This window comes from Anabaena sp. CCY 0017 (assembly GCF_963920885.1).
Lineage (GTDB): Bacteria > Cyanobacteriota > Cyanobacteriia > Cyanobacteriales > Nostocaceae > Nodularia.
This window is the reverse complement of the sequence record NZ_CAWUDG010000012.1, coordinates 1-57671: the sequence shown is the minus strand read 5'-3', so window position 1 is coordinate 57671 and position 57671 is coordinate 1. Positions and strand designations below refer to the sequence as shown.

The following is a 57671-nucleotide window of genomic DNA, read 5'->3' as shown; positions in this document are numbered from 1 at the left end:
AGCTAGTTTCTGCCTTTACAGCCCATCCCAAGGTAGACCCAAAAACTGGTGAAATGAGATTTTTTGGTTACTCATTCGCCCCACCATACCTGCAATACAGCATAGTCTCAGCCGCAGGTGAACTAGTGCAGACAGTGCCAATTGACCTGCCAATGGGCGTGATGATGCATGATTTTGCAATCACTGAAAATTATACAATTTTTATGGATTTGCCCCTGACATTCAGCCCAGCCAGAGCAGAACGGGGAGAACCACCTATGATGTTTGAGAGCGATCGCCCCAGCCGTTTCGGAATTATACCACGTCATGGCGACAACAGCAATATCCGCTGGTTTGAAAGTTCTCCTTGCTACGTCTTCCATACCCTCAACGCCTACGAAGATGCAGATGAAGTAGTCCTCATCGCCTGTCGCATGAGTTCCACCACAGTCTTGAAAGCTGATGTTTCCCAAACCGACCCAGAAGTAGATATTCCCCGTTTACATCGCTGGCGATTTAACCTCAGCACAGGGAAAGTGCGCGAAGAAATGCTAGACGATGTAGCAGCAGAATTTCCCCGCATTAACGAAAACCTTGTGGGGCAACCAACCCAATACGGTTATCTGGGAAAGATAGGCAAAAGTTCCGTACCACTATTCGACGGTTTAATTAAGTACGACCTGCGTCATAGCAAATCCGAAACCCATGAATTTGGCAGAGGACGTTATGGCGGCGAAGCTGTGTTTGCCCCCAGCATTGGTGGTACAGAAGAAGATGATGGCTGGCTAGTGACTTTTGTTTACGATGAGAATACAGAAACCTCAGAACTTGTGGTGGTAAATGCTCAAGATATCACCGCCGAACCTGTAGCACGGGTACTAATTCCCCAAAGAGTACCCTATGGTTTTCACGGGACTTGGGTCTCTGAAGAACAGATACAGCGATTTCCAATTATATAATATATAAGGTACATCTTAGCCCCCTCATCGCTTGCGGTGAACCAGCGCTGTAGGCGGGTTTCCCACCGTAGGCGACTGGTGTAAAGCCCTGCGGGCATGGCTGCGCTTACCGCGTAGCGTGCCGGAGGCATCACCCGAAGGGGGAGGGGGTTGGAGGTGGGGTTCTTGTACCAACAGAATCACCCAAATGTTGGGTTTTGTGCCTCGACTCCAGTTACTTAAAATCCCAAATTTCTCAAATTATTGTTGTTACGAATTCTACCTGTATTCGGTGCTGGTGTCTGAGGCGCATCTGAGGAATTAGACTGCATTTGTTCACTAGGCGATCGCCAAATTAAATTACCATTTTTATCAGCTACCACTGGAGACATCTGTGTAAAATTATTTGGTGGAATCGGAGGCTGAATAGAGTCAGGTGACATATTAGTTTGGACACCAGTTTGTAGGCCAGAAGTAACTGGTGATATCAACGTTGTGGGCTGTACTGGGCTAGGTAATCCCTGGATGTTATTCACGTTATTAAACGAGTTTGGCGGTAGGTTATTTGGTACAGCTACACTGGGTTGAATACTAGCCGCAGCATTTAACCCGGTGCTAGGTAAACCATTATTAGGCTGGATTGGCTGCATAACTCCACCAAAGGAATTTTGTCCTAAAGGATTGATCTGATTTGTAGTCTGATCATTTACACTAGAAAAAGTTTGGTTGTTTGATTGGTTAAATGCTGTTTGTGAGAAATTCGGAACTGAGTTAATATTTTGAATATTGTCCGTTTGATTAACACCGATACCCGAAAGAGAAGATGTTGCTGCTATTTCTGTTGGTTGAGATGAAGCAGCTAAAGGGTTGATCCCTGAAAACTGATTACCAACATTAGACCCTCCTGACTTCAATAAGTTTTCAGCTTCTGCAACAAAGGGATTTTTGATCACAGGGGTGGAAGTGCTATTAAATGTGCCTATTCCCAGACTTGATGCGGCACTGTTAGAAGACTGTTGTTGATTAACTTCCTTAAGTAAGTTATCGTTATTATTCGCCAGAGATGTTGTAGGCGGAAGAGTAGCTATTATCGGCAGCTTTCCCTGCTCCAAATCTTTAAATAAAATCGGTAAATTATCAATATCTGCTGCAATGGCTTTGTCTTCTGCTGAAAGCTCAGAATCATTAGACTCAGAGGAAGTAACTTCTGGGTTCTGGTTGTAAGTCAACATATCCGGGTTAGACCAGTATTCCCTAATTACTAGCCCGATGATACATAAAAAAATTGCTGTTCCCCAAAAACTAGGTTTGGCTAAATTCAACAATCTAGCTTTGAGATAACGTAAATAAGCGGGGGGATAATGACGATTTGGCATAATAATCTATTATAGAGGACTAAAATTTACGCAAATTTACAGAAACATCTGTCAAGCATTTAAGCTTACCGTTGCAGAAAACCTTGTAATTAATTTTACTTTAGCCTTGGAATCATTAAATTGCCACTCGCCAATTGACCAAGCCCCGTTGGGGCGGGGTGTGGGGTGTGGGGTGTGGGGTGTGGGGTGTGGGGTGTAGGTTCGAGACAGCCCCAACAAAGAAAGGGGTTCCAAGGCCTGACCAATGCTGTCTTCCCTACACCCTATTCTTGACACACCCCCTGCTACCCTGCATCTTCGATCAACGTTCAGCTACCTGCATCAATAAGAATAAACCTATTCCTAAAAACAGGAAATTGGGTAGCCAAGCTCCCATAAAGGGGGATAAAACACCGGCTTGTCCCATTGCGCCACTAATAAAGAAAATTAAATAATACGTAAAAATTACTATGACACTCACACCAAAACTAGTACCTTTTCCGCTACGCTGAGGTCTACTTCCCATCGCTGCACCTACCAAGCCAAAGACTACGCAGACAAATGGTAAGGAAAACTTTTGTTGGATACGTACTTGCAGTTTACGAATTTTTTGGCGATCGCCACCGATACGTTCTATTTCTAATTGTTCTAAAGACTCGGCAATATTCATTTCCCCATAATCTCGGCTTTTCTCGGCTAAGTTTAATGGTGTGCGCGGCAGTTGTAGTTGTTGATGTTCAAACCGTAAAATGTTGCGATAGGATCTGTCAGGAGCTACTAAATAAACTGTACCGTCGTAAAAATCCCAAACGTTGTCAGAAGTATTCCACTGGGCAGAGTTTGAGACTACAATTTGATTTAAACCTTCTGTAGTCCGGTCGATAATTGTTAAACCTTTCATCTGCTTACCATCAAACTGGTCAGCATAAAATAAACGTGCCAGTATTCTATTCTTGCTACCGTCTGGCTGTTCAACGTCTCGATATTCGGGATAAAAGATATTTGACTGCTGAAAAGTAGGTTTCTCAGATTTGAGGGCTTTCTCCAGAGTCATACTTGCTTGGTAATTTGCGGCTGGTGCTATTTGCTCATTAAAAACAAATGTTATCCCCGTTACCAGCAGACTCAACATCACAGCAGTTAGCACCATGCGATAGACACTTACGCCACAGCCACGCATAGCAATTAGTTCGCTCTCGCCCGAAAGACGACTATAAGTCATCAAAGTAGCCAGCAGCGTAGACATGGGAAAGGCTAAGACAATAAAATTGGGAAACTTTAACAAAAAAACCTGAATCGCAATGCTAATTGGCAATCCAGACTCAACAATTCGCCTCACTAGCTCAAACACAGCATCAATGGTGACACCCAATGATGAAAACGCTCCCACACCAAATAAAAATGGTGCTATCAATTCTTTGGTAAGATAGCGATCCATGAGCGTAAAAGGTAACAGCGAATTGAGGCTGTATAAAAAATTGAGCTTCTTTGATATCATAAAGAACTATCAAAATTAATTAAGTTTTAACTGATAAAAATACACATTCGCAGTTTATGCTTGAAAGTTATCCCCCAAATAGTATTGCCGTACCAAGGGATTATTATAGAGTTCTTCAGGACTACCAAAAGCAAGAATTTGTCCCTCACGCATAATATAGGCACGGTCTGTAATGGCTAATGTTTCGCGGACATTGTGATCTGTAATTAAGATCCCCATGCCGCGATCGCTTAGTTGTGCGACAATCTGCTGAATCTCGGAAACTGCAATGGGATCAACACCAGCAAATGGTTCATCCAAAAATAAAAATTTTGGGCCTTCTTTTCCCGCAGCTAAAGCCCTAGCTAATTCTGTCCGCCGTCTTTCCCCACCAGAAAGTTGAATACCTTTACTATTCGCTACTTTTTCCAAGCGAAATTCGTGCAGTAAAGCTTGCATTCGTCTTGACCATTCCCATCGTGGCACATGAGTTTGTTCCAGCACCAAGAGAATATTGTCTTGTACTGAGAGTTGGCGAAAAACACTTGGTTCTTGAGCTAAATAGCCAATGCCTAATTGCGCTCTTTTGTGCATAGGCATTCCAGTTATTTCTTTACTATCAAGCCAGACTTTCCCTTGATTGGGTTTTTCTAAGCCTGTAGCAATATAAAAGGTCGTCGTTTTTCCCGCACCATTGGGGCCTAATAACCCGACGACTTCACCCTGAGAAATGGAAAGGTTGACGCGATTAACGATATTTCGCTTACCGTAAGATTTGTGAATATTTTCTAAAACAATTTTCACTATTCGCGCCTGTGTTGGTAATTCATGCTAATTAGATTATCTACCAACTTCAGAATCATTCACCATGTAGGTGGATTCTACCTGACGGTTGGATTGAGGTAAAGCCACAAACCGTCCTTCATCAATCAGATAAGTGACTTTCTCCGCCCGCATACTATTGACTCCTTCTTGCAAAATATAGACGTTACCACTCAAATCAATGCGGCGTTCCTTGCTAAAAAATTGTGCTTGAGCTGCTGTGGCTTTAATTTGGCGCGCCGGATACAACATCTGCACATTACCGCGAGCTGTTGCTACTTGCGTGTTGGCGTTATATTCTTGGACATCAGCGCTGATTGTCAGGGGAGTATTTTCCTTAGATGCTTGTGCAGTAGCGGTTTGTACATGAGTAGGAAATGTAAAACTCCCCAGAAGTGCAGCCGGTAGCATTAAGGCTAGTCCCAGGCGACGCATTTGTGATACTGGTAATTGATAGTAGGACATCATATTTTAATTACGATTTAGGATATTAGCTTGTATAGTAACGATCTCAATTTTTTTCTCCAGATATAAAATCTACATTCTGGAGTAACTTAAGATAATCGCTGGGAATATTGACGCTTTGTCAAGCCTCAAGGTTTCGCCCACATCCACATTATTATTTATATGTGCCACGGGAATACCAAAAAATAAATTAAAGCAAAGCTATTTTCAGGTAAATAGAACACGCGGTAGGGGCGCAAGGCCTTGCGCCCCTAAGACAGATTTGGTTTAAATACATGAAAACTGCTATATATGCACCTTGTATAAAAATTCTAGGGATAATTCATGAATTGTCTCTACAATCTTTCCTGGTCGGTGATTTCAATATTATAGCCGTAGTCATATCGGTTAGGACATCGTTAATTGCTTGAAGTCCTTGAAGCAAATGAGTTTATATTCCTGACTCGGTGTCCGGGTAGTTTTACTCGTTAATTAGCACAATTCTCGGCGAAGGCAAAGCCTGACTATCACCCAAGTCACCAGCACTAAACTTTTCCGCGCCCATTTGTTGTAATTCTGACAACAATGCTGCACTCTGACTCAATAACTCGTCTACATCAATGCTGCTGTAAACAGATGGGTAACGTCGCAGACGATTACTGCCTTCTCCCAGTAAAATTACTGCACCTCGCCAGTTACCATTACCTAAATGATACAGTGCCACAGCGATTTGGAGAACGCCTTGATAAAAGGTTTTTTCTGGTTCGCTGGCTTCTATCCACAAAGCTTCTAAAGTGTCATGACAGGCGTAGAACTGTCCAGAATTAAACTGTTCTACCCCTTGCCAAAACTCCTGGGGGATAACTTCGCTCATCCCATGCTGTCTCGTACTTCTTTGATGGTTTCTAGACTAATGTCTTGTTTGTCTCCCGCAAACTCGTTATCTGGGGTAAGGAACAGCATACAATGGCATTCTTTGCGTTCTCTCATGGGTACACAGGGACAATTCCAATATGTAGCATGAACTTCAGCTTCTTTGTCTTCGTAGTGGCGACAGGGACACAAAGGCGCACCTAAATCATCTTTATGTTTTGCTAGTCCTTCAATTACCACTGCGGTGACAGAAGGTTCCGAACAGAAGTATGTTCCAGTCCGTTTAGCGTACTGTTCGGAAAAATGCCGCATTGCCTCCAGGCTTTTATCTGTGGATGTTGTGTTATTTTCTGATGAGATCATATTGGATCGGCGCTCATTATTTAAATATTTCTTTGCATTGTACCTCAGCCTCACGGGGCTTGAGTGGGGAAAGTGCTGAGTGCTGAGGGAAGAAAGTTTTTGTCAAGGACGTAATGATTTTTGCAGTTGCAGTTGCAGTTCTTGTTCGTTCTGCACCACAATACCAGGATAATCCCAATTAACTACCGCGTCTTCGGCTGGTGAGGTCAGATTTTGCCATAGTACCCAACGACTGCCTTTTGCTAGGGAAGTCAGGCTTGAGGGGTTTTGAGTGAGCCAAATTAAAGCATTGCTTTGGTAATCGCTTGTGCTAATCTCTTCTTGATATCTCGCTGCTGCTAAGGCTTCTAAAACTACGCGATCGCCTTTAACTAAACCTGTGGATGCTGTCCATAGTTGTACTTGCATTTCCTGGCGCTGGGCATAAAAATACAACGATGCTGCGGCAATTACGGCTTGTTCAAAGTTATCGGCTTCCCAATTCGCCCCACTGTCAAGGGCAATAATTATCTCTTGTCCACCTGTAACTATTTCTAACTCCCGCACCCGAAATTCCCCGTAACGAGCGCTTGTCCGCCAATGGATCAGCCGAGTGGGATCGCCCATGCGGTATGGACGCAGCGATCGCACTAACCCAGATGTAGCCATCTGCAAAGGTCTACCACGGGGATCTCCTCGTTTGCTTTCTTCCTGCCCAATTTCATCTACTAAGGCGCAGCTAGTCAAGGGTAAAACAGTCGGGTAAACAATGGCTGTGGCCGGACACTGACGCAGACGACGACACCAAAACAATCCTAACGGCGCACCAGTACCCAATTCTACTGTATGCCAGCGATAGACTCCCCGTTGGGTTGTTGGTTGATAGTATACCCAACGGTAACTACCTTGGCTGTGAATTATCTCGATCGGCGTTTTTACTGGTTTGCCCAAAACATAAGGTAATATATCCTCCACTTGCAACAAGCTGACAGAGTGCTGCGTCTGATTGCAAATTTCCACTTCCACAGTCAATTCATCGCCAGCTGATACAGGTTGCAAGGGGCGACGTTTCACAACTAAACCCACAAGCGATCGCGGTGGTAAAAAAGCTGCTATACCCAACAGGGCAAAACTAATGCCACTAATGGCATACAGCCAGCCAGCCATAGTATTAACCGCAGCTCCAAAAAAACAAATAGCAATTCCTCCTAACACCCAGCCGCTATGTGCAGGGGCAATAGCACGGGTTTCTAACCAATTAGTGATCGGCTTAATTATCTTCATGTTTCTTTTTTAACTCAAAATTACCTCAGTTTGGACTCCAGGTGAGGCTGCTTTGCGGTGATGCAAATCACGGCTAGTATGATGAGTGCCGCTTTACAATATGTATTGTTAACTTTTAAATATCAGTAATCAAACTTAGTGACTGTCAGAAAAGATGAACCCTCGTCCTGCGCTTGTGCGGTCAGCGATCGCTTACAGGTATTTTCAGGTAAATAGACCACGCGGTAGGGGCGCAAGGCCTTGCACCCCGAATACAGATGTGGTTCAAATACATGAAACCTGATGCAAAAGGAAATTTTTCATGCAGAACATAGCTAATATCTATGCCTTTAGACTGATTCCCAGGGCTAGAACCTTGATTTTTACATTTATTTCCCAAAAAGACTGGTTGAATGATTTACAAATATTATGATTTGTATTAGACTAATGTTATGTTTTGTGTAGTGCTTTTAAGTTACTGAATCAGCAAACTATTTGTTGCTTTAAGCTCAATCAGCTTAAATTAAAACTAGAAAGCCAATTCCAGCAGACTTAAAATTTTTTAACACACAACCCTTTCTTAAAAAATCTTAAAGTTTTGTTACAATAAACTCAGATATATGGAAATCCTGAATTTTCAGGAGCTACTTAGGTAGTTATTTTGAATACTGAGCAGTAACTAGACTGAATGAGAGAGGAATTATACTGTTATTCTCCATAGAATGTAGTAAATTATCTTCTTTTTTAGCCATTTTATATTTTCAGATTCATGCTAAAAAACAGGTATCTGAACATTAATCATGGCCATAATTTCAAATATCAGTAATTGAGCAACATAGGAGTTTTGCCAATTTCACCAATGGTAAAGTTGCTAGAGTCAAACATAGTGGAATTCATGAAAATTCCGGGAAAATTCCGGGAAATCCACTGTCATTCTGAGCCAAATAGAATGTAGCGAGTTTAGCAATATAAGGTTTGATAATCATGCTAAGAAACAGCGAGTTAAGAGTTAATCATGGGTCTAAGCTGAAATTAAAGCTTGGAGATAAACGATACGAACATTTCTCCAGGACAGGAGTTTCACGAAATCTCACAATCGGAAAGCCACTAAAATTAAACATAGTGGAATACATCTGAAATTCAGATTAATCTTTCCCAACTAAAGCCAGCAAGCCCGAAAGAGGGAGTACAAGTGCTTGGCAAGATATTTCTACTAGGAATAGTTGAATAGTTTAGAGATAATCTCGAATCAGAGGTTAATCCACATCCAGATTTTACTCAAATTAATGGCGTTGTTTTATAACATTGCCAGTCAGGACTAAAATGCGGCTTTTTTATTGAAAGCTTATTTTGTTGTGCCTTAAACCTCAAAGGATTAAGAGCATGGTTTCCGACTGGAGTGCATCAGGCTAAATAGTCATTAATCCCAAACTCTCACAATCTTTTTACTTGGAATTAAGGTCAATAGACATGAATAAAGTGCAAGCATCCTTTGAAGCTACAGAAACTGCATTTCACGTAGAAGGTTACGAAAAAATTGATTTTAGTCTTGTCTATGTCAACGGTGCATTTGATGTCAAAAACCCAGAAATTGCCGATAGTTACGCCAAATTTGGGCGCTGTTTAACTGTAATTGATGCCAATGTCTATGAACTTTATGGCAAGCAAATCAGGTCATATTTTAAGCACTATGACATTGATCTCACAGTATTTCCCATCATCATTTCTGAGACAGATAAAAGCCTATCCAGCTTTGAAAAAATTGTTGATGCTTTTTCTGACTTTGGCTTAGTTCGCAAAGAACCCGTTCTAGTCGTCGGTGGTGGTTTAATTACTGATGTGGCTGGGTTTGCTTGCGCTGCTTACCGTCGCAAGAGTAACTATATTCGCGTTCCCACCACTTTAATTGGTTTAATTGATGCAGGTGTAGCAATTAAGGTAGCAGTTAATCATCGTAAGTTAAAAAATCGCTTGGGAGCATATCATGCACCTTTGAAAGTGATTCTGGATTTCTCATTTTTAAAGACATTACCGACATCTCAAGTTCGGAATGGGATGGCAGAGTTAGTCAAAATTGCTGTAGTGTCTAACTCACAAGTGTTTGAACTGCTATACGAATATGGCGAACAACTGCTTTCTACTCACTTTGGACAGCTGAATGCGACACCAGAAATCAAAGAAATTGCTCATACAGTCAACTACGAAGCCATTAAAACCATGTTGGAGTTAGAGACTCCTAACTTGCATGAATTAGACTTGGATCGTGTGATTGCTTATGGACACAGTTGGAGTCCTACCCTAGAATTAGCCCCTCGTGTACCCCTCTATCATGGTCACGCGGTGAATATAGATATGGCTTTGTCTGCAACCATTGCGGCAAAACGGGGTTATATTCCAACTGGAGAACGCGATCGCATTCTAGACTTAATGAGTAAAATCGGTTTATCTCTGGATCATCCCCTACTAGATGGTGATTTACTTTGGGATGCTACCCAGTCTATTAGCCTAACACGAGATGGCAAACAACGCGCCGCTATGCCTCGTCCCATTGGTGAGTGCTTCTTTGTCAATGATTTGAACCGTGAAGAACTTGATACGGCTTTAGCTGAACACAAAGGTCTTTGTGCTGAATACCCTCGTGGTGGCGCAGGCGTTGACGCATATATTGAAAGTCAAACAGCCAAGCTATTAGGAGTGTAAAGATATGACCAGTGTTGCAGGAAAAGAAACAGCTAGACCAATCACGCCACATAGTATTTTAGTAGCCCAGCTACAGAAAACTCTCAAATTAGCCGAAGAGGGTCACATTTCTTCAGAAATATTAGATTCTCTGCACCAAGCAGTGGAATTAGCGGCGGGTTTAGATCCCTATTTGGACGATTACACCACCCCCGAATCAAGCGCCTTAACAGCATTAGCGCAGAAAACCAGCCAAGAAGACTGGGGAAAACGCTTTAGTAATCAAGAAACAGTGCGTCAACTAGAGCAAGAAATGCTCTCAGGACATCTGGAAGGACAGACATTAAAAATGTTTGTTCGCATGACCAAAGCCAAGCGCATTCTGGAAGTGGGAATGTTCACAGGATATTCAGCCTTGGCAATGGCAGAAGCACTACCCAGTGATGGGGTACTTATCGGTTGTGAAGTAGACCCTTATGTGGCTCAATTTGCTCAGGATTGCTTTAGTGAATCTGCTCACGGCAAAAAAATCATTGTCGAAGTTGCACCAGCCTTAGAGACAATCCACAAGTTAGCAGCCAGAAAGGAATCATTTGATTTGATTTTCATCGATGCTGATAAAAAGGAGTATGTAGAGTACTTCCAAAGTATTTTGAAGCATGATTTACTGACTCCCGATGGGTTAATCTGCGTTGATAATACTTTGTTACAAGGACAAGTTTACCTCCCAGTAGCACAACGCACCGCCAACGGCGAAGCGATCGCCCAATTCAATCGTGTTGTTGCGGCTGATCCTCGTGTGGAGCAAGTTTTGTTACCTATCCGAGATGGTGTCACCTTAATTAAACGCGTCGCGTAAACTTTCTTTCTCGGCGCTCTCTGTGCCTCTGTGGTTTTAAAAGTCATTTATTTAACCACAGAGACGCAGAGGACACAGAGTCAAGAGGATACCCCTTATTTTTAACGACTTATGGCACAATCAATTTCTTTATCCTTGGCGAAATCACCCAGGTCTTCAACGGGTTTTAGGGTAAAATTAGTGGCTTTATTCAAAACTCTCGGTACTCTGACATTATTACTCATAGCCTTACCGTTCAATGCTTTGATAGTATTGATATCTTTGCTGTGGGGTTTTGTGCGATCGCCTTTTAGACAAAAAGCTGTCGTCGCAGATTATCCTCAAACTATCTTGGTAAGTGGAGCCAAGATGACCAAAGCGTTACAACTGGCTCGTTGTTTTCACGCAGCCGGACACCGAGTGATTTTGATTGAAGGTCACAAATACTGGTTATCTGGACATAGATTTTCTCGATCTGTCAGCGCTTTTTATACGGTTCCCGCACCACAATTAGACCCAGAAGGCTATATTCAGGCTTTGGTAGATATTGTTAAAAAAGAGCAGGTTAACGTTTATGTACCTGTATGCAGTCCTGTAGCTAGTTACTACGATTCTTTAGCAAAACCTGCATTATCAGAATACTGCGAAGTTTTCCACTTTGATGCAGATGTTACCAAGATGCTGGATGATAAATTTGCCTTTACCGATCAGGCGCGATCGCTTGGTTTATCTGTCCCCAAATCCTTTAAAATCACAGATGCCCAACAAGTGATCAATTTTGATTTTAGTCAAGAAAGCCGCAAATATATTTTAAAGAATATTGCCTACGATTCCGTTCGCCGCTTAAATTTAACCAAACTCCCCTGCGACACCCCAGAAGAGACAGCCGCCTTTGTCAACAGTTTACCCATCAGCGTCGAAAACCCTTGGATTATGCAAGAGTTTATTCCTGGAAAGGAGTTATGCACACATAGCACAGTACGAGACGGGGAATTAAGATTGCATTGCTGTTCAGACTCTTCAGCATTTCAAATCAACTATGAAAACGTAGAAAATACGCAAATTCGGGAATGGGTGCAACACTTCGTCAAAAGTTTAGCACTAACTGGTCAAATTTCCTTCGATTTTATCCAAGCTGAATCCGGTACAGTCTACGCCATTGAATGCAATCCCCGTACCCATTCAGCCATCACCATGTTCTACAATCATCCGGGTGTAGCAGAAGCCTATCTAGGTAAAACCCCCCTATCTGCACTCACCGAACCCCTAGAAAATAGCAAACCCACTTACTGGATATATCACGAAATCTGGAGACTAACAGGTATCCGTTCCTGGAAACAATTGCAAACATCAGTAAATACCCTATTGCGAGGCACAGATGCCATTTTCCAGCTTGATGACCCCGTACCATTTTTAACCCTACATCACTGGCAGATTCCCCTACTACTGCTAAAAAACCTGCAACAACTCAAAGGCTGGGTAAAAATAGACTTCAACATCGGCAAACTCGTAGAACTAGACGGCGACTAAAAAAACTCTCTTTACCTTTGCGCCTCTGCGTGACACTAATCCATATTAATAAACTATGCCATTACTCCGTATCCTGCATTTAGTCGGGTCTGCACACAATGATTTTTACTGTGATTTGTCACGCCTTTACGCCCAAGATTGCTTGACTGCAACAGCAGAGCGATCGCGCTACAATTTTCATTTAGCATACATTACACCTGATGGCCAGTGGCGATTTCCTCCCTCCCTGAGTCGAGAAGATATCGCGGACACTAAACCGATTTCTCTGGTTGAGGCAATACAATTTATCACAGCCCAAAACATTGACCTCGTTTTACCACAAATGTTTTGTATTCCGGGAATGACGTACTATCGCGCCCTATTCGACCTGCTGAAAATTCCCTACGTAGGTAATACTGCGGATATAATGGCAACAGCGAGCCACAAAGGCAGAACTAAAGCAATTGTCGCCGCCGCAGGGGTAAAAGTGCCTCGTGGAGAATTGCTTCGGCTAGGAGATGTACCGACAATTGCACCGCCAGTAGTCATCAAACCTGTAAGTTCTGATAACTCTTTAGGAGTGGCTTTAGTCAAAGAAGCTAGTGACTATGAAGCTGCTTTAAAAAAAGCATTTGAATATGCAGATGAAGTGATTGTAGAAACATTCATCGAACTCGGTCGTGAGGTCAGATGTGGTATGATTGTTCAAGATGGGGACTTAGTGGGTTTACCCCTAGAAGAATACAAGTTAAACCCAGAAAACAAACCCATCCGTAGTTATGCTGATAAACTCCAACAAACGGATGATGGCAACTTAAGTTTTAGTGCTAAAGATAATCAGAAGTCTTGGATTGTAGACCCTAAAGACCCCATTACTCCCAGGGTTCAGGAAGCGGCTAAAAAGTGTCACCAAGCTTTGGGTTGTCGCCACTATAGTTTATTTGATTTCCGCATCGACCCAGAGGGACAACCTTGGTTTTTAGAAGCCGGTTTGTATTGTTCTTTCGCTCCTAAAAGTGTAATTTCCTCTATGGCGAAAGCAGTGGAAATTCCTCTCAATGAGTTATTCATGACGGTTATTCATGAAACATTGAGAAGTAGTGAAATGAAGAAATAAATTTAATCAATTTCTGTGACTAACCATTGCCACTCGGTTACTACATTATTGGGGATATTCAGAACCAATGGCTTTCCGCTTTGAATTGGCACATAAAGTTTAAGCGCATCAGTGGTTGGTAATTGCGGTAGAATATCAGTCAATTCATATTCACCTACATTGGGAGCAGGCGCAGCTAAAGCGTAAGTATCAGATGCACTCAACAATTTTCCTGATGGTGCTTCAATTTCTAATGGTTGGGGATGGGCAATTTCAGCGATACCAGGAAAACCCACTACCCGTAATCTTAATTCTTTTACCGGACTGTTGTAATTTTGTTTGAATAGCACCACTTGCCAAGCGTACCCTTTTTCATCTTTTATAGATACTTGGGAGTGGTAGCGCAAAACACCAGGGGAATCATGATGTTGTCGCAGCAAGGCTTGTGCTGATTCTGTACCCCATGCGCCAAATGTCAAGGCTAAAAGGATTACTAGTACAGCACAGAGGAAATATTGCCAAACTTTTTGCATCGTTTGAATTTAAATATGCTTTTTCCAAAACCCTTGTAGGGACAATTCATGTAGCATAGCCTTCCCGTAGCTGCGCTGGCCGCGCTAGCATCTCCGTAGGAAAAGGCTATTGTCCCTATATTCTTTGTCGGAAATGTCTCGCTCAAATGTTTAAATCGCGCAAAGCCAGACGAATTTGTTCTACACGCCTACGGTTGACACCCAGATCAGATTCTCCTATGCGAGATGCTGAACGGGTATGAATCACTGGCTCATCAGCAGGTAAATAAAACTCTACATCATCCACAAATTTGAAGATGCGGCTTTTAGACAGAGCATGAATATAATTATCTGTTTGTTCTACGACCTCTGTGCGGGGAACAACGCTGAGAACTTTGAGTAAAGTTTCTCTGGCTACATCACGGTCTACATGATATGTAATCGGGTCAATGGCGTGTTTAGCATCAGCGTCTTGGCTGACAACACAGTTATCTGAAGCTGGACAAGAACTCAGATGACCATTTTCAACTCCTAAACCAGAAGAGTCAGCCCAACTAGGAGCAGGAAGGATTAAACCACTAATCAGAGTCAGGAAGACCACAAAAGTGATCATCCGCAGAAATCTCTGTGTGAAAGCTGTTAGCAGATGGGACATGATAAATTTATTGTTTAAGACTTGAATAGCACTTTATCATTTTCTTTCATTTTGGGTAGGGGAGAGAGGATAACTGCACCGTCAAGTCGCTTCGCTCCAATTCAAAAAAGGTCACAGATTTATTATTTTTGATTTTGTGACTTAAATCTACCTGCAATAAATTCTCGCTGCTTTAAATGTTTTGTCTTGCGTTTGGTAACTCGCGATCGCCACATTTTGAAACTAGATTGTTTCATTTGCTGGCGCATTAAAGCAATTACCTGTTTTTCTTGTAGTCCAAACTGAGCCTCAATAGCTTCCATAGGTGTTCTATCTTCCCAAGCCATTTCAATGATGCGGTCAATAGTTTGGGTATCAAGATTTGGTAACTTCATGCTTTTGCTAATTATTTATCAATTTCATTTACATCTATTTTAATGTAGCTTTCTTTCTTTAATTGGTTGTGCCGGATTCCCAGCATAAATAGTCATCGGTGCCAATGATTTAGCAGCAACTCCACCTAGAGTTAGCACAGCACCTTTACCAACAGTAACGCCAGGCCCAATTACTGATTTAGCGGCAATCCAACTACTTTCTTGAATATAAATTGGGGAAATTTTTAACTCAAAGTTAGGGTGACTCCAATCATGATTACCTGTGCAGAGATACACACCTTGAGAGATACAAGCATGACTTTCTATAGTGACATCAGCGAGGTTATCTATCCAAGTATCTTCACCAATCCAAACATAATCACCTAAATTTAACCGCCAAGGAAACTTTACCCGCACTCCTGGCTTAATGCGAACACCTTCACCAATACTAGCTCCAAAAAACCGTAATATCCCCACCTTCACAGATGAGATGGGAAACCAAGGACTCTCAACTAAGGGAGATCCCAGAAAGTACCACAAAAGCTGTTTCCAGTAAGGTGCGCCAGGGGTATAACTACCCAATGTATATTTATCTAGCCGCATAAAATGGCTCACGAAAACGAGGGTGAAAGCTAGCTCCAGTCCGACCTGATACAATCCACAATAGGGAACGTCCACTATCTCTGACGATGCGGACTATGGATTCTCTAGGTTTTGAGGACGGAATAGAGATGGGGGTAAAAGTTATTCCTTGGCTACCCAGAACTAAGGTGGCGATCGCTCTGGCTCTGGGCATATGAAAGCCAGAGGTAATTAAGTAGATGTGCTGAATTTGGTGGTTTTTCAAATCGTCAACGAGACTGGTAAAGTTGGTAACAGTGTCCACAGCACGGTAATCAAGGTGAAAGCGGTCTTTGGCAATATCTGCACTTGCAAAGATGTCCAAGGCTTGTTGTGGGGGACTGCCGCTAGAAACCCATATATCCAACCGGGGATGTTTTTGGGCAAATTCAGCCGTAAATTCTTCTCGTTCTGGATCGCCGCCCAGGGTAAGGATAGCTTGGGGATGGGGGGACTGGTAAGAGGCGATCGCTAGTCGGATGGGAATGGTGCTGAATAATGCCAGGATTAAACCTGCTAGAATTAGAACCCCATATTTTTTGTTCAGTTTTAACATAGCAATCAACTGAAATTAGTTTTAACTCTACAGTATTCTATAATTTCCAGAATGAACTAGCTATTTGGCAGGAACCACAGCAATAATATTGTGATTAGCCATTACTTGAGCTTTTCTGCTTCTATTAAATGTATACTCAGAATAACTTCTGCTAATACACGCTGAAATGTATAGTACCAACCTTGCCAACCATCAAGAATTCCTCCTTTGAGGATCAGGCAATAAACGAAGATAATTAATGGTGCTAAGATTTTTTGTTTACGGATGCGATCGCCTAAACTGAGTTCACTATTGGGTGTGTCTATGAGCTTTTTAGTTTCAATCACCATGTAGCGTTGTTGCGCCCATAGCCAACGACTTAAAGGTTTGCGGTCGTCATGATGAATGTATGGTGAAAGTATTGTGGATTTACCCTCTACTAAAACCCGATGAGCGTGTCCATCATCTTGATAAATTGCCTTTTCCTTTCTATACAGTACCTTGCGGGGTGGAAGTAGAGTACCACGTAAAGGTTTACCAAAGACGCAATATTTGAATCTAAAGCTGTAGCCGTTTATATCTGACTCTACTGGCAGTGTCTTAATTTCATGAATGAGTTCATCAGTTAAGATATAATCTGCATCTAGTGATAGTACCCATTGCGATGTGATTTTTGTCAACCCATAGTTACACTGACTAGCAAAAGAATCAAATTTGCGTTGAAAAACTTCTATTTGAGGGTAGGAAGATAAAATTTCTAAGGTTTCATCTGTACTATAACTATCAACGATAACAATTTTCTTTGCCCATGTCAGTTTTTGCAGGGTGCGTTCAATGTTAGGTGCTTCGTTGTAGGTAAGAATGAGAGGGGTAAGTTGTTCTGCAATGGATAACAAAGTCATTTTAATAATATAAAAGTTGATCAAACATGATTTCAAAACCGCTATTTATAGCGGTATGCAGTATGCAAGGGCAGGCAAGATGCCCACCCTACAAGTTAGATAACTTAGTTATTGCATTAAAATTTGCCGGATTAAAATACTCATTACCTCGCCTGGGTTGGAGGTTGGTAATAGTGGACTCCAATCTCCGGTGCTAGCGTAGCCAACGACTTGCAAGTAATGAATGGTGCTGGTAACAGCTTTGGGAGAACCAATCAATAAATGTTTCACGGGTTCTCTTTTGGTTGATGAATTGCTTTGGCTAACCAAGCGTTGCTGTGTAGCTGATGAGGTTGTATTCTGTTCTTCTACAAATTGTTGTACTTGTGTCATTATAGTGATGATCTCCCACTGTGGAGGTTGAGTGAAAGGCGATCGTGAACTCTTGCTGGGAGAGCGATCGCCTTTCTTGTACATTTTTATTAAAGTATAAATTTATACATTTGTTAAGCAAGTAGACAAACATTTTTTAATGAATGGGATGGCGAAAAACAAGATTTAGCAAAAATTAGGAAGTATTTTTCTTTTTTTAGAGAAAAATACGAATGATAAAAATATTTCCAGCAACGTAAACTAATGAAAAATTGAAGTTTTTAACCCGCGCAGGTAGTCACTGAGGGGAGCATCCCACTTTTTTGAACGTCGTTGCGAACGCAATGACATTCATTGAAATTTTCCCGCCGACTTACTTACTGAAACATAGCGATGATCAGGAGTAGCCAAGAAATTGTAGGTTGGGTTGACGTAAGGAAACCAACATTTTTAGCAACCTTATGTTACTCTACTAGAGACAGCTTGATATTTGAAAAAATATATCTAACAAGAGATAATTTTATTAAATACTAATAATTTTTCAAAGAATTTAAATTGTTCCTTAGTAATTTGTATTTCTTTAATTGCTTGCTGATTTTTTTGAATATGATCGGCATTAAACATACTGATTACAATTGCATAGGGTGAATAAACGGTTTGAAAATACGATAATAAAATTCCATACATATCTTCGTGGCGGTTAATTTTTCTGCCAAATATAGATTCCACTTCAGAACCTAAGTTTTTCGCAGTAATTTGTTCAAATATTGATAAAATGCTAGGTTCAAGTCTAAAGGGAGAATACATAACAACTTTTATATTCTTTTCAGTCATATTTTTTAAGCTCATGTGGTTATGCTGACCAATGCACCCGCAAGCAATTTGAAGTAAATCAGGTTTAATATTTTTAGAACTAAAGAAATTATCTAAAAATTCCAGGGATTCATAACTAGAAAAACCATAATTTTTAATTTTTCCAGATGTTTTTTGTGAGTCTAAAAAATCAATAACTTCCAAAATTTCATTTGATTCGTTTTTAAAGTTATAATCGTGGAACAATATATTATCGATATAATCAGTACGCAGAAATTTTAAACTAGTATCTAAGCTGGTAATCACGTTTTTAACGGTAAAATCTATCTTTGGTGACACCTGACTAGCAGCAGACTTGACTATTGTTTGAGTTTGGGGAACACGGCTAACAAAATTTCTAGCCAATGTCTTAGCCAATTTTATAAATTTATTATTACGTGGAGTCAGTCCAAACTTTGTGGTGATTTCTACTGTTTCTCTAGATATTTTTTCCTGTCTTAAGAATGTTCCTAAGAGTGCTTCTGCTTCGCCCCAACCATAAGAACGGGCTATATCAAAATAGTTAATACCTGCTTCGTGTGCTGCTTTCAGAGCATAAAGACTATCTTGTTTTCCTATCTTACCTAATATAGAAGCACAACCAAAACCAAGTTTAGTTTCTAACATATCAAAAATACCTCAGTTGTAACAATAAACGGTCATTTTCAATGGGGGGTAAAGCTTTATGGAAGCAGGAAGCATCCTCAAGGAAACATTTACCTGCTTTACCTTCAATTGTAATAATGTCCTCTGGAGAGTAATTTTGAGTAATTAACTCTTCTGGAACACGCGCACTACGTAAAAGCATTGAAATTTTTTTATTTACATGACTCCCTTTTACAAGTCTATGTGCGCCGCTTTTAACATCCACATCAGTGAGATAGAAAGAAACATAGAAGAAATTGAATCCATGTATGTCGTAATGGTAGTCAATAGTTTGAAACTGGCTACGTCTTTCTTCTGGAGATAAATTATCGGCAAAACTCCACCACAGTTTTACATCACAGTTAGTGGGAAAGTAACCCAAGTATTGCGATGCAACCTCTAATAAGTAACTATCATATCTCAGTTTATATACTTCCTCAATTTTTAGAGGCTGTTCTACATCAGCCGTGGCAATTTTATGATATGGTTTTATCTTTTCTTGATATTCATTGTATTTAAAAGACAAATCCTTTGCGGGTACAATCAGGTTTTTAGTCTTAGCTGCTCCTACTATAGATGTCACTGATTCTTGATTTAGCTCTAGTTGGTCATAATATGAATTTTGATGAATGTAACTAGATATTCTCTGGATATCACAATGAGAGTCATTTAATATTTGGGTATCAAATTTTAAAGTTTTTTCAATTTGAATTTTTAAAAATTGCTTAATTTTCTTGTATCGAGAATAATATACTCTGCACACATAAAATCTACCAAAAATATACCCAAAATTACCACTAAATATCTTTCTGATGATAACGCGATAATCTAATTTAGGGTTATCAGATGTATATGCTAAATTAGGCTGATTCATAATATTAGATATCCTATATATATTTACTAATGTATGAAGATATCAAATTAAATTCAGTGCATGATTAATAATCATGCTTTGATCAATTTTTGATTCTAACTCTTCTACTTACGAATTAAACTTATTTCTCTAGCGAAATTAGGTCTTGATAAACCGAAAGCATTTTTGAGGCGATACTATCCCATGTATAGTTCTCCAGAATAAATTGACGGGCGCGATCGCCTGTTGCTTTTGCTTTAATGGGATCTTGCAAAAATTCTATTAAGGAATCAGCTATTTGATTAGCATCAATATCAACTATGCTAGCGGCATTAGCCATCCCAGCTTCAGGAAAATTACAGCCAGTAGTAATGACGCAGGGTAAGCCAGCAGCCATCCCCTCTAACACTGACATACTAAAACCCTCAGAATAGGAAGGCGCAACATAAATATTAGCTGCTGCTAAGGCTGCATATTTCATATCACCTCGAAGCATCCCTGTAAAGGTGACAGCATCTCTACAGCCACCTTCCATAAAGTAGCTTTCAGCAGTAGATAAAAATCCTGTGTTATCGGGCCCAGCGACAATCAGGTGAGTTTCAGTAAATTTTTCATGTACTTTAGCAAAAGCAGGGGCTAATAAATCTAATCCTTTTTTGGGATCAATACGTCCTAAAAATATAATTAATATTTTATTGCGAGTTTCAGGAAACTGTTGATAAAAAATATCCGGGCTAGGAAGAGATGCAAAATCTGTACTATGAATGCCATTAGGTACAATAACTAATGGGGGTTTCAAATGGAGGCTTTTGATTCCTTCTGCTTCTGTAGAAGCTAACATTTGAATAGAACTGGCTTTTTGCAAAGCTGGTTGTTCTAAGAGAGTAAAATAAAGCTTTTTTTTCCAAGCTTTATAAGCTAAAGCCCAAGGCTCCATCATGCCGTGAGGAGTTGCAATATATGGAATATTACGAAATTGGCAAGCCCAATGAGCAGCTAAAACTGGATAAGAAAATATAGCATTTGTATGTACAATATCATAGTTATCTACATTTTTAAACAACCATTTTGTCATCGCCCCAGTGAACTTGTAATCTAAGAAATCTAAATAGGGAAAATACTGTACTCGATGATATTTTTGTATAATCCATTCATTTAAAGGAACATCTAGATTTGTCGAACCATTTGCATGAGTAGCAATAATATCAACACTAATGCCTAATTTAGCAATGGATTCTGCTAACTCCAGAATAACTTGTGTTGGTCCACCATAAACATTTCCCAACGCAGGAATAACCATTAAAACTTTCATATTTATATTTAATGCTGTGTTGAAGCGTATTCAACTGATTGAATTAATTGTTGGGCGAAGTAATCAGGAGAAAAATTTTGTATATGTTCTAAAGCAGCTTGTCCCATTTTCTTTAAGTTAATTTTACCTGAACTCATTTTCAGCATCAAATCAGTTAGCTGTTGAATATTTTTGGGGTCAAAACCGAAGCCGTTGACTCCTTCAATGATTAAATCTTCATAGCAGCCACAGCGATGAGAAACCAATACTGGCAAACCTGCTGCCATAGCCTCATTTATTACTAATCCCCATTGTTCTTGAATACTGGCATGAATAAAACAGCTAGCATGGGCGAAGTAAGGTAACAGTTGATCCTGTTGGAGAAAGCCAGGTAGATGAACGTAATCTTGAATTCCGTGATTGGCAATTTCTTCTTCTAGTTGTGAACGTAATTCACCATCACCACTTAGAACTAAATCCCAGGCATGACTGCCTACTATTTGACGATATTTAGCATAGGCTGAAAGTAGAAATGATAAGTTTTTTTTCTTAACAAATCTATTAATAGCTAAAAAAAATGGTTTATCTAATGGACAAGATAAGCATTTAACATGATTAGGGTGAAAAACATCATTACCAACTACATCGTAACCTAAAAAAATAGCATCTGAGGGCATTCCAAGTTTGACTAAATAACGTTTATGTGGTTTTCCTCCTACTAAAGCAGCTTGATATTTTGTGACTAGCCATTTTTTTATTTTTTCTTTCCACCAAGAACGAGGTTCATCATACTCTGTACTTTCGGATAGCAGAATAGCAGGTTTACCATGCCATAAACACCATAACAATGTCACAAACATAGAAGGACGAGCATAACCAGCAATTGCTACGGCATCTGGGGAAGTTTGATTTAAAACAGAGATTAATTTGCGAAATAAATGGATGCAGTTGACTTTTTCTAAGGGAATATCATCAATCACAGAATGAATTTGTCCAGGAAATTTGTCAAGTTGAGTTTCCCAGGGGTATTCTACTTCCGAACGAGCTAATTCAATGCCAAAAACATTACATCCTCTAGATTTGCCAGTGTGATATGCAGATGCAAGTCTAGCAATATGATAAGGACCATAATTAGCAAATAAGATGGCTATTTTTAGGTGATTGTGAGAATCATTCATGGCGCAAATAGTAAGCCTGGTTAGCAGTTTTAGGTATTCGGCGACGCTCAAGGCGTTCTAAATAACGGACAATAAAATAGCCAAAAATCATAGGCCACAGGACAAGCAGTGTAATGTCCCGCCCTAAGTTTGGTGTCATTCCTAAACCTACTAAGAATAATGCTAGACGTAGAACTGATGCTCTTTGGTTCCATAGTCGCGCTAAGAAAGCAGCCCAAAGAGACATTAAAATACCGGGTGCTACTGGTCCCAACCAAGGGCCAAAATTCATGATTCCACGCCCAATAAATCCCGCTGCGATTGTTGCCTGAATTCCACTACTGGGGTTTCGCAGAAGATTATATTCGTGTCCTAAAAGAGGTTTATTTGGCCAAAGAAATCGAGGGATGACATTCAGGGCTTCAGCTAAGTAGTCTATCCCATACTGTAAAGTTAACTGCCCTTCTTCGTAAAATTTGTTGATGTAAAATAATTCCTCTGCCATATTTAAACCAAGATGCTTAACATCAGAGTCTAAAGTAGCAGCGCCTTCCAAATAAGCATCAATACCCGTATTACGAAAATTAATTACGATTAACATTAAGTAGTTAATTACAACAAATAATCCTGCTGAAATAACTGCTTTCATCCACCACTTATGACGAGAGGTCAACAGATATGTCATATATGCAGGCATAGCTACAGCGATAAAGATATTCCGTGTGCCAGAAAGATAGAAAGAAGGCCAGCTAATTATAATCAGTATCAAATTGATTACCTTAGCCTGAAGTCTACGTTGAAAGAACAGCAGCACCCCAAACATTGCACATATTAAGGTGTAAATATACCCAGCAGCAGAAACTATAAAATCAGTTTGTCCTCCTACTGCACCCCGACCCCAAAGTTTAGGAGACCAGCGCCCACCTTGAGGAAATAAGGCTTGGAAAAAATTCCAATCTAAGCGACTAACACCGTAAATGAGTAACAGTATCCACATCACTAGTAAAATTTGTAATAGTCGATGAGGATTCAAGGTAAACCAATTGAAGGCAGTGACTTTAGATGAATATTTTCCTATGGTGCGGGTAAAGTTAGGAAGTAGACAACGGAATACAATCAAAAAAATGCAGATTTGATAGTACCCTTGCTCTAAAATGAAGTTGTTGAATATGACTAAGCGTTCAGGGGTATACAATACTTCTGTGAAGTACCACATCCCTGTGGTTAGATAAATCATCAAAGCAGGTATAGCCCAACTGCGATACATTTTACCTGCTGCTTCTACAAAGAAAAACAACAATAGTGAAGCCGCAATGTAATAACTAAAAGGGATTTCAAGATTTGGGGGCATTTTTAGAATTTAAGTAGATGTTCTGCAAGCGTTTCGAGTGTAAACTTGTTGGTAATTTGAGAGTTTTCTGCTAAGACCGTAAGAGTTTGTGGACAATCAAGACAAAACTTTAGTATATTAGCGATCGCTTCACCCTTGACTTCAGGTAATACCCAACCATTTACACCATCTACAACCACTTCACCGCAGAAACGGGAAGCAATTATTGGTAGTTTCCATGCTTGTGCTTCTAATTGAGTTAGTCCAAACCCATCGGAGAGAGTCGGAAACAGAAAAATATCTGCTAGTTGATAATATTTGGCGGTTTCACTGCGATTAACACCACCTACCCAACGCACTTGAGTATGGTTTTGCAAGTATGAAGGAATTTGAATTCTTGGATGTCCTACAATCAAAAATTGAATGGGATATCTTTCTAGGTATTTTAGAGATTCTAAAACAGATGTAATTCCTTTTCTTAAAATAACTTGACCTAAAAATAACACACGTAAAGGTCGTTCTTGATTAAATGATTTGGGATAAGTGCGGATAAAATTATTTGCTGCATCTGGGGGAGTATAAACCAGAGGTACTATTTGGAGTTTCTCTGATTTAACTCCCGATTTTTCTAGTAGTTGACGTGACCAATAAGAATTTACCACAATGGCATCAGCTAGTTGACATTCTTCTTGCCAGGTTTGCCAATATTCATCCGGTGCAGGTTGCCAACTTGGAGAATATTCGGGATATTTTTGATACTCTTGAATAACAATTTTTTCTTCCCACAAACCCGGATCAATTTGACCTAAGACAGTATACCAGCCTTGTGATTTAGCAAATTTAAATAATTCTAATCCAGCGTAGCTATAGCAAAAGACAATTGGAGGGTTAGTAAATTTTTTAGTTAGCTGTCTGAGTTTTCTGATTGCTTGTTTTTGAAACCAATGATTACGAGCAATAATTGTTTCCCAGCCACAACGCTTTTGCAATTTTTGAGTTAGTTCAAAACGAAGTAGGGAGGTATTAAAGGCGTGGACTTTTGACTCAGGTAGTTGCTCATGAAAACGCTCTCTGATTCCTGATTTGCTAATCATTTGTAATGGAGATAAAGGTGTTACCCAAGCATCAGTGATGAGGTGAGCTAATTTCTGCCGTTGATGTAATGCTCTGGGAATTGCATAATGTTCTCTAGCTCCAATTTGGCAGCAAATCCAATTAGACATATAGGACTACTATTTAATTATTGAACAAACACGTAGTGGTGTGACAAGCTGAAAATGTTGCATTAGCCAAAGTTTATTCATCCGCGTTTATCCGCGTTTATCCGCGTTTTTACCTCCAAACTAATGCACTATTTTAGCCTTGTCACGCCAGTAGGGTGTGTTAGCGCAGCGTAACGCACCAAAGCCTTAATTTTTTTCATAAATCAAACCGGATTCCTATAATAATATTGATATCAAAGTAGCCAAGGGAAATAATTTAGCTGATAAGTGAGGTTAGGTGATCTTTCTCCAATTACTCTGGCTGGATTACCTGCAACAATAGTATAAGCTTCTACATCTTTTGTCACCACTGCACCAACACCCACTACAGCACCTTCTCCTATATTGACTCCTGGTAAAATTATTACACGATAGGCAATCCAGGCGCGATCGCCAATAATTACATCTCCACCTCGGTCAGCGAAGTCCGAGGATTGTGGATTATGACCTAAAGTTAGGATACTAGCTTCAGGACCGATAGAAACATCAGAACCCGTTTGAATTTTGTAATGGCGACCATCTAATAAACAGCCAAAATTAATCACATTGCGATCGCCTAAATAAATTTTTCTCCCATTTAAAAATTTACATCCCATCTGGATAGCAGTACCAGTACCTACTTGTCCTAGGTAAGCTTTGAGATAGGCTGTGCGGATTTTACGGGATGGCAGACTACTAATAATCTGATTGTAAGTATAGCTGAGAATGCTACCCGCAATAATTTTGGGGTTCATGATGTTTCACAATTTAAGCATAAAAATTCAATCTTCTTCTCCCCAAAATCGCTGATAAATAATTTCGGCATTTTTATTCCAAGAATTATCCTGTTCGTACTGTTGCCATTGAGGTAAGTCAATCCCATTTAACCATTGCTGGATGCCATCACGGATAGCTTGCCAATCATCCGGTTCCACAAATATTCCCAACTTATATTTCTGAACAACAGTACGCAAATTTCCGTCTCCTGCCGAGGCAATACAAGGCCGCTTATAAGCAACTGCGGCATTAAGAACACCACTGGCGGATTGAAAACTAGCACTATAGGTTAAGACAACGGCATCACTAGCATTAAAAAGATTGCCTACTTTGTCTTCAGGAATAAAATCAATTAACCAGCGACATCGGTCTGCAATGCCAAGACTGTGGGCTAAATCTTGATAATAAGTTACAGGTTGCTGAGTAGATGAAGAAACCTTGCCTGCTATCACTAGATAAACGTTGGGAAAGTCGGCGATCGCCTTTAATGCCAGATCCAAATTTTTGCCATCTCGAATATGACCAAAGGACAGTAGCACTTTTACTTGTTGGGGAATATCTAATTGCTTCCTAACTTGTTCTCGGCTTTGCTGAGGTAGGGAAAACTGATAAGAACCGTGAGGAATGACGGTAGTTTGCAGTTGAGGCATTGGTTTTTCTGTATCTAGGTCAATAGCTTCATGAACAAAAGCTTCTTTTAGAAACGAGTACCCACAGGCAATTGACCAACGATGCCACCACAATGGACCAATAACATAATTTCTTACTGGGTCATGAACAACTGATCCAAAGGTTACACCCTCTTTTGCTAGTTTACGCAAGGGAGCAACCCAAAGAGGGGCTAAATATTCTGCATAAGAACCGAATAAAACATACTGAAAACCTTCGTCTTGAATAATTTTAGCCAGTTTAGCGTAATTTTGCAGCATATTAGCAGCTAAGACTGCTTTTCGCACTAAGGCTAAGGGGAAATTAATTGCAGCTGTAGAGACTAAACTTTGCTTTATTGTATATATATCTGTCTTCTCTTTTTTGTAAGCTGGAGAAGTCAATAAGGTAACTTCAATGCCCTTACGTCCGAGAGATTTTGCCTGTTCATGGGCATAGTCTGCTATTCCCCCTGACCATGCGGGTGAGAAATAAAGTAAGCGACGATTGGAGTTAAACTTCATAATTATGAATGAAAAAACCAGACAATATCTAATCCTTGAGTTTTATTACAGGTCATAGATAGTAACTTTTATATTCTTATTCACTAAATGCTGCATAAAAAAATCTGCCTGCGCTAAACACCACGAAGTCTTGCTCGGCAATGATGACATTTTTTTGTACCTAAAATAAAGCCATTCCAATATCCTAAAATTCCCCAAAATTTCACATAGTATTCAAACTGTAAAACTTTTAACCAGGCATAACCAAAGTTATTATTTTTTAATCTATCTATCGCTGGTTGTAGCCGAATAAACCTTAAGCAAATACTAAAAGCTGGAAATAAGAAAAATATTAAACCTATCCATTTGAAAGGAAACCATAAAAATGCTAGCAAACTGATGATTAGAAACACAAACTCTAATAATAGTCTTCCGCCAACCAGCAAACCGTATTTTAGCCAAATTCCTGCTTCGCCAGCACCGAAAAAATTTCGGTACGCTTCTTTTCCAAACGCTCTTAATCTACTAGGACGTTCCCAACTACATCGTGAAATTGGCGCACACCCAACTTGATTAGTGGTGGAATGGAGTAATAAAGCAAAGACCATATCATCGGCAGCTAATGTTAAATCTTCTGGATAACCACCGATTTTTTTCCAAAGACTTTTACGGTATGCAATTGATCGTGAAGAGGCATGAGATTTGGGATTTGCTATTAACTTTGGCTGGTTGAGCAACTCATATTCTACTTTTGCCCAATTACAATTTATATCTTCCTTTTTAACAGCCCAACTGCCCATAACGGATTCTAGTTGTTTATTTTCTAATAAAGGTTTAGCGAGTTCTTCTAGCCATTCTTCTTCCCATTTACAACCAATGTCTGTGGATACAATAATATCATGTTTTGCTTGGGCGATCGCTAAATTACGACCACGGGCTACATTGCAACCAGCATCTTGAATAACTATTAGAGAATAAGGTTTGTTCGGTTGATAACTTTGCAGAAACTCCCAAGTGCCATCTCTAGAACCACCATCAACAATCACAATTTCGTTAGGTACATGAGTTTGAGCTTCCATGTCAGCGAAGAAAGACTTACATCCTTCACAATCATTTAAAACCGTAGTAACAAGTGAAATCATAAAATTAACTGCTAATAAATATTTCTTTGTGATCTACATTAGTAATCAAACATGATTGATGTCATCATAGATTGCTTATCGAGCAGACCATTTTGAACGAATTAAATTGTCAATTTAATTGTTGACAGACTTTTATCCATAATTTCATGTTTTGGGCAATGTTTTGGAAATAAGACTTCAAAGCTTCGTCCCAAAGGAAACCCTCCTGTTTTACAGCCCATTCTTCAAGCTTATCGGATAACTCAAGGGTAGCCTCGCTGTAGGTGGAAACAGGAGATAAGGGAGTTTCTAACAAGGACAACATATCATCAATCACTACCATCCCTGCTAATTCATGCCATAGGTCTTTATACAAATTGTGGGGAGATCGACGATGTTCAACGACTGGCGAACCTACTTTAATCCTATGTCCAACCGCTTGAACACACTTTTGAACAAAGAAACCACTAAAAATGTCCCCAAAACGGTCTAACTTCATCCCACCCACAGGATGCCCCATTTTGACATAGTAGTAAGCAGGAATTGCGTCTCTAATTAGTGCTGTATTTTGGGTATTAATTGGCATTAATGTGTTGGGGGCAAGGAGATAATCATTGGTAAATTTTTCTTTGACAATACAACGAGTAACCAGTCGGGTGGCTGCATCTACATCTGGATCACCTGACCAAAGACCGGCATTAATGGCAACTGTTCCAGTGGAAATTTCCGGGTCTATTCGTGAACATTCAAGTTGACGACGCTGATACGGAAATCCTCTAGCGTAAACTGTGTTTCCACCGCCTAATGTAGGAAATTCTACCTCCATCATGGAGCATAAATTAAACCAATTGTTGTACCCTACTGCGGTCATTAAAGAGGCTTCTTTGCCAACTGTAGAATGTCCTGTCAAGAAAGGCCAATTGTCTTTGGGATAGTTATCATCATCTATCGCAATAATGACATCACATTTATCTCGATAGGCCATGAGAAATCCTACGTTTCTGCGATTATCAGATTTCCAGGGAATTTCTGTTCCTAACTGAGGAAAAGGCTTGAGAAACGTATTTTGTTCTTCAACACCGATATAATACCAATGAAGTCCCATTTGAGTGTACTTTTCAACTTTTTTTCGACACTCAGGAGGCGTAGAGAGGTCACCAACCACATAAAAATTGACTTTTTCTAAATCCCCATAGCATTTAAAATGCTCATAATATTCATTAATAAAATCTCCTTCATAAATTGTGGTTAAAACAATACCGAATTTCATCTATATTTTCCTCTTTAATTCGTTTATTTCTCTAGTTAACTGTATAAACAGCTTGAAAATATTCATCGCCATCAAACTGTTCTCCCTCTAACCTTTTTTCTTCATAGCCTAAATTACTCAAGAAGTTTCTCAACTCATTTACACTACTACCAAATTCGGGAAGAGCAAAACCATGAACTTCAATAACCAGGACAGGATGCCATTTTTTTAAAATATTTTCAGCCCCACGTAAAACCTCTAATTCTGCACCTTCAACATCAATTTTAATAAGTTTAATTGCTAAATCAACTGCTTGCCAATAGTCATCTAGACGAGTATTCTCTACTTCAATTTCTAATGAATTATCCGAAGTTTGATTAAGAGAAGCTGTAACTGTCATATCTTTTGATGGAAGATAAAAAGAAATAGATTTTTGTCTAGAATTGGAAACAGCTTTAGAGACAATGGTAACTCGCTGGTTTAAGGAATTAAGAGTTATATTTCTTTGTAAAAGCTTCAAATTACTAATAACAGGCTCAAAGGCAAATACCTGACCTTGATGTTCTAATAATTTTGCTGCATAAAGTGTATGTAATCCAAAATTAGCTCCCACATCAATAAAGATGTCATTTGGTTGTAGATATTGTTGTAAGCTCTTGAGTGCAGCTAGTTCTGAATTTACATCCCAACGCCTAAGAGACTCATCCATTCTTAAGCATTGATCACTCACTTGTAAAGGAAATCCCTGAAAACCATAGCAAAATTTAAAAAATAGATTTCGGAGGAAATGATTAAATTTCATAAGATATATATCAGATTTTATTTTGTTAGTTTAACATTAAAAAAATCAAATAACAACTTGATTTTTATCCAATTTTTTAGACCTAGCAAATTACGTAAAATCATAGATAGCTTAGGGGAATTGCTGACAGAAAAGTATTGGTCTAACCATTTATATGCTAAATAAAGAGCCTGATTCTGAACACTCACTGAATGTTTGGTGGTGGACAAGAAAGCAATATCAAGATAAACTCGCATCAGATTTTCACATTGTCCTGATGTGTAAAATTGCTGATGAGATTGCAAATATTGTTGATTTAGTTTAATTGCCTTGTGTACTCCTTTAAACCACTTTTCAGGGTTTAGATTTTGACTGCGACATTCAGGCGTATGAATTCGGTATAATGCACCTCTATTTTCTCCATAAGCAACCTGACACTTACTCACTAACTTATACCAAAAGGTAATATCTTCCCCTAATAACTGGTCTAACTCCTCTGGCCAGTTATATTCAGGAGAAATAGCTGTACGTTTTATTAAAACAGCATGAATAGCCCAAGGGGCAAAGGCGATCGCACTATCTCTTAACTCCTGAATAGTTTGTCCAATTCCTGTTGGTTTTTTAAGAATTCTCGCAGGTTTATTTTCATCCTGAAATTCTTGCCACCAACCACCAATAATCTCAGCTTCCGGATTTTTATTAGCAACTTCCAACTGTTTTTCTAAGTGATCTGGTTCTAATAAATCATCCGCATCTAAAAATTGAATCCATGTCCCTTGAGAAAATCTGATCCCATAATTACGAGCAGCCCCTGGTCCCTTCCTCGGACTCGCCAATAATTGAATTCGTTTATCTTTTAATTGAAATTCTTTAGCGATTGCTGCACTATTATCTGTTGAACCATTATCGATTATCAACATTTCCCAATCAAGATAGGTTTGAGAAAGAACAGAGTTAATCGTTTCAGAAATATATGCTGCTTTGTTATAAAGAGGAGTAATGATCGAAATAGTCGGCATAGATTATTCTGTGTAAATCCAGACACTTACAGGCTAGTTTTGGTGAGGATTATCTCTGTAACTTTTCCAAACACCAATTATTTTTGTGCGGTACAGAGAAGATTTTCAATTCTTTCTAGGAATTGATTCTGTATTATATGAGGTTTAAACTCAGTTAGCGCCGTAATTTTCGCTTGTTGAGCATAGCATTTCTGCTGTTCTGGTGAATTCTTCAGCTTCTCTAAGGCAGATACCATAACCAGAGGATTTTTATCAGTTACACAAAGAGCGCGATCGCCTTTCCTTCCCCAATGAATAGCCGAACAATAATCTGGACCCCAAATCACTAAGGGTTTACCAAATTGGGCGTATTCAGTCAATTTAGAAGGAAAACTGGTTTCCATACGTCGCCGCAAAGCTGGGTCAAAACTCATAGTCACTAAAAACACATCAGCCGCAGCTAACCACTGATTTAACTCCTCTCTGGGGGCAAAGTCTAACCATAAACCGCGATCGCGCATTTCTGAGCGAAAATCTGCTGGCCAATTTGGGTTAGATCCTCGAACTTGTACATGAACCTTGGGATTTTCCTTTGTTACCTGAAGTAACTGAGCTAGAATTGCTCCATATTCATATAGGTTGCCAGAATAAATAACCCGTAAAGGAGATAAGAATTCATTATTTGCAATCTGATTTCTTACAGTTAATTCCTCCTTCAGCATCGCAGGGATAGGAAATAGAACCGTACTATTGGGATGTGAACCCAAAGCATTCTTCATACCCTGTGAGACACAAAGCGCTAAGTTAGACTGCTGGTAAAGTTGCTGAAAACGCTTTTTTAATACCTGACGTAAAGGTTGATGAACACTAGGAATATCCGGCCACCAATCATGAAAAATTGAAACTAAGGGTAATTGGTAACGTTGAGCAAATTTTTGTGCAGCCCAGCAGCCATCACCATGAGCGACAGTCAAAACTATGGTCTTGTCGTCGGTTTGACAATTAAAAGGTTTTTGAAAGTAATTGAGCATTACACTATCCCAGTTACTTCCATAATCTATGACCTCTAAATCATGACTCCAACGATGAAAGCGAGTATATTTTAGCCTTTTGATGAATTTAGTTGGCCATTTATAAGTTTTACTATCATCTGGATTAGGCACTATTGAAACAGCCCATCCATCTACTTGATTTAAATGACGATATAGGACAACCTGCCCAGCACTTGTGGGTTGAGGTGAAACAGAAGAAATTACAATAATTTTTGGCTGCTTCACATCGTTATACTGAGTAGAAATCATCACGAGTGAATTTCATATCTAATTATTTCTGGTATGGGATTGTTGGCAAATACTGGTAACACGCTCAACAAATAGATGATGTATTTGCTCTGCGTTCAGTACAGTCTCAGCCACTCGACGAGATCCTTCACAAGCTGAACGCCAAGTGATCAAATCGTAGATAGCAGGGTAAACCCAGATTGATAGCGTTTGCAATATTCTAGGAGGTTAATAGTGCCGATGAGATTGTGTTGCACCAATTGTAAACTACTGGTTTTACCATCCACTCCCGCCAAAACACTGGGGTTAGCAGCAGCATCAATTACCCAATTAGCGGGAGGTAACGCATCTACATCACTGCTGTGACGAATATCACCATGAATTACCTCAATTCCTCGTTGCTGTAAGGTTGATTTATTCAACCAACTACCTGAGCGCGATAGATTATCAATGCCAACAATTTGATATTCTGGAAAGTAATCTTGTAATGCTTTGGCTAAGGTAGAACCGACAAAACCACAAATTCCTGTAATTAAAATTTGCATAACAATGTGGTGAAAAGTAATACCTTATTAGGTTATATTTAAACTTTTTTTAGATAAAAAAATAAGATTTAAGGTATCTCTTAATTTACCCAATTTTCAAGTCTCAGTCCCGCAACTCGTCCAAACTCTTTGAGATTATTGGTGACTAAAATTAATCCCATTGAACGTGCATGGCCAGCAATCATTTTGTCATAGGGTCCGATAGGAGTACCAAGCTTTGTGAGTTCCGCTTTAATTTGGCCAAAATGAGCGGCTGCTTTAGCGCCAAAAGGTTCAATCTCCATGCGGGCTACCAAGTTTTCAATGGTCTGCAAGTTTTGCTCTGGAACAGCAGATCGTTCTGCGCCAGAAATAAGTTCGCCAAGGGTGACACTAGAGATAGACATCTGTCTATCATGTTTCTTAAACAAGGCTCGCACTTGGGGCGGTTTATTTTTCATCGTGTAGATCACGATGTTTGTATCAAGCATATACTTCAGCATCCTTTCAACAAACTTCAAAAAGACTCCCGAATTTGCTCTTCTGGCTGTTCACGAGAGGTCATGAAGTCTGATGACACATTATAGTTATCAAACCAAGTGTCCCAAGATTCCCCGCTTGGGGTAATTATGCGGGTGTTACCCACCGCAATAATGGTTACTTTTTTTACGGTTTCTGGCAACTCGACGATTTTGGGTAAACGAACAGCTTGAGTTTTATTCGTTCTAAAAACGTTGGTCTGTACACTGCTCATAACACACCTCTATTAATGGATATACAAACAGTATATCCTAAATGAGGATTGCAGCGATTTTCATCATTTAATACCTTGAGCAGGCGCACGTTATCGCAATACCTGTTCATATAGTTCGATGTACCGCTTTGCTGGCAATTCTAAGGAATATTCTGCGAGGGCGATGTCTACGACGGGCTACGCCTACTCTCGACAATTTTCACTCATTTTCTGCTGTGGTTAAAAGTGATTAATTAAGTAATGGGTGAAATCTATAGTCACAAGTCAAAGATTAATATAACGCATTGCTAGTAATTCTAAAGTGATGTGCTTATAACACGAGCAAGATTTAGTTCACTCAAAGCCATATTTAAGCCTCTCAGGGAAGCTTCATGAAGACGACGCTGGTTAGGAGCTAACCGCCAGCGAAAATAATATTGAAGAAGTTTTCTCCGCCAAGTAATTCTTGTGGGGAATTTACCTCGAAGCGAATTTAGCATTGTTGTAGAGTAAGTCATTCCCTCTACTAATCTCTCAATATAATCTAGTTGGAGACGGGAAGCTGGAATCAGATGGGTCATTTTGAGTGACGTAAATTGACCCGTACCTAAGCCCATATCACAAGCAGTGAAAGCCAAGTCAGAATCTCCACAAGAAGTTAATTGCTTGCCCTTACGATCTAATTTAATGCGCGTATTTTGGTTGTATACTGATTCAGCGTACTTTTCAGCTACAAACTTACGAATGCAAAGACCAGCACCACAAGGTGTTGTTTCATGCTGATGTAGCAAGTTCGACCACTTATCTTGGTCAAATTCTCGAATTGCTAGCATTCCCCAATATGGCTTTGTCCATTCAGGTGGTTCTATTTCAAACTCTCCTCTAATTTGTCCACCCCAAGCGCCAATAAAGGGGTAATCTTTACCAATTTTAAGAACTACTTCTAAATAATCATCATCTAAAACATTATCATCATCTACAAAAACTAATATTTCTGCTTTAGCTTCTCGTATTCCCCTTAATCTAGCAGGAGTTAAGCCAAGTTCATCTTCACGAATATGGTGTGAGTGCGGATGCCAACTCAGATCAATTTCTGAGGCAAGCAATTTATCACTAGCATTATCAATTAAAAGCAGTTCCCACGTATTTACACATAGGGTTTGATTTTTCAATGCTTCTAATACTTTTGTAAGATAGTCCTGCCGGGGGTTATGAGTGCATATTATTATACTTAAATTAATGTACATATTTCAACTGATTCTTATTGATTCTTTAAACATTTGAGGCATCAAATCTATTTGAGGTATATGCTTTGCTACCAATTCTGTGATATAGGCAAAATCTCCAGAAAATAGGTGAGATAGTTCATGAGCTACTGTATATGATTGTAAGCCAAATATATCCCGAACATAAAAAAGAGATGTTGAAGTTGCGGAAACACAAGCAATCAAATTGATATCTTCAATAAACATTTCTATAGGCCAGTATATTGGCAAATTAAATTCTATTGGATGGAGTTCTTGAAACTGAGTTGCAAGTTCTTTGAAGAAAGGTTTATTAATTCTAGGATGTTCTTTCCAAAGTGGAGTTAAATTATTTTCTTGAAGAGTATTAAAAATTTTATAGTACATATTAAGTTCTTGTTCCCAAGACATTAATCCCCATCTGGCGAAACATTGACCTGTTACTAAAACGTAATTCTGTGATTTTGAAATAATTTGTTTGTAAAAATCAAGCTTTATACTTGCTCGGATCTTTTGAATAGTCAAAAGAATGAATTCATTGTGAATTTTGATGATTTTACAATCAAGATACTGGGGTACAGGTAAAATATTATTTAATAACAAGTATGATCTGGTTAGACGGTCAATATGTTGGCGACATAAACCATAATTTTTGAGTCGATGAGAAATATTAGTATTTTGAATTCGTTTTTGAATTTTGTATTTAGCTACTCCTGGTTTAAATATTAATTGAAGGTGATTCAATCGCCAATCTTCTTGCGGAACATAAGTATGTAAACCATCTTCATATATTGAGATTTCTGCATTAGGAAAACTTTCTAATATCAATTTTTCGGCTGGATCAGTTAATTTACCTATCCAAATTTCTGGAAAAATATTTATACCAATCTTTTCTTTAATTGCTTGTAATAGTTCTAAAATTTCAAAATTTGAATAAGTAATAATATTGCTATATAGCAAATCATCTACCCAAATAATTTTTTGCCATGTCCAAGCTAAGGATGCTATTTCCATCATCACCTTCTTCATACCATTAGATAACCCTGGTGCATATAGAAGAAGATAGTCATCAAAAACAGAAGAAGTATGATTAGAAACTTGTGATAAAGCAGATATAACTACTATTAGCTGCCAAGTTCCATTCGCAACAATAAGACGATTCATTAAATGTATATTACCTCTAATTTTCGTTTAAGTCTAATTTTTAGCGAACAAAGTAGGTTTCTAATCTTTCCAAAGCAATCCAAAAACCTTCCCCTTCGTTTTTATGTCCCTGCCAAATTTCAGGAATAAAGGACGCATTGGGTGCAGTCTTCTGTAAGTCTTCTGCTAAAGCGGGAAAGTCAATTTCACCTTCACCAATCTGTAAGCCTTCACCATCAATACCAGCAGCATCAACAATATGTAAGTGAGCTGCATAAGTACCAACTTGTTGAATAAATTCTTTGAAGGAGAGATGATAATAGTTACAGGCAAGTTTTGAGTGAGAAATATCTAGACACACGCGATAGTTATACTTTTGGCAAAACTCTACTGTATCTTGAGGAGTCACAAATAAGTTTAAATAGAGTTGTCCACCAAAGTACCAAGGGAAGGGCGGTAAAGTTTGAGGAATAATTTCCACTCCCTTTACATCAACTTCTGATAAGCTCTCTGCCACTATTTGGTATAATCTATCTCGTTCTGTGGCAGAAAGGAAAGCATCTTGAGTAAAACCACCAACGCTAGCAACAATTAGAGGTTTGGTAGCTCGACTAAAAAATGGCTTGAGTGATCTTGTAACATCAACCACTCTTTGTAACTCTTGAATCGATCTGCGACGATAAGCTTCGTCTTCAGCCGCTAAGTTCAATATGAAATCTCCAGAAAATAAGTCTGGACTATGAACAACTAGATCAAGGTCGTAAATACGATCAAAGTAGTTATGCACATCCACTTCCATATCTTTGTAACTGAGATGGAATTCTAAAAAATCAGGGTTAGATTTAGTCAGAATTGATTTAAAGTCATGGTAGCGAACAGGAACTCCCCAGGGACGCTTGAAGTTATAAGGTCGTGCTTTTACCTGTTCTACTTCCAAATCGCTAGGATAGAAAAAATCTCCTGCTTTTAAGGTTCTTTTTGCCTGTTTCCCAATTAGTTCTGTTTTACGGTTAGGTTGTAAACCTTTGCCTGGACTCTTGACATCAATAATTGCTTCAGTAATGGTTTGTCCTGCCTCAAGATCGCAATTAATCACTAGACTCTTTGCCAAGTTTTCTCGGTTCATTAACTCCCCTTGGCTGAGGTATCGTTTTCCTGCTGTACCCAGAGACTGCTCAACTTGGCGAATTCCCTCCACCATCAGGCGAAACTCATCTGGTAACAGGCTAACTTTGTGATCGTTGCCTTCCATTGTTTTGTCTAGGGTGAAGTGTTTTTCAATCACCTTAGCACCCTTAGCTATGGCAGCGATCGCAATATTAATTCCTCTCTCATGACCAGAGTAACCAACGGGACAGTCGCCAATTTCCTTTAATCGCTCTATGTAATTGAGGTTAACATCCTTAAATGGGGCTGGATAGGTTGAATTGCAGTGAAGTAGCACATACATAGCTCCCAATCGCTTGAGTAAGGCCACTGCTTCGGATATTTCTTGCTCTGTGGCCATCCCTGTAGAACATAGCAATGGCTTACCTGTTTTCGCTAAGGCTGTTAAAAGATCATGGTTTGTTAAATCAGCAGATGCAACCTTATATGCCTGCATCCCGTACTCCTCTAGCAAAGCCAGACTTTCTAAATCCCAAGGAGTACATAGAGCTAAAATTCCCTGGGAATGACAATAGTCGAAAGCTGCAAACATTTCTTGGGGAGTTAGTTGAAAGCGGGTTAGTAAATCTAGTGTGTACTGTGAACCTAAATCCTCACTGGCATCATTAGCATTCCCGGCGTTGCTATAGAGAGATTTGAGATCCCGTAGTTGAAATTTGGCACAGTCGGCTCCTGCTGCTATGGCTGCATCAATTAACTGTTTTGCTAGTTCCAGACTACCGTTATGATTGTTACCAATTTCAGCAATTACAAAAGTCGGAGATTGGGCATCAATAATAAAATTACCAATGCGGATTTCTGCGTTTTTACGGCAAGCAACTGCTACTAAATGACGGTTCTTATCTAAAAGCGGGATAAATTCAATTTCCTTGGAAAAATCAGCCTTAATTTTTGCCGGGTCTTCTGTGTAGTCAATATATTTATAATTTTTATTAGAAATTTTAGAGACTGGTTGATTTAAATTAATAGTGTCTTGCTGCACTAACCAACGGCGAAAGTCTCCATCTGTGAGGACTCCTTCTAAAACGCCGGATTCTGTAACTGAAAAGATAATGCGATTTTTGTTGTCGCTGATTTTTTTCAGGGCATTTATGATATCGTCTTCAGCGAAGACAATATATTTGGATAAGTTTTTATCTATGATCATTTTATTTTTAATTAATTTTTAGACTAACTGTTTACTCAGCAGAAATTCCACATACTCAAAATCATTTAAAGAATCTATGTCATAACTTTGCTCTTCATTCATAACAAACATAGAAATTTTGCCCCCCAATCGGTTATTTAATTCTTTTAATACCCAAGGTTTAAAGATGTAAATTGAACCATTTTCCATATATTGGGGATTCATATCTTGACGACGCTGGCGCTGGCGGTAGTCGTAGTTAATAGACTCAGTAACACCGTTGACCTGATGCCAAAGAAAGCGATGGGTTGGGGAAACAGAGAGTAAGGAATCTGCATTTTCTGACCGCAACTGCTCAATAGCATGATCAATATCTGAGCCAGTACGCAAGGGAGATGTACATTGTAAGAATACAATAAGTTCCGGTTTGATACCTGTTTTTTCAATTTCAGTTAAAGCATGGATAAGCGCAGATTCGGATGATGCAGTATCTGTTGCCAGTTCTATGGGACGTTGAATAATTTCTGCCCGATAGCTGCGTGATACAGAAGATATTTCTGGGTCATCGGTGGTGACGTAGATGCGATCAACCAGTTGGGCTTCTTGTGCATCTAATATAGAATGGGCGACCAGGGGTTTATCTGCAAGGGGACGAATGTTTTTACCTGGTATGCCTTTGGAGCCTCCTCTTGCTGGAATAACTACTACAATTTCCATAATCATCAAAAACTAATTTTTAGGTGAAGCCACTACACGAATCCAGACTCCATCATCATTTTCATAGTAATGATCAAACCATGATTCTGCCCACAGTTGTGGGGGGGAGTAGGGCGCACTATTAAAAAAAGACTTGAAAACCCGATAACCTTTTTTCATTAACTTAGAAATAATAGATAAAGGATTATACCCTTGACTTTGAATTAAGTATTTTTCTGGTTGTGATGAAAAATGATTCTTTACATTATGCCCACAGGTTTTCATAGACAAAACATTAAATCCGCAGTGATCCAAAAAAATCTCAAGCGAACGGGGAGAGTAATAATATAGATGACCGTGTTCTGCGCTCACTGGGTTAGTAACTTTATTTATTACTTTCTCAATTCCCAAACTATACTCATTGGGAACTTCCATGAATAAGAGTCCATTTTTTTTGAGCGATTTTTTGACAAGATTCAAGTGTTCTATGGGGTGACTGATATGTTCCAGCACATGAGAAGAACAAATCAAGTCAAAATGGTTTTTTTTCCAACCTTCGGAATCAATCATGTGATTGAAAATTGCATTCCCTTCTCCCTCTAATCTCTTACTTGCTAGAAGTGACATTTTACGGTCTGGCTCGTATCCAGTGACACTGAAACCATTTTCACCCAATAATGCTAAAAGAGAACCAGAAGAACAACCTATTTCCAATGCTTTTTTCTCTTCAGTATCAGGAAGAAATGGATAAATAAATTTAAATTGCGACAAAGGTCTATGTTCTAATAAACTTCTATGATTGATAATGTAGTTATCCAATGTCTTACTAAAATCTTCATTCAACTCAGCTTCAAACTCCTCTATACTGGATTTGTCATAAAATCCAATTTGATAAAAATTTGATAATTCTCCTGATGTAGGAACTGGATAAGTAAAACCAAATTGACAAATTTCACATTCATAAATATTACTATTAGGAAAGGTTGGATTAATTCCTATAACTTTAATGTTGGGATTGTTACAAATAGGGCAGAACATAGTTACCTATATTTTTAACTAAAACTATTTATCGGCTAAATTATCAAAACGTTAATCAAAAATTTACGAAAAAAAGTGCGTTTAAGGCGTTAAACATTAGTTGTGAGCCTCTACTGTCCAATCTCGTTTTTGATAAAACTGGGATCGTTCCAAATTTATCTGTGAATTTTCTCTTTTAACTTTAAATCTAAAAGAAGGAACAACATCTAACTGATATAGCGATCCTTTGTGAATTCCTAATCTAGCATTGTATAAACCTGGCATTAATCCTAGAAAAGATAAGTGAAGGCGAATTTCGTTAATTCCCTTAACTGCCCTTAAAGGCTTACGTTCATTAAGGTTATTAAAAAATAATATATCACTTGGCTGCCCTTGCTTTTGTATTGAGAGTCTTACACAAAGCTCTTCGATAGGATACTCAGCCTCACATTCTATACAAAAGTAAACTGATTGACCACTTATAGGTTCGTTAATTTGGTGATTATTCTCATCTCGAAAAAATATGTTTTTGATAACTGCTCCTACAGCTTCCTGTTTGGGCTTGTTAATTAAGGAGTTAATAACCGAATCTTCCACATTTTGGTAACAAATATCCTCTTCATATTTACTCATAACCTCAGCTACTTCACCTGAAGTAATCTTTTTGCCCTTAGATAAATATATAGCTTGATTACAGACACCTAAAATAGCTTCAGGATTATGTGAAACCATAATGAATGCAACGGATTTATTCCTTAAATCTGCAAGACGGCGATAGCATTTACTCTGAAATCTCACATCACCAACCGCTAGTACCTCATCAATCAATAAAATATCTGGCTCAGTATGAATCGCACTTGCAAACCCCAACCTTGCTGCCATCCCCGAACTATAACTCTGCACTGGCGCATCAATCGCATCCCCAATCTCGGCAAACTCAACCACCTGATCAAACCGTTCATCAATCTCCTCTTTGGAAAGCCCCAAAATTGACATATTGACATAAATATTTTCCCGTCCCGTCAAAATTGGGTTAAATCCAGCCCCCAAAGCAATCAACGGCGCAACCCGCCCCTTAATCTCAACCGAACCATGATCCGGCTTAATCAAACCACTAATAATCCTAAGCAGCGTTGTTTTTCCTGCACCATTCGCCCCCACCAAACCTAAAGCCTCACCTCGGCGCAGTTCAAAACTGACATCATTCAGCGCCCAAAACTCACCCTTGCGTAACTCCACATCTGTTCGCCGAGCGCCAAACACCTCACCACCTATATCTTGTATCCCATAAAAAAGGGACTTCTTCAAATCCCGACAAAACCGCTTGGATATATTCTTCACCGACAAAACAATGTCGTCATCTTGTGGTTGTTCAAAAGTGTCTTGAGCAGATGTCAGCAAAGTCATAGCTAGTAATGAATATAGAATTAACTACAAATACAATCGGGTTCATCCCAGTTTTTATTTTGCAAAAACAGAATAATTGTCATTGCGAGGAGGAACGACGAAGCAATCGCATAGGTTTGTTGTTAGTCGGAGATTTTGCGATTGCTTCACTCCACTTCGTTCCGTTCGCAATGACGTGCAAAAAAGTGGGATGCTCCCAGACAATCAGGGGATAAATTACGAACTCATCCGCTCCACAACAAACGGAATTGCCAAGCGATACCATACCCAAGCCACTAACAACAACCCAAACGCCAAACCACTAACAACCCAAAAACCAGCCGGGTTAGTCACTAACCCACTTGTAGCTAAATCTCGTGTAGTCACCAACAAAGGTGTCACCGGATTTAAATTAACAATGGTAGCAAACAATCCCTCTTTAGGAGTCGGATAAATCACCGGAGTCAACAACAACCAGGGAGACACAATTAACGGTATTGCTTTGGCGATATCTCCATACAAAGCCCCAATAGGAGCCAGTAACAAACCAATTCCCGTACCTAAAATTACCAAGTGAATCAAAGCCACTGGCGCAAGCAAAGCACTCCAAGTCACAGGAATCTGAAACCAAATAAACAAACCCAAAATCAAAATTAACTTAATGCCAAAATTAAAAAATACTTCCCCCAACTTTGCTAATATAATCGCTTCTTTAGGGAAATTAATTTTTGCCAGCATTGGCTTTGCTGTATTCACGGCTGCAATTGGAGCATTCAATGATTCCACAAAAGTTTGCCAGAGTGCCATGCTAAACATCACATAAGCCGGATAGGGAATATCTGTATCTCCAATATTTACCGCCCCAGCATTTCTAGCTACCAGCAACCCCGCAGCCGTAATAATCGGTGGTAAAAATGCCCACAACACCCCAAACAAAGACTGTCGATATTGAGCGCTGATATCTCTAACCAATAATCGCCATGCTAATTCTCTGGATGCCAGCAAATCCCGCCCCATCTCTCGAAATAATTGCAACGGGTGGCGAATTCGGCTTTCTGATGTATAAACAACTCGGTTAGAAATTGTACTAGGTTTCCTCACATTAAAAACACCTGATTTTACTTAAATTATTTTGATACGTTTAGCCATATAAGACTCATATTTGATTTATGAAACACACCCTACATATACTGATTTTACTTAAATTATTTTGATACGTTTATCTATATTTTTTGATTTCTTTAATAAGACTATTCCAAAAAATAAATGCTTCAGAGGATGTTTTCAAAATTCTGGGCGAATATACAGCACTTTGCCAGTAAACCAAATACAAATTTTTATCTTGGAACTCTTGTGGGGGAGGGCAGTCTTTGCCCTCCCTGGTGTACCTCACGCGCGAACAACTCAACCTACTCTCAAAATCTTGGCGATTGCTTCCCTTCACGGAGCCTGTTGCGAGCTTTGCGTGGCAATCCGGTCGCAATGACATATTGGCTGTAATTACTCAATTTATTGACTCTTCATCGCCTTGGCAAAATCATCTGTAGTATTACACAAAAACGCAGGATTTAATATTTCTTCAATGCTATAAGGACAAATATCTAAAAAAGTAGCTAAACCTAAACCTGTTTCTGCTGATACTTCCCGGCGAGCATTGCGATAAGCTTTGGGTAAAATAGCAGGGATATATTGCTGCAAACTAGGATTTTCTACTAATAAATCCTGAAAATCATCCCGTTGGTTAGCAATAGTTGTAAACCAACTTATAGAACGTTTTCGAGATTGATATTGCCATTTGAGTAAATGAGCTAGTAGAACCACTAACCGATTTTTTAACTCATTTTTTTCCCTAATCCCCATAGCATCTAACTCTTCCGCCAGATTTTCCCAGTCTAAAGCTGTGACATCCCGATTAGTTAAAGCTAACTGCTGCTGATTTATCCACGCTAAAAAATCTGTTTCGTAGAGAGATGATTCAGACATACAGAACTTTGCCAATAAATCAAGGAAACATCTTCATATTATAAATCTTGTGGGGTGGACATCTTGCCCGCCTTATAAACAATAAAAAGAATTTACAGTATGACAACTTAACTGTTTAGCATTCATCCGCGTAAACTCCCCCACAGAAGGATTCCCATGAGGATCTATCACCCCTGTTACCTGCTGCCATAATTCTCTGGGAGCTAAGGAGATGTTATATATGCCATCGTCAGACTGACGCACATAATACCATTTTTTTTGCTGACACTGTTCACACCAAAAAGCCTCTAACCACTCCCCTTGTATAGGAACGGCTGTATGATTGGCTATCGACAACGATGCAGCCCGCCGACTTAAGCCCCGTTGCTCTAACTGACCTGGTTTATCAGCAAAAAGTCGATATTTTTTACTCACGCTATCCAGATAACAGCCATGAATAGGACAATAGATAGCTCTACGTTTAGAACGTTTCCGATTTCGGTCACACCTTCTCTGCAAATCGACCTCCTAATATAAATAAGATAGGAAGGTTACGTTGGGAGGGACTGAGATCAAATAGACCATCGAAGCCCGACTCCTAAAAACTAGCACTCTATTTAGAGTCAGTATTGATTTGTTTTCAGTACCTTTTTAATTAAAATGAGATTTTTGAATCTCCTGAAAATCCATTAGTCAAGAATCTAGGTTTGTATTTTTTACCTCTATTTTTCCTGAATAACTTATATCACAGATGTGTAACAGCTACACATAAACTAAATTTCTTTGAGATTGAGATCAAATCTGCCCCAGGCCTCTGCCACCTCAAGACGGGCTTAAGTCTTTTTAATATTCAAAGCCTCACGCAAAACATTCAGGTATTGTTGAGCAATAATTTTAGGTGTAAAGTGCGATTGGAGATATTGGCGAGCAGCTTTACCCATCTGTTTCCCTAGTTGTTGGTTACGCTGAAGCAAGCGGATAAATTCAGCCAACCCATGCCCATCACCATGATCAAATGCTGCACCACATTCAGCTTCGGCGATTATTTGTCTTAAGCTAGAGTATGGTGAGCAAACTACTGCCAAAGGCCTGCCGGCTGATAAAGCTGAGTACAGTTTGCTCGGTAAAACTAAACTTTCGCTGGATGGGTTAATACTCACCAAAGATAAATCGCAAGATGTCAAAGAATAGGGCAAATCTTTTTTATCTTGATAAGGTAAAAACGTAAAATTACTTAGACCTAGTTGATTAACTTGGGCAATTAATTCTTCACGTTTGGCTCCTCCACCAATACACACAAACTGCACTGGCTCATATTGCAGTTCTATAGCAGCCTTTAATAAAGTATCGATGTCATGGCACCGACCCATATTACCAGAGTAAAGCACAGTAAATTTATTCACTAAGTTGTACTTCCAAGCAAACCAGTTTTCTTGTTTGGCAATGGGTACGATGAATTCTGGGTTAGCCCAGCTATGTATGACAGAAATTTTATGCGCTACCTGTGGACAATGCTCCACAACGCGCTGTTTCATCTCAGGACTGAGAACTACAATGGCTTTAGCATTGAGCCAAACTCGCTCATTCATTGCTTGCCAAAGTTTTGCTACCCAGTGATTCTTAGACACTATACCCAGAGAGATCACAATGTCTGGGTATAGGTCATAGATGATGCATACATAGGGCAGTTTGAAGAAAAAATTAGCTAAATAGCCCACAATTGGCAAAAATGGTGGTGCTGTGGTTACTAATAATAAGTCGTTACGCCGACAAGCCGCCAACAGATAGATGAGAGTCCGTAATGTATATAAAACGCCGTTAACTACCTTACCACGAATTCTCCCTGGGCAAAGTTGGGCGCTACGCGATCGCTGGATCTTAATCCTATCAATATGTTCTAAACATGGAGCCGTACTTAAGCTAAAAGCATACCCAGGCTGACTGGTAAAAACCTCTACTTGTACCCCTTGCGGCTCTAATTGCTTGACAAGCTCCTCAATCAGTTGTCCCGTAGCAGCATAATCTGGAGGGAAAAACTGTGTAATTACGGATAATTTGATTGATTGCTGAACCTTGAGACAATCTTCATATTCAGATCCAATAGAAATGGATGGCGATACTACCTTTTCATTAATCCATTTGTTGAGTTTCATCGATCATCGTATTCTAGATTTAACAAACTTCGTTCGCGATAGCACCGAACCACTCAAGTAATTAATGAATCCCAGGGATAAATAAAGTTCCACTTTTATTCACTTATTATTTTGATCCGGTTGACTAGATGTCCGTAGTAAATTTCATGCCTCCCTTAAACTTTACTATTGTTCTTGAATTTATCCGGTAAGTAATGGTCGATTAACAACCTCAGTGATTCTGCCTGCTCAAGTTGATGGTGGCTCAAACCTATTATGTTTTATATCTTTCACAGTATACTGCATTGAAAATTTAACGTAACGAGATGAATCTCCATAAATCTTTAAAAAAGTAGCGATTGAATCAATATTTTATGTATAATACTTTTGCGTAGCATCTAATTAAACCGTAATTATACGCATTTTAGATAAAAATTTATCTTCCTTTAAGCAATAATTATCAAGTTATTCCTAGAAGTAAGGTTTATCCCTGAATTTGGCAGTTATGGTAATATTCATGCTCAGTCCTCTAATTGCTTAAGATTTACTTACTCAAATTATCAATAACTTTTGCAGCGTATATTTTCGAGATGACTTTTAACTAAATTATGAAAGCGCCTAACTAAGATATAACTATCTTGGATAGAGTGTTATACTAAAGCCGTAACATTCATACTTAAAAAAAAATGTATAAAAACGACTAAACATCAAAAATATACATTCTACTACCAATGCAGTTACAATCTTCAAAGTCGATTGTCGGATAAAGAACTATAGGAATCCGGTTTAATTTATGAAAAAAATTAAGTATCGTAGTGGCGTGGCAAGCTTAAAATGTGGCAAAAAATTGTAGGTTGGGTTGACAGAAGGAAACCCAACATCATTGGCAGCGGAACCCAACCTACTTCTAATGCACTGTTTTAGAGGGTGTTTAAAAAGTCTAATTTATTACTCGCCTTGGCGACTGTAAGTCGCGGCTACACAGACATGACGCGTAGCCATATTATATTCGCCCAAAACTTTTCAAACATCCTCTTAGGCTTGTCAATCCACTACCAATACTGTTCGGTTAACGCTATTTGCACATTGGAGATCCCCCTAAATCCCCCTTATAAAGGGGAACTTTGAGGACTTTAGCCCCCCTTTTTTAAGGGGGGTTGGGGTGATTGCCTACGGCACGCTACGCGAACAAAACCTTAACCGAACAGTATTGAATCCACTACGTGTTTGTAAGCGCAAAGCGCAGGCTACGCGAACAATAATCAAATAGTAGTCCTATATATCCATAAGTGCATTCAATAACTGGTTAAGAAAAACTGGTATTAATGAATATGGTTACATCAGTCGTAAGGGCGCAAGGCCTTGCGCCCCTACCTCCTGGTCTATTTACCTGAAAATAGCTGTAAGTTAAATATATAATAAAATACTTATGTTGATTTCTACTCCTTTGTTCACTTTTTCCTGTTGACATGATGAGAACACATAAGTTAACTATTGATAATTTAGCGTCACCAAAGGAGGTGATAAATTTGATAGTTGTAGAGTAAAAGGTTAACGGAATCATCAACGTTAATTCATAGAATCAGCATCAGAACAAACTGCTTTGTTCGTAATAAGTGATTAAGCCATTACATTGAAGCTCCCAGAGAAGCGAAGATTAATCACTTTGCCGCCATAAATAATCATAAATTACTGGAAAATTTCCTCATTACATCACTATATGAACAATCATCAATCATACAAACCTTCACATCCCGAAGATGGTAGACAATCCATCACGCCATTTTTTCAAAATCAAAATTTTCCGGGATATGAGGAGCAAACAGAGGAATGGAACTATCAAGATTTTCTGGGTCTCTTACAGCGCCGAGCGTTACTGATGATCGGTGTGGCTACAACCGTGATGGTAGGTGTATATATCAATCTCATATTAAACCCCAAACCACCAGAATATGAAAGTAGTTTTCAGATGCTGGCTGAACCTGTAGATTATGACACTAAAGTAGTTGATATTGGCAGTCAAACTAACCCATTAGCAAGACCTAGTTTAGATTACGAAAGTCAAATTCTCATCCTTAGAAGTCCTGAACTGTTGCAAAGCACCATTAAACAGTTACAAGCTGCTTATCCCGATATTAATTATAGCTCTTTAATCAATTCTCTCAGGATTTTGCGTTTAAATGAAACAAAAATTCTACAGGTCAGCTATCGTAGTCAAAATCCCGTGGAATCAAAGGAAGTATTAGAGCAGATTGCTAAAGATTATTTAGAATACAGTCTAGAGAAACGCCAAACTAAGATACGTCAAGGATTGCAATACATTAACAGAGAACTACCCTTTCTCCAAAAACGAGTAGATCAAGTTCAGAGAGAATTGCAAATTTTCCAACAAAGATATAATTTTCATAGTCCAGAATCCCTAGCCAATCAAATTGCTACTCAGACTTCTAATTTAATTCAACAACAGCAAGAACTTGAACTACAGCTAGCGCAAGCTCGTGCCAATTCTGCTTTTTTACAAAGTGAAGACGGCAGAAAAGCAGTGCTGGATAGCTATCCTGTGTATCAGGCATTAAATAATGAATTGCGTCAATTAGATATTCAACTTATCAGTGCATCTACTCTTTTTCAAGACGAAAACCCCAATATCATCACATTAAAAGAGAAACGAAATAACCTTGTACCATTAATACAGCAAGAATCGGAACGATATATACTAACTAAGCGAGCAGAAGCCGCCTCTGCACTGAACTCTTTAGAGGTTAACAACCAGGAACTGGTAAAAAACCAACAAATATTAGAACAACAACGCCAGCAATTACCAAACTTAATCCGACAATACACAGAAATACAGCGCAGATTACAAATTGCCACTGAAAGTTTAAATCGGTTTTTATCTAGTCGCGAAAATTTACAAATTGAAAATTCTCAGTCAGAAATAGGTTGGCAATTGATTCAAGTACCCTTTCAGCCAACAATTCCTGTGGTGTCTTCAGGTCTCGTCCGTAATCTCATTCTCGGATTAGCAGCGAGTATCTTCTTGGCTATTGGTGCAGCGTTACTAGTGGAAAAGTTGGATAATACCTATCAAAACGCCTGGAGCATCAAAGATAAAGTAAAAATTCCTTTATTAGGCAATATTCCCTTCAATAGGGAATTAGCAACGATTGAACCGGAAGCTATTAGTTCACAAAAAGCAATCCTGGAGTCGGACAATTCACTTGCTGAAACTATGACTAAGGTAACTAGTGTAAGAGAGCTAGACTATAGCTACAATTATACAAGTTTTGCCGAAGCTGTACGAATGCTTTATACAAATATTCATTTGTTAAATGCTGATACTCAAATACGTTCTATTACTATTACTTCAGCTATGCCAGGTGAGGGTAAATCTACAATTGCTTTTCATCTAGCTCAAATAGCTACAGCGATGGGGCAACGAGTATTACTTGTAGATGCGGATATGCGCCGCCCCAGTGTTCATACTTTATCAAATTTAAATAATCTCTGGGGATTGAGTAGTTTAATTACCTCAAATTTGCCAGTTAAAAAGGTCCTGAAACAACTTCCTTCTATGAACGACTTATCTATAATTACTGCTGGGCCTGTCCCTCCTGATTGTGCAAAGTTGCTCTCCTCCAAAAAAATGAAGGGATTGATGGCTGATTTTCAAGAAGCCTTCGACTTAGTTATTTATGATGTTCCTCCTCTAGCTGGAATCGCTGATGCTAATTTGATAGCTTCCCAAACAGACGGTCTTGTGATGGTGGCCAGGATAAATAAAACAGATCGCTCTGTGTTTGAGAGAGCGATCGCTGATCTCAAAATATCTCCGATTAATCTTTTAGGCGTAGTTGCTAATGGGCAAAAACATAATGTCAAGAGTTATTATTCTTATGACCCAGAGTGAAAAGTAAAGCACCCACCCTTTAGCCTCGGCTGAGTCATTCGCGGCGCGCATCCCATCTCAATTACAAGATGAGATGATGCGATCGCTACCCTAGAGGTTCACCGCCCACATTTTCACCAATATTTTGATTCTGGGATGAAATCAGGACAGAAAATTACACTAGGTGAAATTGTCGCAATTGACGGTACAATTTTTTTATGTAATTCTGACAAAACAAGCTAGTGATCAAAGTGCAAGCCAGATGGTGAATGCCTGGACTACTGAAAATAGACTAAAGCAAGCGATCGCCTAAAATAATCTGAGTGCCATCGGCTGAAATGCCTACTCACAAATAGTTTTATGCTTTTATCTGATTTATCTCCCAGAGGAGTTTATTCAGAGATTTAAAGGCTGCTGATTTTGTCATATTTTCGGTATTGTACGGATATAGCTATCCAGTTCTGTATATGTGGGTGTAATGCGATTTTATCAAGTTGCTATCGGGGATGGCTTTTTATATACCTTCGCAATCATGAAGTATTTATCAGAAGACAGTTGGAAGAATCCAACCCCTAGTTGCAACAGGTGAGAAAGTTTTACATAACTTAATACCTGCATGATACTGTTTTACTAGCTTAATTGCTGATATTACCGTAGGATTACTATTTTGAATTAGTAATTTTTGCATAAAAATGTTATGTGTAAATTCTGTTCCAGAAGGAATGTTTTGATGAAAAAAATGATCAATGCTCGTGACACTTATCAATTTATTAGTGCTAACTATGCTTACTGGAAGGTAGGGACAATTTCGATAAATTTTCTTCTACTGTTGACAGCTATTTCCATTCAATCAGCAGTTGCTGCCGATAATGTTGTTTCTGAAAATCAAGAGCCTCAATTGAGTGCATCTCAAGACCTCAAACCATCTGCTATAAAATCTGACCTTAATTCAGCGCCAAATATCAGCTTACAACAAAGATTGTTGGCATCTAAAAAAAGTAGTCATGTTGCTGAAACCAAGCTCGTAAGTATTAGTGATAGTTGGACTGCTAATGTTAAGCCTGAAACATTCAGCAATTCTTTTTCTGGAGACAATTCTTCTCTAAAATCTTCAGATCAGTTAAAAAATGACAATAAATTAGATAAACAGTCATTATCTGATCAAAAAAACAATATTCATTTGCCTTTAAAAGAGCAAGTACAAGAGCCAACTCACATATTGGCACAAATAGACTCTTCATCACCTGCGGGCGACACTTTTAGCGAGACTGATAGCGAGACTGATAAATTACGTCAAGAACTTTTAGTTGATCCCATCACAACAGTCGTTGATCTTCCCACAGCTACCCCTGGTTCAACGGCTGGTACTCCTTCTGCTTATGGTGCTAGTCAAGGACAAGCATATATTGGTGGTGGCTTATATTTCCCTTTCGATGAGAGTAAAGATAGGGTAGATGGTTCTTTTTCTCTTGGTTTTGGGTTGGGAGATGAGGTTGAATCTGTAGGATTAGAAGTCAACATCAACGTTACCAGTGCGGGGGGTGGTGGTGATGGGTTTGATTTTGGCGATAGTGGTGGTGTCGGTTTCAAACTACATAGATATTTAGGTGATGGCGCAGCCGTAGCTGTTGGTTGGTCAAATCCAATTAAATGGGGAGATGTGAGTGGAACTAAAGAAACCATCTATGGAGTAGTTACTAAATCATTTCCACTGCAACCAGATAACCCGGAAAACATTTTACCTTTAACGGCTTCTGTAGGTTTTGGTAGTGGTGTTTTCCGTTCTAAAGGTGCAATAGAAGCAGATACAAATGCGATGAACCTTTTTGCCAGTTTAGGATTGAGAGTTACTCCTCAAGTCTCCCTAGTCAGTAGCTGGACAGGAAATCGTCTCAATATGGGTGCGTCTTTTGTTCCTTTCAAAAAGATACCTATCGTGATCAACACTCTGTTCGTAGATATTACTGATAATCTGGATACTGGTGCTGGTTTCTCGCTGAGTGGAGGATACAGTTTCAGATTTTAATAACTGATTTATCTGGAAATTTAATCAAAAATAAAAACAATGAAGAAACAAAAGTCCTCTCTCTCTCTAGCTCTAGCATTAACTTTATTCACTTATCTAGTGGGTACGCCTTACACAGCCCATGCTGGTGGCCAAGGTATCGCAGGCAGTAGCGAAGATTCCCCTTCCTCATCTGGTGATACTTTTAACCCAGGGATACATCCTATTCGACTTGTACCTGGAACTAATGTTCAAATTAGGGAGAATTTTCTGAATCTTTCAGAACAAACTAGAAATAATTTGAATGAAGCCGCTAGGAATGTATTGAGTCAAATCTCAGGTAATAATAACCTAGCTCCGATTGCTTCCTCTGTATTACAAGATGGAGCCAATTCAGAAGAAGCGGCAAATCAAATATATGCTTGTATACTAAGTGCTGGGGCATCACCATCATCTGTAGAATCACTTGTGAGTTCTTTATGGGGTTTAGGTAGAGAAAAATCAGATAGCAGCGTGCCTGGACAAGAGGAACAACTAAATATAGTTTCTAGCACTCAATGTTCATCAGGATACACAGTCTTTGTTGATCAAGTAAACAATCCCGATATAGATATCAATAAGTTGAATACTGCGATCAATATTTATAACAAGATTGTCATGGAAAGTAATCCTGAAGCTGTTCAAAAACTATCACAAGACCCTCAATTTATCGGAATTGGTAGCCTGCTGAAGCAATTAAGGGCTACTTTGAGTTCAAATTAATTTATGCCTGTGCTGAAAAATTCTTTCTTTCCATCTGAAATGCTTTAAATCTATTAACTGCCATTGTGCAGTAATTAGATTTAATTTCAAATCCTAGAAATATCCGTCCTAGTCCTGCTGCTGCTATGCCAGTAGAACCAGAACCTGCAAAGGGGTCAAGCACTACTTCAACCTGATTTGATGAGGCTTTGACCACCCTCTCGACAATGCCTAAAGGGAACTGTGCTGGGTGTCCAGTCCGTTCCTTTGAACTGCGTTTATTGCCTGTAGTAACTTTGGGAAACTCCCAAACATCAGAAGGATTTTTACCCAGAGGATTACATCTATATTTGCCATTCTTTTTCTGATGGGGATATTTCACATTCGGATCACGGATGTCATCTAAATTGAATGTATACCTCTGAGAATCCTTCACATAAAAAAGCCATTTTTCGTTACGTGGACTGAGACGATATTTTGTGGAAACCCCAGCACCATATTGCCATACAACCTCTTGAAGTAAATAGAAAGGTGACTTATTCCATAATAAATAAGGTATAGGTACACATAATCCTTTGTCGGGAACTTCAAAATGCCCCACATTTAACCAAAACGCCCCATCTGGCTTGGTAATTCGATAAATTTGAGACATCCATTCAGCACAACTTTTAACATACTCATCTACAGAAATTGGTGTTTCATATTCTTTGCCAATGTTATAGGGTGGCGACGTAACAGTTAAATCAATATTGATGTTAGTTAAACTAAGTTTGTGTAAAAAATCCGTCGAATCACCATTATAAAGAATAAATCCATTGTCAGAATAAAATGGATTACCTAAAACTTTAAATAGTTGTGTTTCTAAAAGTTGTTGTTTAACTGCGAGACTATACTTGAAATCGTCAGCAAAACTTTGTAATAGTGACGATGGAACCGACTGGGTGGCTTTGTGTGGTGCAATTCCTTCAGCAAGATAAGTATTATGCTCCTGACTGGCTATCTTTCGTACCTTATCCTCTGGTTCTGGAACCTTCATCTGTTTTTGAGATATTTTTTGCTTTCCAATGAGAGATCAGATCCCCGACTTCTTGAAGAAGTCGGGGATCTTTTGGTTTTTTAAACGACTACAAAATTCACCAACCTTCCAGGAACTACAATCACCTTTTTGATTTCCTTGCCTTCAATGTAACGCTGAACTAATTCAGATTCACGGGCGTACTTCTCCAACTCGACTTGATCAGCTTGGGCGGAAACTTCAATATCAGCCCGTTTTTTACCATTAATTTGAATTATCAAAGTAATTTCGTCAGCTACTAAAGCCGCAGGGTCAAAAGATGGCCAAGTTTGAGTGTGGACTGAATTAGTATTACCCAATAAATGCCACAATTCATCAGCAATATGTGGGGCAAAAGGAGCTAACATCATCACTAAAGTTTGAATACCTTCAGCATAAATTGGTGAATTTTTGCAATCGGCATCAGTTAGAGCATTACTCAGCTTCATCAATTCAGAAACGGCTGTATTGAATTGATATTCATCTTCCAAATCTTCGGTTACAGCTTGAATAGCCGTATGAATTGCCCGCCGTAATTCCTTTTCTGGCTTACTTAAATCAGAAAGTTGGGCTTTTTTGCGTGATACCCCAGCCGCAGCATAATCACTCACCAAGCGCCATACCCGATTTAAAAAGCGAGATTGCCCTTCGACATCGGCTTCATCCCATTCTAGGTCTTTTTCTGGGGGGGCTTTGAACAAGATGAACATCCGCGCCGTGTCTACACCATACTTACTAATAACGTCTTCTGGTGCTACACCATTGCCCTTAGATTTAGACATGGTAGCATACAGGCGTTGTAATGGTTCCCCTGTCTGGGGGTCACGGGGGTCGGCGGCATTCACTAAATTAGAGGGAACCCATTTATCTTTACCGCCCTTATTAGGATTCATGTAAGTTAAACCCTGTACCATGCCTTGAGTTAACAGGCGTTGAAAGGGTTCATCAAAATTCAATAAGCCTCTATCCCGCAGGACTTTAGTAAAGAACCGGGAATACAACAAGTGTAAAATCGCGTGTTCAATACCACCCACATACTGGTCTACTGGCATCCAGTCATTAGTTTTGGCTGGGTCAAATACCTGTTGCTCATTCTGTGCGTCAGGATAGCGCAAGAAATACCACGAGGAATCAATGAAGGTATCCATCGTATCGGTTTCTCGCTTGGCTGGAGTGCCGCAAGTCGGACAAGGAACATTGACCCAGCTTTCTAACTGAGTTAAAGGTGAACCACCACGTCCAGTTAATTCCACTTCTTCGGGCAATTTCACCGGCAAATCCTCATCTGGGACTGGGACTATTCCACAATTTGGGCAGTGAATGACTGGTATGGGTGCGCCCCAATAGCGTTGTCGGGAAATTAACCAATCTCGTAAGCGATATTGGATTCGCAGTTTGCCAAAATTTTGTTCTTCAGCATATTTAATGATTGCGGCTTTGGCATCTGTGGAATTCATGCCAGTAAAAGAGCCAGAATTAATTAAAATTCCTAGTTCTGTATATGCCTGGTTGTAGTCAATTTTAATAACTTTTGTGATTTCGTCTGTGGCTGAGATTGGCGTTAAGTCAAAATCTGCTACATCATCAGGGGCAGCAATCACAAACTCAACGGGTAAATTATAAACACGGGCAAATTTAAAATCTCGTACATCATGAGCAGGTACACCCATAACTGCCCCTGTACCATATTCATACAGGACATAATCGGCAATCCAGATGGGTACTTCTTCCCCATTAAAGGGGTTGATAACTTTGCCACCTGTGGGGATACCCCGCTTCGGTTTGTCTTCGGCGGTACGTTCTAACTCGCTTTGCTGAGAAACTTCTTGAATAAAGGCTGTTACGGCGGTTTTTTGTTCTGGGGTGGTGACAACCTGGGTTAAAGGATGTTCTGGAGCTAAGACTAAATAACTCACACCATAAACTGTATCTGGGCGTGTAGTATAGACAGCGATTTTTTCATCCATCCCCACTACAGGAAATTCTAAATAAGCGCCTGTGGATTTACCAATCCAATTAGCCTGCATTAACTTGACCCGTTCCGGCCAACCTGTTAATTTGTCTAAATCATTGAGTAATTCTTCGGCGTAGTCGGTAATCTTTAAGAACCATTGCCGTAAAAGTTTACGCTCAACTTTTGCCCCACTGCGCCAAGAACGTCCTTCGTTATCAACTTGCTCGTTGGCAATTACAGTTTGGTCAATAGGGTCCCAGTTGACGGCTGCTTCTTTTTGATAAGCTAACCCAGCTTGCCAAAATTGCAAGAAAATCCATTGCGTCCATTTGTAATAATCTGGTGAACAAGTGGCAAGTTCACTTTCCCAGTCTATAGACAAACCCAGACGCTGTAATTGCTGCCGCATTTGAGCTATGTTTTGATAAGTCCACTTGGCTGGGGGAACTCCTCGGTCAATGGCGGCATTTTCTGCTGGTAAACCAAAGGCATCCCAACCCATTGGGTGCAATACTTTATACCCTTGCATTCGCTTGAGGCGTGCAATCACATCGGTAATTGTGTAATTACGGACGTGGCCCATGTGGAGGCTGCCCGATGGGTAGGGGAACATGGAAAGAGCGTAGAATTTGGGCTTGTGACTATTTGCAGGTGTCTTATCTAAGCCAAGTTCTGCCCATGTTTGTTGCCATTTTTCCTCAATGTCTGCTGGGTTATATCGGGAATCCACCAAAAATTCTCCTACGGGACTGTAATCGTGTCTGCTTACATATTGTAGATGCTAGATACTCTATTGAGATAAACTATGGTTACAGGCAACTTTATAAAGCTTCAAAGTCGGCTGTAAATCCAGATAAGTTTGCACATTCTTCCTGAAAAGCCTCGGCATCGCTGACATCTTCGATTTTATATCCCATGATTCGCGTCCCGTCTGGCATTTTTTTAGAAGAAATACACTCGCCTTGATATTTGTCAGGCATCGATTTGAAATTAGCACCGTGTTGTTTCCAAGCATCACCAGAACAAGTCACATTAACCCGCCACATAATTCGTCTCATTTACTAGCAATCAATTTCTATCATCTCACAATCGGGTATGGCGTTTTCTAGTTTACTGAGGCACTTGAACCCCACCCCCAACCCCCCTGACAAGTGTAGGTTTTTAATTTAGGTGTGAGTTGACACTCTCAAACACAATTTAAAACTGTGTGAAAACACCAAATTTCGTTCTTGAATGGGGAACCCAGAGGGGAAAGATGAGTTTTCAATCAACGAAAAAACCACTTTTCAGATGCATTCGTGAAAAACCTACACCTGTCAGCCCCCAACCCCCTCCCCGCAAGCGAGGAGGGGGCTATGATATGGCTTAGGGACTTTTCCAAGAAATAAATTCTGTGAGGACATTGAGAGTGGGGACTTCCGCGTTAAGTTAGACTTGTATCAGGGCAGTTTTTCAAAATGCCAGGTTTAAATTATGTTTGTTGTGTATCTGAGACAAGAATCAACTGATCTGATCTGTAATATATGACGGTGGAGCTAAAGGTGACTAGTATTGATAATCACATCTTCTCTTTGTCAGGAGAAGCATCTATCCCCCAGGCTCCTCCTGAGTTTAAATCAGGTTTTGTCGGCATTATTGGTCGCCCAAATGTCGGTAAATCTACTTTGATGAATCAGTTGGTAGGGCAAAAAATTGCTATTACATCTGCTGTAGCACAAACTACACGCAATCGTTTGCGAGGGATTTTAACTACGCCAGAAGCACAGTTAATTTTTGTAGATACACCAGGAATTCATAAACCCCATCATCAATTGGGCGAAGTGCTGGTCAGAAATGCTAAAAATGCTATTGATGCAGTAGATGTGATTCTGTTTGTGGTGGATGGATCAGTAGCTTGTGGTTCAGGCGATCGCTTTATTGTCGATTTGCTGACTCGTACTGAAACCCCAGTAATTTTGGGTTTGAATAAAATTGACCAACAACCGCCAAATTTTCAGCTAATTGATGAGAGTTACCGAGCTGTAGCCGAAGCCAATAAATGGCCGATAGTCAAATTTTCCGCCCAGACCAGCGACGGATTACCAGAACTGCAAGAGTTATTAATTGAAGGTTTAGAAACAGGGCCGTTTTACTATCCCCCCGATTTGGTAACAGACCAACCGGAACGTTTTATCATGGGTGAATTGATTCGCGAACAGATTTTACTGTTGACACGCGAAGAAGTTCCCCATTCAGTGGCGATCGCTATTGATAGAGTTGATGAAGCACCCACTATTACCCGTATACTTGCAACCATACACGTAGAGCGAGATTCCCAAAAAGGTATTCTCATTGGTAAAGGTGGTTCAATGCTCAAAGCCATTGGTAGCGAAGCTCGCGAACAAATCCAAAAGCTCATTGCTGGTAAAGTTTACTTGGAGTTGTTCGTAAAAGTGCAACCAAAATGGCGACAATCGCGCATGACTTTAGCAGAGTTAGGCTACCGCGTAGAAGAATAAATAGTCATTGGTCATTGGTCATTGGTCATTAGTTATGAGAAAAAACAATTAACTGATAACTAATGACCAAATAATTACGAATTACGAATTACGAATTACGAATTACGAATTACGAATTACGAATTACGAA

The 57671-nt window shown here is 39.4% G+C and carries 53 protein-coding genes (1 of these 53 running past the window's edge); 10 read left to right on the top strand and 43 right to left on the bottom strand.

The features are described from left to right. Positions 1 to 938, top strand: partial view of a carotenoid oxygenase family protein gene (locus tag ACM0OW_RS15425; protein ID WP_414550996.1) — the 3' portion only. Its footprint begins 466 nt before the window's first position; 938 of the gene's 1404 nt are visible here — the last part of the coding sequence; its start codon lies off the left edge, out of view; it ends in the stop codon at positions 936 to 938. Positions 939 to 1156: 218 nt separating this feature from the next. On the opposite strand, the gene ACM0OW_RS15420 is transcribed toward ACM0OW_RS15425, so the two are convergent. The 7 genes from ACM0OW_RS15420 to ACM0OW_RS15390 all read right to left on the bottom strand — a co-directional run bounded on the left by ACM0OW_RS15420 (position 1157) and on the right by ACM0OW_RS15390 (position 7514). After that, positions 1157 to 2293, bottom strand: coding sequence for a hypothetical protein (locus ACM0OW_RS15420; protein ID WP_414550994.1), 1137 nt, complete (start codon positions 2291 to 2293; stop codon positions 1157 to 1159). 301 nt (positions 2294 to 2594) lie between these two features. Continuing rightward, the gene (locus ACM0OW_RS15415) at positions 2595 to 3710 is read right to left on the bottom strand and encodes an LptF/LptG family permease (RefSeq protein WP_414550993.1); all 1116 of its coding nucleotides are present in this window, start codon (positions 3708 to 3710) and stop codon (positions 2595 to 2597) included. A 114-nt stretch (positions 3711 to 3824) separates the two neighbouring features. Continuing rightward, entirely contained in the window at positions 3825 to 4553 is a 729-nt protein-coding gene (gene lptB, locus ACM0OW_RS15410; RefSeq protein WP_414550991.1) for an LPS export ABC transporter ATP-binding protein, read from the bottom strand. A gap of 36 nt (positions 4554 to 4589) precedes the next feature. Continuing rightward, positions 4590 to 5039, bottom strand: coding sequence for an LptA/OstA family protein (locus tag ACM0OW_RS15405; protein ID WP_414550989.1), 450 nt, complete (start codon positions 5037 to 5039; stop codon positions 4590 to 4592). 457 nt (positions 5040 to 5496) lie between these two features. Next, entirely contained in the window at positions 5497 to 5889 is a 393-nt protein-coding gene (locus ACM0OW_RS15400; RefSeq protein ID WP_414550988.1) for a DUF309 domain-containing protein, read from the bottom strand. After that, positions 5886 to 6251, bottom strand: a complete 366-nt coding sequence (locus tag ACM0OW_RS15395) for a ferredoxin thioredoxin reductase catalytic beta subunit (RefSeq protein ID WP_089093622.1) — start codon at positions 6249 to 6251, stop codon at positions 5886 to 5888. Before ACM0OW_RS15395 ends, ACM0OW_RS15400 begins: the two co-directional genes overlap by 4 nt. 102 nt (positions 6252 to 6353) lie before the next feature. Continuing rightward, the gene (locus ACM0OW_RS15390; RefSeq protein ID WP_414550986.1) at positions 6354 to 7514 is read right to left on the bottom strand and encodes a DUF58 domain-containing protein; all 1161 of its coding nucleotides are present in this window, start codon (positions 7512 to 7514) and stop codon (positions 6354 to 6356) included. Positions 7515 to 8963: 1449 nt separating this feature from the next. Between ACM0OW_RS15390 and ACM0OW_RS15385 the strand changes: the two genes are divergently transcribed. From ACM0OW_RS15385 to ACM0OW_RS15370, 4 genes are all read left to right on the top strand, one after another. Further along, complete coding sequence (locus ACM0OW_RS15385) at positions 8964 to 10193, top strand: sedoheptulose 7-phosphate cyclase (RefSeq protein ID WP_414550985.1); 1230 nt, start codon at positions 8964 to 8966, stop codon at positions 10191 to 10193. A gap of 4 nt (positions 10194 to 10197) precedes the next feature. Further along, the gene (locus ACM0OW_RS15380; RefSeq protein ID WP_414550984.1) at positions 10198 to 11031 is read left to right on the top strand and encodes an O-methyltransferase; all 834 of its coding nucleotides are present in this window, start codon (positions 10198 to 10200) and stop codon (positions 11029 to 11031) included. Positions 11032 to 11142: 111 nt separating this feature from the next. After that, positions 11143 to 12540: an ATP-grasp domain-containing protein gene (locus ACM0OW_RS15375; RefSeq protein WP_414550983.1), complete on the top strand. Its 1398-nt coding sequence runs from the start codon at positions 11143 to 11145 to the stop codon at positions 12538 to 12540. Between the two features lie 55 nt (positions 12541 to 12595). Then, positions 12596 to 13636 (top strand): D-alanine--D-alanine ligase family protein, encoded by a 1041-nt coding sequence (locus ACM0OW_RS15370; RefSeq protein WP_414550982.1) that lies wholly within the window; start codon positions 12596 to 12598, stop codon positions 13634 to 13636. 2 nt (positions 13637 to 13638) lie between these two features. Here the strand turns inward: ACM0OW_RS15370 and ACM0OW_RS15365 are convergent, their stop codons facing one another. From ACM0OW_RS15365 to ACM0OW_RS15205, 33 genes are all read right to left on the bottom strand, one after another. After that, positions 13639 to 14148 carry a DUF3122 domain-containing protein gene (locus ACM0OW_RS15365; protein WP_414550981.1) on the bottom strand — a complete coding sequence of 170 codons (510 nt, stop codon included), beginning with the start codon at positions 14146 to 14148 and terminating at the stop codon, positions 13639 to 13641. A 142-nt stretch (positions 14149 to 14290) separates the two neighbouring features. Further along, the gene (locus ACM0OW_RS15360; RefSeq protein ID WP_414550980.1) at positions 14291 to 14782 is read right to left on the bottom strand and encodes a DUF1499 domain-containing protein; all 492 of its coding nucleotides are present in this window, start codon (positions 14780 to 14782) and stop codon (positions 14291 to 14293) included. Between the two features lie 122 nt (positions 14783 to 14904). Further along, positions 14905 to 15156 (bottom strand): TIGR03643 family protein, encoded by a 252-nt coding sequence (locus ACM0OW_RS15355; RefSeq protein ID WP_414550978.1) that lies wholly within the window; start codon positions 15154 to 15156, stop codon positions 14905 to 14907. Between the two features lie 39 nt (positions 15157 to 15195). After that, a complete protein-coding gene (locus tag ACM0OW_RS15350; protein ID WP_414550977.1) occupies positions 15196 to 15738 on the bottom strand; it encodes a WcaF family extracellular polysaccharide biosynthesis acetyltransferase in 543 nt (180 codons plus the stop codon). Next, the gene (locus ACM0OW_RS15345) at positions 15725 to 16312 is read right to left on the bottom strand and encodes a YdcF family protein (RefSeq protein WP_414550975.1); all 588 of its coding nucleotides are present in this window, start codon (positions 16310 to 16312) and stop codon (positions 15725 to 15727) included. Before ACM0OW_RS15345 ends, ACM0OW_RS15350 begins: the two co-directional genes overlap by 14 nt. 101 nt (positions 16313 to 16413) lie before the next feature. After that, on the bottom strand, positions 16414 to 17193 hold the full coding sequence (locus ACM0OW_RS15340; protein ID WP_414550973.1) for a glycosyltransferase family 2 protein: 780 nt from the start codon (positions 17191 to 17193) through the stop codon (positions 16414 to 16416). Between the two features lie 108 nt (positions 17194 to 17301). Next, positions 17302 to 17565, bottom strand: a complete 264-nt coding sequence (locus tag ACM0OW_RS15335; protein ID WP_414551117.1) for a hypothetical protein — start codon at positions 17563 to 17565, stop codon at positions 17302 to 17304. Positions 17566 to 18048: 483 nt separating this feature from the next. After that, positions 18049 to 19023 (bottom strand): aldo/keto reductase, encoded by a 975-nt coding sequence (locus ACM0OW_RS15330; RefSeq protein ID WP_414550972.1) that lies wholly within the window; start codon positions 19021 to 19023, stop codon positions 18049 to 18051. A gap of 1 nt (position 19024) precedes the next feature. Continuing rightward, the gene (locus tag ACM0OW_RS15325) at positions 19025 to 19915 is read right to left on the bottom strand and encodes a phytanoyl-CoA dioxygenase family protein (RefSeq protein ID WP_414550970.1); all 891 of its coding nucleotides are present in this window, start codon (positions 19913 to 19915) and stop codon (positions 19025 to 19027) included. 121 nt (positions 19916 to 20036) lie between these two features. After that, a complete protein-coding gene (locus ACM0OW_RS15320; RefSeq protein ID WP_414550969.1) occupies positions 20037 to 21206 on the bottom strand; it encodes a glycosyltransferase in 1170 nt (389 codons plus the stop codon). A gap of 8 nt (positions 21207 to 21214) precedes the next feature. Then, entirely contained in the window at positions 21215 to 22363 is a 1149-nt protein-coding gene (locus ACM0OW_RS15315) for a glycosyltransferase family 4 protein (RefSeq protein WP_414550967.1), read from the bottom strand. Beyond that, the gene (locus ACM0OW_RS15310) at positions 22356 to 23693 is read right to left on the bottom strand and encodes a hypothetical protein (RefSeq protein WP_414550965.1); all 1338 of its coding nucleotides are present in this window, start codon (positions 23691 to 23693) and stop codon (positions 22356 to 22358) included. The genes ACM0OW_RS15315 and ACM0OW_RS15310 overlap by 8 nt, the downstream gene beginning before the upstream one ends. 2 nt (positions 23694 to 23695) lie before the next feature. Next, positions 23696 to 24895, bottom strand: coding sequence for a glycosyltransferase family 4 protein (locus ACM0OW_RS15305; protein ID WP_414550963.1), 1200 nt, complete (start codon positions 24893 to 24895; stop codon positions 23696 to 23698). A 233-nt stretch (positions 24896 to 25128) separates the two neighbouring features. Beyond that, complete coding sequence (locus ACM0OW_RS15300) at positions 25129 to 25668, bottom strand: acyltransferase (RefSeq protein WP_414550961.1); 540 nt, start codon at positions 25666 to 25668, stop codon at positions 25129 to 25131. 27 nt (positions 25669 to 25695) lie between these two features. Continuing rightward, entirely contained in the window at positions 25696 to 26862 is a 1167-nt protein-coding gene (locus ACM0OW_RS15295; protein ID WP_414550960.1) for a glycosyltransferase, read from the bottom strand. A gap of 113 nt (positions 26863 to 26975) precedes the next feature. Next, on the bottom strand, positions 26976 to 27983 hold the full coding sequence (locus tag ACM0OW_RS15290; RefSeq protein ID WP_414550958.1) for a glycosyltransferase family 2 protein: 1008 nt from the start codon (positions 27981 to 27983) through the stop codon (positions 26976 to 26978). Between the two features lie 109 nt (positions 27984 to 28092). Continuing rightward, complete coding sequence (locus ACM0OW_RS15285; protein ID WP_414550956.1) at positions 28093 to 29232, bottom strand: hypothetical protein; 1140 nt, start codon at positions 29230 to 29232, stop codon at positions 28093 to 28095. Positions 29233 to 29263: 31 nt separating this feature from the next. Then, on the bottom strand, positions 29264 to 29920 hold the full coding sequence (locus tag ACM0OW_RS15280; protein WP_414550955.1) for an FkbM family methyltransferase: 657 nt from the start codon (positions 29918 to 29920) through the stop codon (positions 29264 to 29266). 110 nt (positions 29921 to 30030) lie between these two features. Further along, on the bottom strand, positions 30031 to 31011 hold the full coding sequence (locus ACM0OW_RS15275) for a glycosyltransferase family 2 protein (protein WP_414550953.1): 981 nt from the start codon (positions 31009 to 31011) through the stop codon (positions 30031 to 30033). A 77-nt stretch (positions 31012 to 31088) separates the two neighbouring features. After that, positions 31089 to 32291: a glycosyltransferase gene (locus tag ACM0OW_RS15270; RefSeq protein WP_414551116.1), complete on the bottom strand. Its 1203-nt coding sequence runs from the start codon at positions 32289 to 32291 to the stop codon at positions 31089 to 31091. 149 nt (positions 32292 to 32440) lie between these two features. After that, entirely contained in the window at positions 32441 to 32815 is a 375-nt protein-coding gene (locus ACM0OW_RS15265; protein WP_414550952.1) for an NAD-dependent epimerase/dehydratase family protein, read from the bottom strand. 80 nt (positions 32816 to 32895) lie between these two features. Continuing rightward, the gene (gene vapC / locus ACM0OW_RS15260) at positions 32896 to 33315 is read right to left on the bottom strand and encodes a type II toxin-antitoxin system tRNA(fMet)-specific endonuclease VapC (protein WP_414550951.1); all 420 of its coding nucleotides are present in this window, start codon (positions 33313 to 33315) and stop codon (positions 32896 to 32898) included. Further along, on the bottom strand, positions 33312 to 33548 hold the full coding sequence (gene vapB / locus ACM0OW_RS15255; protein WP_414550950.1) for a type II toxin-antitoxin system VapB family antitoxin: 237 nt from the start codon (positions 33546 to 33548) through the stop codon (positions 33312 to 33314). Before vapB ends, vapC begins: the two co-directional genes overlap by 4 nt. Positions 33549 to 33844: 296 nt before the next feature. Further along, positions 33845 to 34774 (bottom strand): glycosyltransferase, encoded by a 930-nt coding sequence (locus ACM0OW_RS15250; protein WP_414550949.1) that lies wholly within the window; start codon positions 34772 to 34774, stop codon positions 33845 to 33847. A gap of 3 nt (positions 34775 to 34777) precedes the next feature. Further along, on the bottom strand, positions 34778 to 35935 hold the full coding sequence (locus tag ACM0OW_RS15245; protein ID WP_414550948.1) for a polysialyltransferase family glycosyltransferase: 1158 nt from the start codon (positions 35933 to 35935) through the stop codon (positions 34778 to 34780). A 40-nt stretch (positions 35936 to 35975) separates the two neighbouring features. Further along, positions 35976 to 38228: an N-acetylneuraminate synthase family protein gene (locus ACM0OW_RS15240; protein WP_414550947.1), complete on the bottom strand. Its 2253-nt coding sequence runs from the start codon at positions 38226 to 38228 to the stop codon at positions 35976 to 35978. 18 nt (positions 38229 to 38246) lie between these two features. After that, positions 38247 to 38924 (bottom strand): cytidylyltransferase domain-containing protein, encoded by a 678-nt coding sequence (locus tag ACM0OW_RS15235; protein ID WP_414550946.1) that lies wholly within the window; start codon positions 38922 to 38924, stop codon positions 38247 to 38249. Between the two features lie 12 nt (positions 38925 to 38936). Continuing rightward, on the bottom strand, positions 38937 to 39941 hold the full coding sequence (locus tag ACM0OW_RS15230; protein ID WP_414550945.1) for a class I SAM-dependent methyltransferase: 1005 nt from the start codon (positions 39939 to 39941) through the stop codon (positions 38937 to 38939). Positions 39942 to 40037: 96 nt separating this feature from the next. Next, complete coding sequence (locus tag ACM0OW_RS15225) at positions 40038 to 41327, bottom strand: ABC transporter ATP-binding protein (protein WP_414550944.1); 1290 nt, start codon at positions 41325 to 41327, stop codon at positions 40038 to 40040. A 216-nt stretch (positions 41328 to 41543) separates the two neighbouring features. Next, positions 41544 to 42407, bottom strand: coding sequence for an ABC transporter permease (locus tag ACM0OW_RS15220; protein ID WP_414550943.1), 864 nt, complete (start codon positions 42405 to 42407; stop codon positions 41544 to 41546). Positions 42408 to 42815: 408 nt separating this feature from the next. Beyond that, a complete protein-coding gene (locus tag ACM0OW_RS15215) occupies positions 42816 to 43289 on the bottom strand; it encodes a DUF29 domain-containing protein (protein WP_414550942.1) in 474 nt (157 codons plus the stop codon). Between the two features lie 72 nt (positions 43290 to 43361). Continuing rightward, positions 43362 to 43787 carry a hypothetical protein gene (locus tag ACM0OW_RS15210; protein WP_414550941.1) on the bottom strand — a complete coding sequence of 142 codons (426 nt, stop codon included), beginning with the start codon at positions 43785 to 43787 and terminating at the stop codon, positions 43362 to 43364. Between the two features lie 314 nt (positions 43788 to 44101). After that, positions 44102 to 45421, bottom strand: a complete 1320-nt coding sequence (locus ACM0OW_RS15205; RefSeq protein WP_414550940.1) for a glycosyltransferase family 4 protein — start codon at positions 45419 to 45421, stop codon at positions 44102 to 44104. Between the two features lie 1699 nt (positions 45422 to 47120). On the opposite strand from ACM0OW_RS15205, the gene ACM0OW_RS15200 reads away from it, so the two are divergent. From ACM0OW_RS15200 to ACM0OW_RS15185, 4 genes are all read left to right on the top strand, one after another. Beyond that, on the top strand, positions 47121 to 49310 hold the full coding sequence (locus ACM0OW_RS15200) for a GumC family protein (RefSeq protein WP_414550939.1): 2190 nt from the start codon (positions 47121 to 47123) through the stop codon (positions 49308 to 49310). 163 nt (positions 49311 to 49473) lie between these two features. Continuing rightward, positions 49474 to 49602 carry a hypothetical protein gene (locus tag ACM0OW_RS15195; protein WP_414550938.1) on the top strand — a complete coding sequence of 43 codons (129 nt, stop codon included), beginning with the start codon at positions 49474 to 49476 and terminating at the stop codon, positions 49600 to 49602. 417 nt (positions 49603 to 50019) lie between these two features. Next, the gene (locus ACM0OW_RS15190) at positions 50020 to 51315 is read left to right on the top strand and encodes a hypothetical protein (protein ID WP_414550937.1); all 1296 of its coding nucleotides are present in this window, start codon (positions 50020 to 50022) and stop codon (positions 51313 to 51315) included. Positions 51316 to 51354: 39 nt separating this feature from the next. After that, entirely contained in the window at positions 51355 to 52056 is a 702-nt protein-coding gene (locus ACM0OW_RS15185) for a hypothetical protein (RefSeq protein WP_414550936.1), read from the top strand. 1 nt (position 52057) lies between these two features. On the opposite strand, the gene ACM0OW_RS15180 is transcribed toward ACM0OW_RS15185, so the two are convergent. The 3 genes from ACM0OW_RS15180 to ACM0OW_RS15170 form a co-directional block, all read right to left on the bottom strand. Further along, positions 52058 to 53071 (bottom strand): DNA-methyltransferase, encoded by a 1014-nt coding sequence (locus ACM0OW_RS15180; protein WP_414550935.1) that lies wholly within the window; start codon positions 53069 to 53071, stop codon positions 52058 to 52060. A gap of 80 nt (positions 53072 to 53151) precedes the next feature. Continuing rightward, positions 53152 to 55773, bottom strand: coding sequence for a leucine--tRNA ligase (gene leuS, locus ACM0OW_RS15175; protein WP_414551115.1), 2622 nt, complete (start codon positions 55771 to 55773; stop codon positions 53152 to 53154). Positions 55774 to 55864: 91 nt separating this feature from the next. Beyond that, positions 55865 to 56089: a hypothetical protein gene (locus ACM0OW_RS15170; protein ID WP_414550933.1), complete on the bottom strand. Its 225-nt coding sequence runs from the start codon at positions 56087 to 56089 to the stop codon at positions 55865 to 55867. Between the two features lie 477 nt (positions 56090 to 56566). Here ACM0OW_RS15170 and era point away from each other — a divergent pair, with 477 nt between their 5' ends. Further along, positions 56567 to 57541 (top strand): GTPase Era, encoded by a 975-nt coding sequence (era, locus tag ACM0OW_RS15165; protein ID WP_414550932.1) that lies wholly within the window; start codon positions 56567 to 56569, stop codon positions 57539 to 57541. The last annotated feature ends 130 nt before the right edge of the window (positions 57542 to 57671 follow it).

Bases quoted from the DNA above. Each gene is read 5' to 3' on its own strand.
- ACM0OW_RS15205 (WP_414550940.1), bottom strand. From the start codon at position 45,421: ATGAAACTCAACAAATGGATTAATGAAAAGGTAGTATCGCCATCCATT.
- ACM0OW_RS15405 (WP_414550989.1), bottom strand. From the start codon at position 5,039: ATGATGTCCTACTATCAATTACCAGTATCACAAATGCGTCGCCTGGGA.
- ACM0OW_RS15360 (WP_414550980.1), bottom strand. From the start codon at position 14,782: ATGTCCCATCTGCTAACAGCTTTCACACAGAGATTTCTGCGGATGATC.
- ACM0OW_RS15300 (WP_414550961.1), bottom strand. From the start codon at position 25,668: ATGAACCCCAAAATTATTGCGGGTAGCATTCTCAGCTATACTTACAAT.
- ACM0OW_RS15200 (WP_414550939.1), top strand. From the start codon at position 47,121: ATGAACAATCATCAATCATACAAACCTTCACATCCCGAAGATGGTAGA.
- ACM0OW_RS15305 (WP_414550963.1), bottom strand. From the start codon at position 24,895: ATGTCTAATTGGATTTGCTGCCAAATTGGAGCTAGAGAACATTATGCA.
- ACM0OW_RS15250 (WP_414550949.1), bottom strand. From the start codon at position 34,774: ATGTACATTAATTTAAGTATAATAATATGCACTCATAACCCCCGGCAG.
- ACM0OW_RS15245 (WP_414550948.1), bottom strand. From the start codon at position 35,935: ATGAATCGTCTTATTGTTGCGAATGGAACTTGGCAGCTAATAGTAGTT.
- ACM0OW_RS15315 (WP_414550967.1), bottom strand. From the start codon at position 22,363: ATGAATGATTCTCACAATCACCTAAAAATAGCCATCTTATTTGCTAAT.
- ACM0OW_RS15295 (WP_414550960.1), bottom strand. From the start codon at position 26,862: ATGAAGTTTAACTCCAATCGTCGCTTACTTTATTTCTCACCCGCATGG.
- ACM0OW_RS15370 (WP_414550982.1), top strand. From the start codon at position 12,596: ATGCCATTACTCCGTATCCTGCATTTAGTCGGGTCTGCACACAATGAT.
- ACM0OW_RS15215 (WP_414550942.1), bottom strand. From the start codon at position 43,289: ATGTCTGAATCATCTCTCTACGAAACAGATTTTTTAGCGTGGATAAAT.
- vapB (WP_414550950.1), bottom strand. From the start codon at position 33,548: ATGAGCAGTGTACAGACCAACGTTTTTAGAACGAATAAAACTCAAGCT.
- ACM0OW_RS15340 (WP_414550973.1), bottom strand. From the start codon at position 17,193: ATGACTTTGTTATCCATTGCAGAACAACTTACCCCTCTCATTCTTACC.
- ACM0OW_RS15230 (WP_414550945.1), bottom strand. From the start codon at position 39,941: ATGTTCTGCCCTATTTGTAACAATCCCAACATTAAAGTTATAGGAATT.
- ACM0OW_RS15285 (WP_414550956.1), bottom strand. From the start codon at position 29,232: ATGAAATTCGGTATTGTTTTAACCACAATTTATGAAGGAGATTTTATT.
- ACM0OW_RS15310 (WP_414550965.1), bottom strand. From the start codon at position 23,693: ATGCCCCCAAATCTTGAAATCCCTTTTAGTTATTACATTGCGGCTTCA.
- ACM0OW_RS15400 (WP_414550988.1), bottom strand. From the start codon at position 5,889: ATGAGCGAAGTTATCCCCCAGGAGTTTTGGCAAGGGGTAGAACAGTTT.
- ACM0OW_RS15395 (WP_089093622.1), bottom strand. From the start codon at position 6,251: ATGATCTCATCAGAAAATAACACAACATCCACAGATAAAAGCCTGGAG.
- era (WP_414550932.1), top strand. From the start codon at position 56,567: ATGACGGTGGAGCTAAAGGTGACTAGTATTGATAATCACATCTTCTCT.
- ACM0OW_RS15235 (WP_414550946.1), bottom strand. From the start codon at position 38,924: ATGGAAATTGTAGTAGTTATTCCAGCAAGAGGAGGCTCCAAAGGCATA.
- ACM0OW_RS15265 (WP_414550952.1), bottom strand. From the start codon at position 32,815: ATGCAAATTTTAATTACAGGAATTTGTGGTTTTGTCGGTTCTACCTTA.
- ACM0OW_RS15190 (WP_414550937.1), top strand. From the start codon at position 50,020: ATGAAAAAAATGATCAATGCTCGTGACACTTATCAATTTATTAGTGCT.
- ACM0OW_RS15420 (WP_414550994.1), bottom strand. From the start codon at position 2,293: ATGCCAAATCGTCATTATCCCCCCGCTTATTTACGTTATCTCAAAGCT.
- ACM0OW_RS15385 (WP_414550985.1), top strand. From the start codon at position 8,964: ATGAATAAAGTGCAAGCATCCTTTGAAGCTACAGAAACTGCATTTCAC.
- ACM0OW_RS15270 (WP_414551116.1), bottom strand. From the start codon at position 32,291: ATGATTTCTACTCAGTATAACGATGTGAAGCAGCCAAAAATTATTGTA.
- ACM0OW_RS15345 (WP_414550975.1), bottom strand. From the start codon at position 16,312: ATGTTAAAACTGAACAAAAAATATGGGGTTCTAATTCTAGCAGGTTTA.
- ACM0OW_RS15325 (WP_414550970.1), bottom strand. From the start codon at position 19,915: ATGAATCAGCCTAATTTAGCATATACATCTGATAACCCTAAATTAGAT.
- ACM0OW_RS15290 (WP_414550958.1), bottom strand. From the start codon at position 27,983: ATGATTTCACTTGTTACTACGGTTTTAAATGATTGTGAAGGATGTAAG.
- ACM0OW_RS15335 (WP_414551117.1), bottom strand. From the start codon at position 17,565: ATGACACAAGTACAACAATTTGTAGAAGAACAGAATACAACCTCATCA.
- ACM0OW_RS15180 (WP_414550935.1), bottom strand. From the start codon at position 53,071: ATGAAGGTTCCAGAACCAGAGGATAAGGTACGAAAGATAGCCAGTCAG.
- ACM0OW_RS15375 (WP_414550983.1), top strand. From the start codon at position 11,143: ATGGCACAATCAATTTCTTTATCCTTGGCGAAATCACCCAGGTCTTCA.
- ACM0OW_RS15350 (WP_414550977.1), bottom strand. From the start codon at position 15,738: ATGCGGCTAGATAAATATACATTGGGTAGTTATACCCCTGGCGCACCT.
- ACM0OW_RS15320 (WP_414550969.1), bottom strand. From the start codon at position 21,206: ATGAAAGTTTTAATGGTTATTCCTGCGTTGGGAAATGTTTATGGTGGA.
- ACM0OW_RS15275 (WP_414550953.1), bottom strand. From the start codon at position 31,011: ATGCCGACTATTTCGATCATTACTCCTCTTTATAACAAAGCAGCATAT.
- ACM0OW_RS15225 (WP_414550944.1), bottom strand. From the start codon at position 41,327: ATGACTTTGCTGACATCTGCTCAAGACACTTTTGAACAACCACAAGAT.
- ACM0OW_RS15280 (WP_414550955.1), bottom strand. From the start codon at position 29,920: ATGGATGAGTCTCTTAGGCGTTGGGATGTAAATTCAGAACTAGCTGCA.
- ACM0OW_RS15415 (WP_414550993.1), bottom strand. From the start codon at position 3,710: ATGGATCGCTATCTTACCAAAGAATTGATAGCACCATTTTTATTTGGT.
- ACM0OW_RS15380 (WP_414550984.1), top strand. From the start codon at position 10,198: ATGACCAGTGTTGCAGGAAAAGAAACAGCTAGACCAATCACGCCACAT.
- ACM0OW_RS15185 (WP_414550936.1), top strand. From the start codon at position 51,355: ATGAAGAAACAAAAGTCCTCTCTCTCTCTAGCTCTAGCATTAACTTTA.
- ACM0OW_RS15355 (WP_414550978.1), bottom strand. From the start codon at position 15,156: ATGAAGTTACCAAATCTTGATACCCAAACTATTGACCGCATCATTGAA.
- ACM0OW_RS15170 (WP_414550933.1), bottom strand. From the start codon at position 56,089: ATGTGGCGGGTTAATGTGACTTGTTCTGGTGATGCTTGGAAACAACAC.
- ACM0OW_RS15330 (WP_414550972.1), bottom strand. From the start codon at position 19,023: ATGTTAGAAACTAAACTTGGTTTTGGTTGTGCTTCTATATTAGGTAAG.
- ACM0OW_RS15240 (WP_414550947.1), bottom strand. From the start codon at position 38,228: ATGATCATAGATAAAAACTTATCCAAATATATTGTCTTCGCTGAAGAC.
- ACM0OW_RS15390 (WP_414550986.1), bottom strand. From the start codon at position 7,514: ATGAAGATAATTAAGCCGATCACTAATTGGTTAGAAACCCGTGCTATT.
- ACM0OW_RS15365 (WP_414550981.1), bottom strand. From the start codon at position 14,148: ATGCAAAAAGTTTGGCAATATTTCCTCTGTGCTGTACTAGTAATCCTT.